The organism is Dyella flava (assembly GCF_016904955.1).
In the GTDB taxonomy this organism is placed as follows: Bacteria; Pseudomonadota; Gammaproteobacteria; order Xanthomonadales; family Rhodanobacteraceae; genus Dyella_B; species Dyella_B flava.
On the sequence record NZ_JADIKE010000032.1, the window covers coordinates 1 to 57671 of the forward strand.

The 57671-nt window shown below is 61.7% G+C and carries 48 protein-coding genes, 1 other RNA gene and 3 riboswitches (1 of these 52 running past the window's edge); of the genes, 35 read left to right on the plus strand and 14 right to left on the minus strand.

What is annotated here, in order from left to right; translation table 11 throughout:
• Positions 1-195: 195 nt before the first annotated feature.
• Positions 196-1212, minus strand: a complete 1017-nt coding sequence (locus tag ISP19_RS07425) for a cysteine synthase A (protein WP_204680735.1) — start codon at positions 1210-1212, stop codon at positions 196-198.
• A 201-nt stretch (positions 1213-1413) separates the two neighbouring features.
• A riboswitch (SAM riboswitch) is annotated at positions 1414-1531 on the plus strand.
• Positions 1532-1615: 84 nt separating this feature from the next.
• On the opposite strand from ISP19_RS07425, the gene metX reads away from it, so the two are divergent.
• From metX to ISP19_RS07440, 3 genes are read left to right on the plus strand one after another with little or no spacing between them, the layout of a single operon-like run.
• Positions 1616-2653: a homoserine O-succinyltransferase MetX gene (gene metX / locus ISP19_RS07430; protein WP_204680736.1), complete on the plus strand. Its 1038-nt coding sequence runs from the start codon at positions 1616-1618 to the stop codon at positions 2651-2653.
• Positions 2654-2656: 3 nt separating this feature from the next.
• On the plus strand, positions 2657-3865 hold the full coding sequence (gene metB, locus ISP19_RS07435) for a cystathionine gamma-synthase (protein WP_204680737.1): 1209 nt from the start codon (positions 2657-2659) through the stop codon (positions 3863-3865).
• The gene (locus ISP19_RS07440; protein ID WP_204680738.1) at positions 3862-4947 is read left to right on the plus strand and encodes a homoserine dehydrogenase family protein; all 1086 of its coding nucleotides are present in this window, start codon (positions 3862-3864) and stop codon (positions 4945-4947) included. Before metB ends, ISP19_RS07440 begins: the two co-directional genes overlap by 4 nt.
• Positions 4948-4963: 16 nt before the next feature.
• Here the strand turns inward: ISP19_RS07440 and ISP19_RS07445 are convergent, their stop codons facing one another.
• Complete coding sequence (locus tag ISP19_RS07445; RefSeq protein WP_204680739.1) at positions 4964-6628, minus strand: APC family permease; 1665 nt, start codon at positions 6626-6628, stop codon at positions 4964-4966.
• Positions 6629-6847: 219 nt separating this feature from the next.
• Between ISP19_RS07445 and metF the strand changes: the two genes are divergently transcribed.
• The 3 genes from metF to ISP19_RS07460 all read left to right on the plus strand — a co-directional run bounded on the left by metF (position 6848) and on the right by ISP19_RS07460 (position 9367).
• Complete coding sequence (metF, locus tag ISP19_RS07450; protein WP_204680740.1) at positions 6848-7672, plus strand: methylenetetrahydrofolate reductase [NAD(P)H]; 825 nt, start codon at positions 6848-6850, stop codon at positions 7670-7672.
• 31 nt (positions 7673-7703) lie between these two features.
• Positions 7704-8279 (plus strand): DUF4124 domain-containing protein, encoded by a 576-nt coding sequence (locus ISP19_RS07455; protein WP_204680741.1) that lies wholly within the window; start codon positions 7704-7706, stop codon positions 8277-8279.
• Positions 8280-8449: 170 nt separating this feature from the next.
• Positions 8450-9367 carry a branched-chain amino acid transaminase gene (locus tag ISP19_RS07460; protein ID WP_204680742.1) on the plus strand — a complete coding sequence of 306 codons (918 nt, stop codon included), beginning with the start codon at positions 8450-8452 and terminating at the stop codon, positions 9365-9367.
• 154 nt (positions 9368-9521) lie between these two features.
• On the opposite strand, the gene ahcY is transcribed toward ISP19_RS07460, so the two are convergent.
• Positions 9522-10955: an adenosylhomocysteinase gene (gene ahcY / locus ISP19_RS07465; RefSeq protein ID WP_204680743.1), complete on the minus strand. Its 1434-nt coding sequence runs from the start codon at positions 10953-10955 to the stop codon at positions 9522-9524.
• Positions 10956-11020: 65 nt separating this feature from the next.
• Positions 11021-11100, minus strand: a riboswitch (S-adenosyl-L-homocysteine riboswitch).
• Between the two features lie 98 nt (positions 11101-11198).
• Here ahcY and ppc point away from each other — a divergent pair.
• From ppc to ISP19_RS07510, 10 genes are all read left to right on the plus strand, one after another.
• Positions 11199-13919, plus strand: a complete 2721-nt coding sequence (gene ppc / locus ISP19_RS07470; protein WP_204680744.1) for a phosphoenolpyruvate carboxylase — start codon at positions 11199-11201, stop codon at positions 13917-13919.
• 75 nt (positions 13920-13994) lie between these two features.
• Entirely contained in the window at positions 13995-14618 is a 624-nt protein-coding gene (locus ISP19_RS07475; RefSeq protein WP_204680745.1) for a TIGR00645 family protein, read from the plus strand.
• Between the two features lie 420 nt (positions 14619-15038).
• The gene (locus ISP19_RS07480; protein WP_204680746.1) at positions 15039-17516 is read left to right on the plus strand and encodes a type VI secretion system Vgr family protein; all 2478 of its coding nucleotides are present in this window, start codon (positions 15039-15041) and stop codon (positions 17514-17516) included.
• A 1-nt stretch (position 17517) separates the two neighbouring features.
• On the plus strand, positions 17518-19539 hold the full coding sequence (locus ISP19_RS07485) for a T6SS effector phospholipase Tle3 domain-containing protein (protein WP_204680747.1): 2022 nt from the start codon (positions 17518-17520) through the stop codon (positions 19537-19539).
• The gene (locus ISP19_RS07490) at positions 19536-20246 is read left to right on the plus strand and encodes a T6SS immunity protein Tli3 family protein (RefSeq protein WP_204680748.1); all 711 of its coding nucleotides are present in this window, start codon (positions 19536-19538) and stop codon (positions 20244-20246) included. The genes ISP19_RS07485 and ISP19_RS07490 overlap by 4 nt, the downstream gene beginning before the upstream one ends.
• Positions 20243-20680 (plus strand): T6SS immunity protein Tli3 family protein, encoded by a 438-nt coding sequence (locus tag ISP19_RS07495; RefSeq protein ID WP_204680749.1) that lies wholly within the window; start codon positions 20243-20245, stop codon positions 20678-20680. The genes ISP19_RS07490 and ISP19_RS07495 overlap by 4 nt, the downstream gene beginning before the upstream one ends.
• A complete protein-coding gene (locus ISP19_RS21625) occupies positions 20629-20967 on the plus strand; it encodes a T6SS immunity protein Tli3 family protein (protein ID WP_425489215.1) in 339 nt (112 codons plus the stop codon). Before ISP19_RS07495 ends, ISP19_RS21625 begins: the two co-directional genes overlap by 52 nt.
• Positions 20964-21221, plus strand: a complete 258-nt coding sequence (locus ISP19_RS07500) for a PAAR domain-containing protein (protein ID WP_204680750.1) — start codon at positions 20964-20966, stop codon at positions 21219-21221. Before ISP19_RS21625 ends, ISP19_RS07500 begins: the two co-directional genes overlap by 4 nt.
• A 14-nt stretch (positions 21222-21235) precedes the next feature.
• Positions 21236-22639 (plus strand): hypothetical protein, encoded by a 1404-nt coding sequence (locus ISP19_RS07505; RefSeq protein WP_204680751.1) that lies wholly within the window; start codon positions 21236-21238, stop codon positions 22637-22639.
• 104 nt (positions 22640-22743) lie between these two features.
• Positions 22744-23139, plus strand: a complete 396-nt coding sequence (locus tag ISP19_RS07510) for a hypothetical protein (RefSeq protein ID WP_204680752.1) — start codon at positions 22744-22746, stop codon at positions 23137-23139.
• A gap of 101 nt (positions 23140-23240) precedes the next feature.
• On the opposite strand, the gene ISP19_RS07515 is transcribed toward ISP19_RS07510, so the two are convergent.
• Positions 23241-25124, minus strand: coding sequence for an ATP-binding cassette domain-containing protein (locus ISP19_RS07515; protein ID WP_204680753.1), 1884 nt, complete (start codon positions 25122-25124; stop codon positions 23241-23243).
• A gap of 260 nt (positions 25125-25384) precedes the next feature.
• On the opposite strand from ISP19_RS07515, the gene ISP19_RS07520 reads away from it, so the two are divergent.
• Positions 25385-26527 (plus strand): D-alanyl-D-alanine carboxypeptidase family protein, encoded by a 1143-nt coding sequence (locus ISP19_RS07520; protein WP_284384898.1) that lies wholly within the window; start codon positions 25385-25387, stop codon positions 26525-26527.
• A gap of 123 nt (positions 26528-26650) precedes the next feature.
• Here the strand turns inward: ISP19_RS07520 and metK are convergent, their stop codons facing one another.
• From metK to ISP19_RS07550, 6 genes are all read right to left on the minus strand, one after another.
• Positions 26651-27847 carry a methionine adenosyltransferase gene (metK, locus tag ISP19_RS07525; RefSeq protein ID WP_204680754.1) on the minus strand — a complete coding sequence of 399 codons (1197 nt, stop codon included), beginning with the start codon at positions 27845-27847 and terminating at the stop codon, positions 26651-26653.
• Positions 27848-28057: 210 nt separating this feature from the next.
• The gene (metE, locus tag ISP19_RS07530) at positions 28058-30325 is read right to left on the minus strand and encodes a 5-methyltetrahydropteroyltriglutamate--homocysteine S-methyltransferase (protein WP_204680755.1); all 2268 of its coding nucleotides are present in this window, start codon (positions 30323-30325) and stop codon (positions 28058-28060) included.
• Between the two features lie 197 nt (positions 30326-30522).
• A riboswitch (cobalamin riboswitch) is annotated at positions 30523-30734 on the minus strand.
• A gap of 141 nt (positions 30735-30875) precedes the next feature.
• Entirely contained in the window at positions 30876-31706 is an 831-nt protein-coding gene (locus ISP19_RS07535; protein WP_204680756.1) for a class I SAM-dependent methyltransferase, read from the minus strand.
• A gap of 96 nt (positions 31707-31802) precedes the next feature.
• Complete coding sequence (locus ISP19_RS07540) at positions 31803-32717, minus strand: alpha/beta hydrolase (protein ID WP_204680757.1); 915 nt, start codon at positions 32715-32717, stop codon at positions 31803-31805.
• Positions 32718-32782: 65 nt separating this feature from the next.
• Positions 32783-33769 (minus strand): tRNA dihydrouridine synthase DusB, encoded by a 987-nt coding sequence (gene dusB / locus ISP19_RS07545; protein ID WP_204680758.1) that lies wholly within the window; start codon positions 33767-33769, stop codon positions 32783-32785.
• A 42-nt stretch (positions 33770-33811) separates the two neighbouring features.
• Complete coding sequence (locus ISP19_RS07550) at positions 33812-35071, minus strand: nucleoside permease (RefSeq protein WP_204680759.1); 1260 nt, start codon at positions 35069-35071, stop codon at positions 33812-33814.
• A 172-nt stretch (positions 35072-35243) separates the two neighbouring features.
• On the opposite strand from ISP19_RS07550, the gene rhtC reads away from it, so the two are divergent.
• Complete coding sequence (gene rhtC, locus ISP19_RS07555) at positions 35244-35873, plus strand: threonine export protein RhtC (protein ID WP_204680760.1); 630 nt, start codon at positions 35244-35246, stop codon at positions 35871-35873.
• A gap of 1 nt (position 35874) precedes the next feature.
• Here the strand turns inward: rhtC and ISP19_RS07560 are convergent, their stop codons facing one another.
• Genes ISP19_RS07560 through ISP19_RS07575 form a run of 4 tightly spaced genes read right to left on the minus strand, consistent with a single transcriptional unit; the run spans position 35875 to position 40077 of the window.
• A complete protein-coding gene (locus tag ISP19_RS07560; protein WP_204680761.1) occupies positions 35875-36471 on the minus strand; it encodes a uracil-DNA glycosylase family protein in 597 nt (198 codons plus the stop codon).
• On the minus strand, positions 36468-37838 hold the full coding sequence (locus tag ISP19_RS07565) for an FAD-binding oxidoreductase (protein WP_204680762.1): 1371 nt from the start codon (positions 37836-37838) through the stop codon (positions 36468-36470). Before ISP19_RS07565 ends, ISP19_RS07560 begins: the two co-directional genes overlap by 4 nt.
• 32 nt (positions 37839-37870) lie before the next feature.
• A complete protein-coding gene (locus tag ISP19_RS07570) occupies positions 37871-38227 on the minus strand; it encodes a YraN family protein (RefSeq protein WP_204680763.1) in 357 nt (118 codons plus the stop codon).
• Positions 38227-40077, minus strand: coding sequence for a penicillin-binding protein activator (locus tag ISP19_RS07575; RefSeq protein ID WP_204680764.1), 1851 nt, complete (start codon positions 40075-40077; stop codon positions 38227-38229). Before ISP19_RS07575 ends, ISP19_RS07570 begins: the two co-directional genes overlap by 1 nt.
• A 90-nt stretch (positions 40078-40167) precedes the next feature.
• Here ISP19_RS07575 and rsmI point away from each other — a divergent pair, with 90 nt between their 5' ends.
• The 17 genes from rsmI to lpxC form a co-directional block, all read left to right on the plus strand.
• Positions 40168-41007: a 16S rRNA (cytidine(1402)-2'-O)-methyltransferase gene (gene rsmI / locus ISP19_RS07580; RefSeq protein ID WP_204680765.1), complete on the plus strand. Its 840-nt coding sequence runs from the start codon at positions 40168-40170 to the stop codon at positions 41005-41007.
• Between the two features lie 87 nt (positions 41008-41094).
• Positions 41095-41457, plus strand: an RNA gene (gene rnpB, locus ISP19_RS07585) — RNase P RNA component class A.
• Positions 41458-41770: 313 nt separating this feature from the next.
• Positions 41771-42217, plus strand: a complete 447-nt coding sequence (mraZ, locus tag ISP19_RS07590; protein ID WP_204680766.1) for a division/cell wall cluster transcriptional repressor MraZ — start codon at positions 41771-41773, stop codon at positions 42215-42217.
• Positions 42218-42267: 50 nt separating this feature from the next.
• Complete coding sequence (rsmH, locus tag ISP19_RS07595; protein ID WP_204680767.1) at positions 42268-43209, plus strand: 16S rRNA (cytosine(1402)-N(4))-methyltransferase RsmH; 942 nt, start codon at positions 42268-42270, stop codon at positions 43207-43209.
• Positions 43206-43481 (plus strand): cell division protein FtsL, encoded by a 276-nt coding sequence (gene ftsL, locus ISP19_RS07600; protein ID WP_204680768.1) that lies wholly within the window; start codon positions 43206-43208, stop codon positions 43479-43481. The genes rsmH and ftsL overlap by 4 nt, the downstream gene beginning before the upstream one ends.
• Entirely contained in the window at positions 43478-45289 is a 1812-nt protein-coding gene (locus ISP19_RS07605) for a peptidoglycan D,D-transpeptidase FtsI family protein (RefSeq protein ID WP_204680769.1), read from the plus strand. Before ftsL ends, ISP19_RS07605 begins: the two co-directional genes overlap by 4 nt.
• Positions 45286-46764 (plus strand): UDP-N-acetylmuramoyl-L-alanyl-D-glutamate--2,6-diaminopimelate ligase, encoded by a 1479-nt coding sequence (locus ISP19_RS07610; RefSeq protein WP_204680770.1) that lies wholly within the window; start codon positions 45286-45288, stop codon positions 46762-46764. Before ISP19_RS07605 ends, ISP19_RS07610 begins: the two co-directional genes overlap by 4 nt.
• A complete protein-coding gene (locus ISP19_RS07615) occupies positions 46761-48128 on the plus strand; it encodes a UDP-N-acetylmuramoyl-tripeptide--D-alanyl-D-alanine ligase (protein ID WP_204680771.1) in 1368 nt (455 codons plus the stop codon). Before ISP19_RS07610 ends, ISP19_RS07615 begins: the two co-directional genes overlap by 4 nt.
• Positions 48118-49200, plus strand: a complete 1083-nt coding sequence (mraY, locus tag ISP19_RS07620) for a phospho-N-acetylmuramoyl-pentapeptide-transferase (RefSeq protein WP_204680772.1) — start codon at positions 48118-48120, stop codon at positions 49198-49200. The genes ISP19_RS07615 and mraY overlap by 11 nt, the downstream gene beginning before the upstream one ends.
• A 3-nt stretch (positions 49201-49203) precedes the next feature.
• Positions 49204-50442, plus strand: coding sequence for a putative lipid II flippase FtsW (ftsW, locus tag ISP19_RS07625; RefSeq protein WP_204680773.1), 1239 nt, complete (start codon positions 49204-49206; stop codon positions 50440-50442).
• A complete protein-coding gene (gene murG / locus ISP19_RS07630; protein ID WP_204680774.1) occupies positions 50439-51512 on the plus strand; it encodes an undecaprenyldiphospho-muramoylpentapeptide beta-N-acetylglucosaminyltransferase in 1074 nt (357 codons plus the stop codon). The genes ftsW and murG overlap by 4 nt, the downstream gene beginning before the upstream one ends.
• A complete protein-coding gene (murC, locus tag ISP19_RS07635) occupies positions 51509-52951 on the plus strand; it encodes a UDP-N-acetylmuramate--L-alanine ligase (RefSeq protein ID WP_204680775.1) in 1443 nt (480 codons plus the stop codon). The genes murG and murC overlap by 4 nt, the downstream gene beginning before the upstream one ends.
• Positions 52948-53886 carry a D-alanine--D-alanine ligase gene (locus ISP19_RS07640; RefSeq protein ID WP_204680776.1) on the plus strand — a complete coding sequence of 313 codons (939 nt, stop codon included), beginning with the start codon at positions 52948-52950 and terminating at the stop codon, positions 53884-53886. Before murC ends, ISP19_RS07640 begins: the two co-directional genes overlap by 4 nt.
• The gene (locus ISP19_RS07645; RefSeq protein WP_204680777.1) at positions 53883-54629 is read left to right on the plus strand and encodes a cell division protein FtsQ/DivIB; all 747 of its coding nucleotides are present in this window, start codon (positions 53883-53885) and stop codon (positions 54627-54629) included. Before ISP19_RS07640 ends, ISP19_RS07645 begins: the two co-directional genes overlap by 4 nt.
• Complete coding sequence (gene ftsA / locus ISP19_RS07650; protein WP_204680778.1) at positions 54626-55858, plus strand: cell division protein FtsA; 1233 nt, start codon at positions 54626-54628, stop codon at positions 55856-55858. The genes ISP19_RS07645 and ftsA overlap by 4 nt, the downstream gene beginning before the upstream one ends.
• A gap of 117 nt (positions 55859-55975) precedes the next feature.
• Positions 55976-57157 (plus strand): cell division protein FtsZ, encoded by a 1182-nt coding sequence (gene ftsZ / locus ISP19_RS07655; protein WP_204680779.1) that lies wholly within the window; start codon positions 55976-55978, stop codon positions 57155-57157.
• 475 nt (positions 57158-57632) lie between these two features.
• A protein-coding gene (lpxC, locus tag ISP19_RS07660) for a UDP-3-O-acyl-N-acetylglucosamine deacetylase (protein ID WP_204680780.1) crosses the window boundary here: on the plus strand, positions 57633-57671 show its start. 876 nt of this gene lie beyond the right edge of the window; the window shows 39 of its 915 coding nt (coding positions 1-39); its start codon is at positions 57633-57635; the stop codon falls past the right edge of the window.

Below are 57671 nucleotides of genomic sequence, written 5' to 3' on the forward strand. Positions count from 1 at the left end.
AGCTGCGCCGATGGTAGTGTGGACTTCCATGCAAGAGTAGGTCACCGCCAGGGGCTTTATCCTTAAAACGCCTTCCCTCACCGGAAGGCGTTTTGCTTTACCCCGACTCGCATCTCCTTCGGCGGCCTACGTGCGGCTGAAATTTGCAGCTGAAGCGATGTCACTTAAAGCACGGCATCGAAACCCGATCGAGCATCAATCCGGAAAGGCTTTGTCCAGCCACTCGGGGACAGGAATATTCTTCTCCCTGAGGAAGCGTGGATTGAATAGCTTTGCCTGATAGCGAGTTCCTGCGTCGCTGAGCACAGTGACAATCGTGTGCCCCGGTCCAAGCTCCCTGGCGAGTCGGATGGCGCCGGCAATATTCACGCCGCTTGATCCACCTACGCACCAGCCTTCCTCGCGGAGCAGCTCGTGCAACAGCGGAACGGACTCTTGATCCGGTATAGACCAGGCCAGATCGACGGGCGCATCCTGGAAATTCGCGGTGATGCGGCTGGAGCCGATCCCTTCGCTGATGGAGCTGCCTTCAGCCAGCAGCTCGCCATGATTGATGTAATTGGCTAGAGCTGAACCCGACGGATCAGAGAGGGCGATCTTTACGCCAGGCTTGCGCGCTTTCAGCGCCCGTCCAACCCCTGCAAGGGTTCCACCGGTGCCGGCGGAACAGACGAAGCCGTCCACTTGCCCACCGGTTTGTTCCCAGATTTCGATGGCAGTGGTTGCCTCGTGCCAATCGCGGTTGGCCGTATTGTCAAACTGGTTACCGAACCAGGCACTGCCGGGTTCGAGCTGGTTCAAGCTCTGGCCATAGGCTCGCGCGACGTGTACGTAATGCCTTGGGTCCTTGAACGGCACAGCTGGTACCAGGCGCACCTCTGCGCCAGCAATCCGTAACGCGTCGATCTTCTCCTGGCTCTGCGTCTCCGGCATGAAGATCACAGACCGGTAACCGCGACTCGCCCCGATCAGCGCGAGTCCTATGCCGGTATTCCCGGCGGTTCCTTCTACGATCGTACTGCCGGGGCGTAACAAACCCTTCTGCTCCGCGTCGCAGATGAGCCCCAGCGCCGTACGGTCCTTGATTGACCCTCCCGGATTGAGGAATTCGGCCTTACCCAATATCTGGCAGCCAGTCAGCGCGGAGGCGCGGCGCAGGCGCAGCAAGGGGGTATTTCCAACAGCGGCGGAAAGGTCGGATCTGATCGTCATGGGTGAAGTGTCATACGCCGGATTCAAACGTAGCGTGAGAGTAGCGTTGGCAGGGATGGCTTGCCAGTCGGGCTGTGCCTGGAGCCAAGTGATATGGTCATTTCACATATGCCAGAAAAACAGGCGTATTTTAAAGAATATCGACGTTTAGACGTCTATACGTCCATTGACGCTTAAAAAGACCGTGGGTATAGTCGTCCATACTCATCGAGACCGGCTGAGGGACAGGCCCTTTGAAGCCGGGGCAACCTGCAGGTTCAAACCTGCAACGGTGCCAACTCCTGCGGGGCGCCCCAAGGCGTCGACCGGAAGATGGGATGTCGTCAATCCATGCGTCAGCATGATTGATATGGCGGCAACTCCTCCATGGTTCTCCGCAGGGCGATGTATCCGGAGAACCAAGATGCCGCAGCTCGCCAATTCCTCTCTCGACGATTACCACACTGCCGTGGTCGTGCCTCTGCATTCGCGTTCTACGCTGGCCGAACAGCGCAGCAGCCGTCGGTTGAACCTGCAACCCAAATACGGCCTCGGCCTCAGCAAGGTCGACGTGCGCTATCAATGGACCGGCGCACCGGATGCTCCGACGGTGATCGTGCAGGGAGGGATTTCCGCAGATCGTCACGTTGCCGCTACAGACCAGGACAAGCCCGGTTGGTGGTCCGAATTGGTTGGCAATGGCCAAGCTATCGACCTGGCACATTGCCGTGTCCTGAGTATCGATTGGTTGATTCCCGCCGACTTTGAACAGAGCCCACGTGCGATTTCCAGCGAAGATCAGGCCGATGCGCTGGCTGCGCTGGTCGATGCGCTAGGCATTATGAGTGTGGCTGCGTTCGTGGGTTCCTCTTATGGCGCGATGGTTGCCCTCGCATTCGCTGCGCGCCATCCAAACAAGGTCGAAAAACTGGTCCTGTTGGCCGGAGCACATCGGGCGCACCCGATCTCAACCGCGCAGCGTGCCATCCAACGGCAAATCCTGCGCCTTGGACAGGCGACCGGTCAGATCGAGCAAGCGCTTTCGCTTGCACGTCAGCTTGCGATGACCACTTATCGCGGTAGTGAGGAATTTGCGCGCCGTTTTGTTGGCGCGCCGGACTATCGCGAAGGACGTTTTCACTTTCCGGTGGAGGATTATCTGGAACACGCCGGACAACGCTTTGTACAGCGCTTTGATCCGCAGCGTTTTCTCGCGCTGTCTGAATCCATTGATCTGCACGATGTGGCACCGGAAGAGATTCACGTGCCAGCCACACTGATCGGTTTTCCCTCCGATCGCCTTGTGCCGCTCGCTGACCTATGTGAATTGCAACGCCGACTGCGCGGTTCAACCACGTTGGAAGTGGTCGATTCGCCGTACGGACACGATGCATTTCTTAAAGAAGCCCAGCAATTGGCGCCGTTGTTGCGCCAAGCCATTTCCTGTCGTTGTGGAGCCTGAATCATGTGCGCTGATGTCGTAAACGGAACTGCTGCCAGCACTCGCGCCGTACGCGCGGGAATCGAATCGGATACGCAGCATGGCGCGGTCGTACCGCCACTGCATCTCTCCACCAACTATGCTTTTACCGGATTGGGTGGCAAGCGCGCGTACGACTATTCCCGTAGCGGCAATCCAACCCGCGACCTGCTCGGAAACGCGCTGGCTGAGCTGGAGCAGGGTGCCGGCGCCGTAGTAACGGCCAGTGGTATGGCCGCTGTCGCGCTGGCACTGGAATTGGTGCCGGCCGGCTCCACGGTTCTGGCCGCGCATGATTGCTATGGTGGCACCTGGCGCCTGCTCGATGCGTGGGCGAAGAAGGGGCGCTTCAAGGTCCGTTTCGTCGATCTAACCGACAACCATGTGTTGGCCGAAGGGCTGGCCAGCAAGCCCTCGTTGGTCTGGGTGGAAACGCCATCCAATCCCCTGCTGCGCATCACGGACATTCGTCATGTAGCGCACGCAGCTCATGCTGTCGGTGCGCTGGTGGTGGTCGACAATACGTTCCTTTCCCCAGCGTTGCAGCAACCGCTGGCATTGGGCGCGGATGTGGTGGTGCATTCGACCACCAAGTACATCAATGGCCACAGCGACGTGGTGGGAGGCGCAGTGGTGGCCCGTGATCCGGCCGTCGCCGAGCAGATCAAATGGTGGGGCAATTGCAATGGCCTTACCGGCGCACCGTTCGACAGTTTCCTGACCTTGCGCGGCCTTCGCACCTTGAACGTGCGTCTGCGCCAACATCAGGAAAATGCCGAGCGAATTGCCGCGTATCTCGATCGCCACACCGCCGTTCGCAAAATCTATTACCCCGGTCTCGATCATCACGCAGGGCATGCGCTCGCGGCGCGTCAGCAGCAGGGCTTTGGAGCGATGCTAAGCTTTGAGTTGCAAGGCGATGTTCCGCAAATAGAAGCCTTCGTCGACGGATTGCGTTACTTCTCATTGGCCGAATCGCTTGGTGGCGTGGAGAGCCTGATTGCTCACCCCGCCTCGATGACGCACGCGGCGATGGCTTCGGAAGCCCGGCGCGCTGCAGGCATCGCCGACACGCTGCTACGACTGTCGATCGGCATTGAGGACGGCGACGATCTGTTGAGGGACCTGGAGTCAGCCTTGCAGCGCGCGCAATCCGTTTCGGAAGCGGCGACGAAGCAACGGGTGACAGCATGAGTGCGGTATTGGCCGAGGAGCCTGTCAAAAAGGCCGCGCAGACGACAAAGGCTGAGATAGCCGTCGTGCTACTTGGCACAGGCGTGGTTGGCGGTGCTTTCCTCAAGTTGCTGTGCACGCCTGTAGCAAAGCGCCTGCATTTGGTGGGCGCGGCAAATTCGCGCAAGCAGCAGACTGATCCGGCACAGCTCGCTGCGCGCGACTTGCGTGAAAGGCTCAAACGCGAAGGCGGAGCTCGTGATGATGCTGCATTACTGTCAGCGCTGGATGTGCATCATGCCGGGTTGAAGGTCATTGTCGACGCGACCGCATCGAGCGAACTCGCGTCCCGCCACGCGGAGTGGCTTGCCCACGGCTACCACGTCGTGACGGCGAATAAATCGCTTGCCGGCGGCCAGCTTGCAGGTTGGCGTGCGTTGCAGGCCGCGCGTGCCGCGGGCGGGCGCTACGGTGATTCCGCGACGGTGGGCGCAGGTCTGCCGGTGCTCTCCACGCTGCGCCGTCTTAGCGATTGCGGTGACAGTTTGCTGACCCTGGAAGGCGTGTTTTCCGGCTCGCTGTCGTATCTGTTCAATCAGTACGATGGCAGTCGTCCATTCTCAGCGCTTTTGCGCGACGCCCGCGCACTGGGCTATACCGAGCCCGATCCACGCGCTGATCTATCCGGCGAGGATGTAGCGCGCAAACTGCTGATCCTCGCCCGTAATGCCGGCTTCGCCCTGGGTAGCGATGAGGTGGTGGTGGAAGGTCTTGTGCCAGAGCCGCTCCGTGACATTTCGTCCGAGGCGTTCTTGAATCGCCTGGAAGAACTCGACGAGCCTTTGGCAGCACTTCACGAGGCCGCTCGTGCGCGTGGTCAGGTGCTACGTTTTCTGGCCCGGCTCAATCAGCGCGGTCGGGCGCGTGTGGGTTTGACTGAAGTTCCGCTTACGCATCCGGCGGCACGTCTATATGGCACGGACAACCAATTTGCACTGACGACGACGCGCTATCACACGCAGCCGCTGGTTATCCAGGGTCCTGGAGCCGGACCGGAAGTAACCGCCCAGGCGCTGCTCGGCGATGTACTTGCACTCGGTTAGCGAACAGGACGCATCGTCAGCGGTGGCTGACGATGCGCTCGGCGGTTTCTTCATCCGGCGGCACGACCGGCTGATCCGGATGGAGATGGGCATTTTCACGTGCGGCTTCCACTGCCGGCGTGCGCCAGCCGGACTTTACGCCCCATAGATAGAACACCAGGCCAATCACGGCGACGACGACAAGGTCGATGCCGTAAGACAGGTAGCCTTGCCCGCCGAAGGTCGTGCTGCCTGCCCAGGACACGATGGCAATCGTCGGCAGATACACGATCAGCCACAGGGCACCGTTGAGCTGCCGCCGAAAGTCATGCCAGCCGGACTTCGCCTGGTAATAGAGATAGATCGGCAGGGCCACGACCATCAGCAAAATGATTTCGCCGGTGAGTGGCCACTTCGCCCAGTAGAGCAGCTCCGTTGCCATGACAAAGGCAACGCCGGCCAGCACGGGAAGACCTGCGACACGCAGCGGTCGGTACAGCTCCGTAGCAGTACGCCGCAGGGTCATCACGCTGACCGGGCCAGTCAGGTAGGAAATGATCGTTGCTACCGAGATCACCGCCGCCAGTGTGCCCCAGCCGCGGAAGAAGAACAGGAACAAGAAGGACACCGCGAGATTCAGCCACATCGCCGGGCGCGGCACGCCCCATTTGGGGTGGATCTGGCCGAGAAATTTCGGCAGCGTACCGTTGCGTTCCATGCCGTAGATCATCCGTGCCGTCGTGGCGGTATAGGTCATGCCGGTACCGCTCGGGCTGATGAACGCATCCACGTACAGCAGCATCGCCAGCCAGTGCAGGTTGACGATGATGGCCAGTTCGGCGAACGGCGAGCGGAAATCGATGCCGTGCCACCCCGCTTTCGCCAACATGTCCTGCGGCACCGCGCCGATATAGGCAACCTGCAAGATCACGTAGATCACCGTGGCAAGCAGGATCGAGCCGACCACCGCAAAAGGAATGCTCTTGCCCGGATTGCGAGCTTCGCCTGCAAGATTGACCGGACTCTGGAAGCCGTTGAAGCTGAACACAATGCCTGCCGTCGCGACCGCATTGAGCACGGCGGCAAAATCGATGGCGTGGCCGCCGCCGTGAATGCCGACGGAGAAATTTTCCGAATGAAAGCCACTGGCGACCAGGGCCAGGCCCGTTGCAGCCGGCACTACCAGTTTGAACACGGTGATAGTGGTATTGGAGCGCGCGAACAACTTCACGCTCCAAAAGTTGAGCAGGAAGTAGATGATTACCAGTACGGCGGCGATCATCAGGCCGGTATCGCTTAGCTCGCCCGGGCCGTTGGCGACGTGGTACAGGTCATGAGCCCATTGCCACGGCCAGGAGGCCATGTATTGCACCGATGCCTCGGCTTCTACGGGAATCACCGAAACGATGGCGATCCAGTTGGCCCAGGCGGCGATAAAGCCGACCAGTGAACCGTGCGAGTAATGACCGTAACGGACCATGCCCCCCGACTCGGGAAACATCGCGCCGAGCTCGGCATAGGTCAGCGCAATCGTCAGGATGATGGCTGCGCCCAGTACCCATGCCCAGATCGCCCCGGGACCGGCCAGGCCGGCCGCTTTCCATGCGCCGAACAGCCAGCCTGAGCCGATGATCGAGCCCAGCCCGGTGAGCATCAGGGCAAACGGCCCGACATCGCGGCGAATGGCGTTGGAAGAAGACATGCAGGCTCCTTGAAGGCGTACGGGCGGGCCAGCCATACCTCGATGGCATAAGCACACGATGATGACAGACCGGCGCGGCAGGTGTCAGCCGGCGAGTGCCGCTGATTTGCCTAGGCGGACGCCGCGTCTGCCGTGTGGGGTTTCGGAAGATGGTGATATATCGCTTTATCAAGAATAAGAGATATATACTGAGGCGATCCGCCGCCAAGGACCCGCACAATGCCGGCCATCAGCTTCGAATTCTTCCCGCCCAAGACCGACGAACAACGTGCCCAGCTTGATCGGGCAGCCAAGGAATTAAAGGCGCTCAAACCTGAATACGTCTCGGTGACCTTTGGCGCCGGCGGTTCCACCCTCAGCTACACCAGCGATGCGGTGGCGCACCTGCACCAGCAGCACGGGCTGGATGTGGCGCCGCATCTGTCTTGCATGGGCGGTACGCGCAAGGAAATTGCCGAATTGCTTGATGCCTATCGCGCAGCCGGTTACCGGCGCCTCGTGGCCTTGCGTGGCGACCTGCCATCGGGCATGGCCTCGCCGGGCGATTTCCGTTACGCCGCGGAACTGGTACGTTTCATTCGCGAGCACTGCGGCGACCATTTCCACATCGAAGTCGCGGCCTATCCGGAGATGCATCCGCAGGCCGAGGATGTCCAGGCCGATCTGCGGCACTTCAAAGCCAAGATCGAGGCGGGCGCGGATGGTGCCATCACTCAGTACTTCTTCAACCCGGATGCATATTTCCGCTTTGTTGATGACGTCCGTCGGTTGGGCGTGTCGGTGCCGGTGGTGCCGGGCGTCATGCCGATTTCCAATTACGCGCAGCTCAAACGCTTTTCCGACGCCTGCGGTGCAGAGATCCCTCGCTGGATTGCCAAGCGCATGCAGGCCTACTACGACGATGTCGATTCCATTCGTGCGATGGGCGCGGAAGTCGTCGCACAACTCTGCCGGCGCTTGCTGGAGGGGGGGGCGCCGGGACTGCATTTCTATACGCTGAACCGTGCGAAAGCGACCCGCGCCGTTATCGATCAGTTGAACTAAACACTTATCTGCATCGGGCTATGCTTGCCCGATGCGTTTGCGAGCACTGTCCCTTTTACTTCTACTGCCCATCACCGCGGCCGGGGCGCAGGGCGATATTCATCGCTGCGTGGGGGCAGATGGCCAGACGGTGTTTACCGATCGCATTTGTTCCGATGTGAACGCCCAGCCGGCGCTGCCGCCGGCCTCGGCGTCGACCGCTTCTGCGCCTGTCTTGGAAGGAACGGTCAAGTCGCCGCCAGCAGTGCTTTGCGCCGCGGATATGAAGCACCTCAAGCAAGCCGTGGTCGATGCCTTTGCCGCCCATAATCCCAACCGCCTGGCCGGATTGATGTTGTGGAACGGAGCAGGGCAACAGACCGTGGTGGCCAATATCCGTGCCTTTGCCCAGCTGATGGCCCGCCCGCTGGTCGATGTGGATACCGATGCCGATGCGTCAACTTATGACGATGAGGACGGTGACGCTTCCCACGCCGCGTCCAATGCGCCTGCGCATGGAGCGCTGGTGGTGCAAACCGAATCCGACGACGGTAGTGGCGAAAACGAGCAAGTCCGTTTCGACGTCATCCGGCACGCCGGTTGTCTTTGGCTGCGCCCGCAAGGTTAAGTGCCATTAGCGAGACGACGGCGTGGCCATAGGGCGAAGGTCATCGGCTCGCCTCGAATGCCCAAGATTTCCCTTGCGCCGTCCCGGCCGCTCGTCACGCTCCATCTGTGGCGTAACGGGCGCTCAAACCCCTCTGCGGTATCATAAGGAGTCCCCAACGGAGAATTCCCATGGCTCAGCAGTACCCCGAATGGATCTGGCAGAACGGCGAAATCAAGCCGTGGAAGGAAGCCACCGCACACGTAATGTCGCATGCGCTGCATTACGGCTCATCCGTTTTCGAGGGTATACGCAGCTATGTCACGCCTGAAGGCGCGGCGATTTTCCGCCTGACTGATCACCTCAAGCGGCTGTATCACTCGGCCAAGATCTACGACATGGTGTTGCCCTATTCGCAGGACGAACTGGCCACCGCATGTCGCGAAGTGATCCGCAAGAATGGTTTCAATGCTGCTTACCTGCGTCCGGTGGCTTATCGCGGCCTGGGCGGTTTCGGCCTTTCTGCGGAAACGCCGATCGACGTCGCCGTGGCGAGCTGGCCGATGGGGCCGTATCTTGGGCCGGAGGCTCTGGAAGTCGGCATCACGGCTTGCGTGTCGAGCTGGCAGCGCTTCGCGCCGAACACCATTCCGGCCGGCGCAAAGGCCGGTGGCAACTACCTCTCCGGTCAGTTGATTGCACGCGAAGCGCGCCGTCTTGGCTTTGGCGAAGGCATTGCTCTGGCGGCGAACGGTCTGCTTAGCGAAGGCGCCGGCGAAAACCTGTTCCTGGTGTTTGATGGTGTGTTGCACACCACGCCGGCCAGCGCATCGATTCTCAGTGGCATCACACGCGACACGCTGCGGGTGCTCGCACGCGAAGATGGCATCGAAGTCATTGAACGCGACATCCCGCGTGAATATCTCTATCTCGCCGATGAAATCCTGATGTGCGGCACGGCTGCCGAGATCACGCCGATCCGCGAAGTCGACGGCAAGCAGATCGGTAGCGGCAAGGCCGGACGTGTCACGCGTCGTCTGCAGGAGCTCTACTTCGGATTGTTCAACGGCAAGACCCAGGACAAGTGGGGCTGGCTGGAACCGGTGTGAAACAAACAGGAGTGAGTGGAGAGGAGTGAGGATTAAGAGAGGGTGTGTGCGAGCGGGTCGCTTTCTCTCTCTTCTTCGGTTCTCTTGCTCCTTGTATGCGAGGCAAGAAAAAAGGCGCGAATTTCGCGCCTTTTTTCGTTGCGTGCAACGCGGATCAGTAGCGATAGTGATCGGGCTTGTACGGACCTTCCACCGGTACGCCGATGTAAGCCGCCTGTTCCGGCGTCAGCTTGGTGAGTTTCACGCCGATCTGCTCAAGGTGCAGGCGTGCCACTTCCTCGTCCAGCTGCTTCGGCAGGCGATAGACCGTCTTCTCATACTTATCCTTGTTCGTCCACAGGTCGAGCTGGGCCAGGGTCTGGTTGGAGAAGCTGTTGGACATCACAAAGCTCGGATGGCCATGTGCGCAGCCCAGGTTCACCAGGCGGCCTTCCGCCAGCATGTAGATGCTGTGGCTGGTCTTGCTGAAGGTGTAACGATCCACCTGCGGCTTGATGTTCTCGCGCGTGACATCCTTGGCGGTGTTCAGGCGATCCATCTGGATCTCGTTGTCGAAGTGGCCGATGTTGCACACCAGCGCGTTGTTCTTCATCGCCGCCATGTGTTCCAGCGTGATGATGTCCTTGTTGCCGGTGGTGGTGACGTAGATGTCGCCAATGCCGAGCGTGTCTTCCACGGTGGTGACCTGGAAACCTTCCATCGCTGCCTGCAGGGCGTTGATCGGATCGATTTCGGTAACGATCACGCGCGCGCCGAAGCCCTTGAGCGAATGCGCGCAACCCTTGCCGACGTCACCGTAGCCGCACACCACGGCGACCTTGCCGGCCACCATCAGGTCGGTGGCGCGCTTGATGCCGTCGGCGAGCGATTCGCGGCAGCCATACAGGTTGTCGAACTTGCTCTTGGTCACCGAGTCGTTGACGTTGATCGCCGGCACCAGCAGCTTGCCCGCTTCCATCATCTGATAGAGGCGATGTACGCCGGTGGTGGTTTCTTCGGAAACGCCCTTCCAATCGGCGGCGACCTTCTTCCAGAAACCGGGACGCTCCTTCGCGGTGCGCTTGAGCAGATTCTTGATGACCTGCTCTTCATGGTTACTGCTGGGCGTGTTCACCCAGTTGTCGCCGTTTTCCATATCCACGCCCTTGTGGATCAGCAGGGTGGCATCGCCGCCGTCGTCGACGATCAGCTGCGGACCCAGCATGCCCGGGTGGGTGAGCATGTCCAGCGTGCAATCCCAATACTCTTCCAGCGTCTCGCCCTTCCATGCGAATACCGGAATGCCGGCGGCAGCGATGGCGGCGGCGCAGTCGTCCTGGGTGGAAAAAATGTTGCACGAAGCCCAACGCACCGAGGCGCCGAGTGCGCTGAGCGTTTCGATCAGCACCGCCGTTTCCTTGGTCATGTGCAGCGAGCCGGACAGGCGCACGCCCTTGAGCGGCTTGCTCGGCGCGTAGCGCGCGCGGATCTGCATCAGGCCAGGCATTTCCTCTTCGGCCATGCGGATACGGCGGCGGCCAAGCTCGGCCAGCGCAATATCACGGACCTTGTAATCGTGCGTGTTGGTGTCTTGAGTGACAGCGTTCATTCGGGATGTCTCCGAGTCTCATGGGGAAAATCCGGTCGTGATGACCAGATCGACGCGAGAACTTCGCGTCATGAGCGCCGTTGCAGTCGAAGCATCCACCGAGCCTGGCCGTGATCATGGCACGGTCGCAGCGCCCCTCGGCGAAGACGCCCATTCTAGCCTCAGAGCAGTGCTTATGACGACTTGGAAAGGGCGAAACCTTATAAATTGGTTAGTCTACGAAGCTCATCAAATGGAGGCCCCATGGAAGCCAGTCGCGACCCTGAATTCCTGCCCCACGACGGCCCGCTGCGCGAGGACGTACACCGCCTTGGCGCCATGGTGGGCCGCATGCTGGCCGAGCAGGGGGGCGATGGCTTCTATCAGCGCGTCGAGCAGGTGCGCACAGCCTCTATCCGCCGCCGCCGCGAGGGGCAGGCAGTAGATGATCTGGCCGATTCACTCGCTGGACTGGATGCCGAGGCGGCAGAAGCGCTGGCCCGCGCCTTCGCCACCTACTTCCAGGCGGTGAACACCGCCGAGCGCGTGCATCGCATCCGCCGCCGGCGCGATTACCAGCGCGAAGGCGACAAGCCGCAGCCGGAATCGCTGCTCGATGCGCTGCAGCGCCTGAAAGAGCAGGGTGTGAGCGCCGACGAACTGCTTCAGTGGCTGTACAAGCTCAAGGTGGAGCCGGTATTCACAGCCCATCCCACCGAAGCGATGCGCCGCTCCCTGCTCGAAAAGGAACAGGCCATCGTGCGCGCGCTGGTCGACAACTTTGATCCCACGCGCACACCACAGGAACGCAAGGAAGACGACGACCGCATCTTCATGGCCCTGTCCGCCGGTTGGCAGACGGCCGAAGCGTCGCCCATCCGTCCCAGTGTGCAGGACGAGCATCATCACGTCGGTTTCTATCTGGCCAATCCGATCTATCGCATCGTGCCGGCGCTTTATGAAGCGCTGGCCGATGCCCTGCAGGCCGTCTACGGCGTAGCGGTACCGCTACCACGCTTGCTCAGTTTCGCCACGTGGGTCGGTGGCGATATGGACGGCAATCCCAATGTAGGTGCCGAGACCATTGCCAGCAGCCTGGCGACGCAACGCGCGAATGTGCTTGAGCATTACATCGCCGATGTTGAAGGGCTCGCGCGCCTGTTGAGTCAGACCGACGATCGCATCGACTTCGACCCGGCCTTGTTGCAACGCCTTGAGCTGTACCGCGAACAATTTCCGCGTGCTGCCGCGACGATTCGCCCGCGTCACACCGATATGCCCTATCGCTGTCTGCTGGCCTTGATGAGCGCGCGCCTGGACGCCACGCTGGAAGAGGGGCATGCCGAAGGTTATGCATCCGCCGACGAATTGCTCGACGACTTGCTGTTGATCGTGCACGGCCTGATCGATCATCGGGGCCTTAATGCCGGTGCTTACGCCGTGCGTCGCCTGATTTGGCGTGTGCGTACCTTTGGTTTTCATCTGGCGCGACTGGATGTACGACAGGATTCGCGCGTGCATGACGACGCGTTGGGCGCTTTGCTCCACGACGAAACCTGGACACAACGCCAACCTGCCGAGCGCGTTGTCACACTGCGGCCTTATGCCAGTGGCGAGAAAACCCTGCAAAGGGTCGACGATGCGCAGGCAGAGTCCTTGCGCGCGGTATTTGCAACGCTGCAGGAATCCCATGCGCGCTATGGCAAGGACGCCATTGGCCTGTACATCATCAGCATGGCGCGTTCTGCTGCTGACGTATTGGCGGTGCTGGCGCTGGCCAGGCACGGCGGTTTTGTCGCTATGGATGGCAAGGGCGGCGGCTCTGTTCCACTGGATATCGCGCCGCTGTTCGAAACGGTCGATGATCTCAAGAATGCGCCCGACACGCTGCGCGCCTTGCTGGACGATCCGGTATATCGCGCTCATCTGCGTGCGCGCGATGATCGCCAGTGGGTCATGCTGGGCTATTCGGATAGCGGCAAGGATGGCGGCACGCTCGCCTCGCGCTGGGGTTTGCAGCGAGCACAGGTTGAATTGCTTGACGTGGCGCAGCAAGCCGGCATTCGTCTGGCCTTTTTCCATGGCCGTGGTGGGTCGGCCAGCCGTGGTGGCGCGCGCATTCTGCCGGCGTTGATGTCATCACCGCGCGGATCGGTCGCTGGTGTGCTGCGTGTAACCGAGCAGGGCGAAGTCATCCATCGCAAATACGGTATTCGTGCCTTGGCGCTGCGTAATCTCGAGCAGACGGTGAGCGCCGTGTTGCGCTCCAGTCTGCGCCCGCGTGAGGATGAGCCGCGCGAAGGGGATTGGCGTGAACATATGAACACGCTCGCCGCGGATAGCCGCCGCGCTTACCGCGAACTGGTCGATCGTGAGGGCTTCGTCGATTATTTTCGTACTGCCACACCCATCGATGTGATTGAGCAAATGGCGCTGGGCTCACGCCCGTCACGCCGGCGCAGCATGCGTGGCGTGGAAGATCTGCGTGCCATCCCGTGGGTATTTGCCTGGACCCAGTGCCGTTCCATCATTACGGGTTGGTACGGTTTGGGAACGGCACTCGAACACGCCGTCGCCAGACATGGCGAAGCGGTTCTGGTCGAGATGGCGCGCGATTGGTCGTTCTTCGCCAACCTGCTGGACGACGTGGAGATGGTGCTGGCCAAGTGCGATCTCGGCATCGCCGAGGCCTTTTCGAAATTGTCCGGCCCGCTGCACGGCACGTTTTTCCGCATGGTTAGCGAGGAATTCGAGCGCACCCGGCACTGGTTGCTGCGCTTGAAAGATAGCCAGGAACTGTTGCGTGACGATCCACGCTTGTCCCTGTCGATCCGGCTGCGCAATCCGTACGTGGATCCCATGAGCCTGCTGCAGGTGGACTTGTTGCGACGCTGGCGTGCGACTGATCGCAGCGACGATCAACTGCTACGCGCGCTGGTGGCGTGCGTCAACGGCGTGGCACAAGGTTTGCAGAATACAGGCTGAAATCCGGGGGCGGCGGCTTGCCTGGATTCTGGCGGAGCCGCTAGGCTGCGGGAAATAGCAAAGGAATCAGCGACCATGGACCAGCCCCAGCCACCCCGTCTCGGCCCGCTGCCGATCCTGATCTTCGGCTCGCGCTGGTTGCAATTGCCGCTATACGTCGGCTTGATCGTGGCGCAATGCGTTTACGTGTACCTGTTCGCCAAAGAGCTGTGGCATCTGATCCATGAAGCGCCGACGCTGGGCGAGCAGGAGATCATGCTGATCGTGCTTGGCCTGATCGATGTGGTGATGATCTCCAACTTGCTGATCATGGTGATCGTGGGTGGCTACGAAACCTTCGTATCGAGGCTCGGGCTGGAGAATCATCCGGATCAGCCGGAATGGCTGTCGCATGTGAATGCGTCAGTGTTGAAGGTGAAGCTGGCGATGGCGATCATCGGCATCTCTTCCATTCATCTGCTCAAGACATTTATCGCGGCCGGTGCATTGCAAGGCTTGCCGTTCTGTTCGCCGGATATGCTGGCGACCATAGCCCAGAATGATGGCAGCGGCGCCATGCTCAAATGCGCCACGCTGACGCCGACCGGCGTGATGTGGCAGACCATCATCCACGTGGTGTTTATTCTTTCGGCGATCGGCATCGCCTGGACGGATCGCCTGATGCATGCGCATGTCGAAAGTGCGGAGCGCGCGCATTGAATGTTCGCTGTTCGCGAACTGTCCTTTGATGGCGTTTCTTGTGCCGCCGCGTGCCAGGCGGCTGCGCGGCTTACCGAGCGCTCATGGAATTGCAACGCGATAGACGGATGCATTCAACGCGGGCGCATTCGTTCGCTTGGCCTCGGTAAGCAGATCGAGCGTTGTTAGCGCGAAAGTGCGCGCCACAGGCTGGGCGGTAGCAAAGGCTCTTCGGTTCGGCCACCGCCATGACGCTTTCCACTCGGCACCGTTGAGTAGGGCTCTTCGCTATTTTGTGTAGGCCTCTTCTGAAACGGCTCTTTTTGTGAGAGGGCCGATGAATATCGCGGCGTCATTGTGGATGAATTGGCGGCCAAGAATGGCCAGTATGCGGCGTTGACGCACCTCGGCCATCCGGCAACCACGAGGGAGAGCGTGAGCATGGCCGATAGCGCCGCCAGTACGACGTCAATTCCGGACCGGCTTGTCACCGGAAAGCAGTGTTACTTCGTCAAAGTCATGGGCAAGGCCAGGAACGACGCATCTTCCGTCGTGTCTTTCGAAGCGGTCGAGCGGATGGGCGAGCCCTATTGCATCACCGTTGAAGTCACCCATCCGGTCGAGCTGGAACGCGCCAACTATCTTGGCAAAGACGCTACCTTCAGCATGCAGCCACGCGATGGCGAGCCACGTGTGTTCAGCGGCTGCCTCACCCAGTTCAGCAACATCAAAAAAACCAAGGACGGGCACCACTACCGGTTTGTGATCGAGCCGCACGTCGCACGCCTGCGGCTTACCCGCAACAGCCGCGTGTTCCGGCAGAAAACCGCGCCGGAGATCATCGAGGCGATCCTGCGCCACCACGGTTTCAAGGCGTATCAGTTCGTCTTCAAGCTGCGCCGCGAGTATCCGCGGCATCGGTTTCGCCTGCAGTACCAGATCGACGACTGGTCGTATATCCGCGTGCTGATGGAGCAGGAAGGCCTTTACGGCTACACCGTGGCGGGCGAACACGGCGATGAGCTGGTTTTTGCCGATGACATCGATCACTACCTGGTCAAGCCCGGCATCATCGTGCCGTACCGCGAGAACTCGGGGCTGTCCACCGGCGACGTGGCCGTGCTGTCACTGCAAATGCATACGCGTACCGTGCCGCAATCCTTCCTGGTCGCCGACTACAATCCTGACACCGCACCGGTGCGTTCCAAGGCCGAGGCCAATGTCGCGCGCCAGGACACCACGACCTACGGCCAGTCCTACGTCTACGGCACCGGTCATGGGGATCAGGCGCAAGCCACCTGGGAAGCGCAGCTGCGGCATGAGGCGGCCATTGCCTGGCAAATCCAGTACGCCGGTGAAAGCACCGATCCGACCCTGCAGCCCGCGAGGGTGCTGCGCATGGATCTGGCGCTGCCGGATGCGCCGTACGGACAGCTGATGGTCGAAGTCGTGCACAGCGGTGCGCGCGATCGCGACTATCGCAACACCTACAAGGCCATTCCGTCCGACCGCCGTTTCCGCCTGCCGTTGCGTGAAGACCAGTGGCCCAAGATCGCCGGCAGCCTGACCGCCTGGGTCACCTCACCCGGCCAGTACAAATACGCCTACCTGACCAAGGAAGGCCATTACGTGGTGCGCTTGATGCTGGACTTCGCCGAATGGAACCCCGGCGGCGAATGCGTGCCGCTGCGACTGGCCAAGCCGTTTGCCGGCAAGTGGCAAACCGGCTTTCACATGCCCGCGCTGGACGGCGACGAGGCCATCATTGAATTTCATAACGGCAATCCAAACGCGCCCTACATCGCCGGATTCCATCACAACAGCCAGCACCCCGACCCGATCAACTCTCAGAACCGTTGGCTCTCGCGCAATGTCATCCGTACCCAAAGCAACAACAAGCTGCGCATGGAAGACTGGGAAGGGCAGGAGGGCGTCAAGCTTTCCACCGATCACTCGGGTAAAAGCCAGCTAAACCTCGGCTATCTGGTCGACAGCAAGCGCCAGCATCGCGGCAGCGGCCTGGAATTGCGTACCGACGCACAAGGCGCTGTGCGCGCGGGCGGTGGCGTGCTGGTATCGGCCGACAAGCAGGAGCGCGCCAGCGGCAAGCACACCGACATGACCGCCGCGCTCGACCAGATGGCGATGACGCTGGCGCTGGTCCAGAATCTGGCCGATGCCGCCCGGCTTGCCCACGCGGAAGTCGCCGACCTCAAAGCCGAAAACCAATGGCTGAAAGACAGTGTCGGGCATCTGAACCAGGCCGTCATCGCCCTGTCCGCACCCCACGGGATAGCCGCCGTCACACCTGATCGCGTGTCCGTGGCGGCCGGCAAGGACATGAACCTCTCCACGCGCGGCGGCTTCAACCTGAGTGCGATGAAAAGCATCGCGGTGGCCGCGGCCGATACGCTATCGCTGTTCGCGCACAAGCTGGGCATCAAGCTTCTTGCCGCACGCGGCAAGGTGCAGATACAGGCGCAGTCCGATGCGATGGAACTGATCGCCGACCAGAACATGCAGCTGACCAGCGCCAACGGCACGCTCACCGCCAACGCCGCCAACGGCGTGGTGATTCAGGGCGGCGGCAGTGCCTACATCAAGGTGCACGGCGACGACATCGAGCTGGGCGGCAACGGCAACCTCATCCTCAAGCTGGTCGAAGTGCAGAAATCCGGCCCCGCCGCGATGACCCTGCCGCAACCGAGATTCCCGCAGATCGATAGCCATCATGACGAAAAATTCATTCTCAGCGACCAGTTGACCGGCCACCCGCTCGCCCAGCGCCCTTATCGCATCCAGTTGCACAACGGGCAGATCGTGGAAGGGGAGACCAACGACAAGGGCGAAACCTCGCTGAGCAAGAGCGATGTGGCGCAGGGACTCACCCTGACGTTGCCCAAGCGCAAGGAGGCATGACATGAGCGACCACGGCGATACCAATGACACTCGCGGCACCGGCAACGCCGCCGATACCCCTGCCGACGATGCGGGTACCGTGCCGCCCCGCCACCGGCACGACGAACCCACGCGCGTGGTGCCGGCGCAAAGGGATGTGCACGGCAATCCCTATTGGACGTCTTACCAGACACCCAACAGCTACAAAGTGCGCGCCGAGGTGCAACTGCCACCGCATCTGCCGGGCATCATCATCTTTGTGCACGGGGTTAACTCGGAGGGGGAGTGGTATGACGATGCCGAGCAGGCGTTGTGTGATGGTTTGAATGATCGGTTGAATCGGACTGATCTAACGCCGAATGGGTATCTCACGAGTGATTCGAACGCAGAGCAAACCGTCGCCCGCCAGACAGACCCTAAAGTAGAAGGTCGATCGCCGGTCATCCGCTTTTATTGGGGTTACCGGGCGCCGGATGGCCAGGAAAAGAACTGGAGCATCCCGTTGCGCAACGAAGAAGGAGCCGACTGCTGGAACCCCCAGCGTGCAGAACACGCGGGTCCCTGGTATTGGGGCGGCGGTCCGTTCCAGAACGGCACCAACAACCTGTTGCAGTTGTGGAGCAAGGAGGGCATGAAGCAGCGCGTATTCGGTTTCTTCGACATCCAGTCGCTCAACGACCTATGGGATCGCGATCTTGAGAATGCACCGTCCCGGCAGTATTACGCGCACGCGGCGCATCGATTGGCGAAGCTGGTCGACCGGATTCGCGAGGAAAACCCGCGCGACACTGTGACCATCATGTCCCACAGCCAGGGCACCATGATTGCGATGGCGGCGACGCTCCTGTGTACCAGGCGTGCGCCGGATGCCGTGATCGTGATGAATTCGCCCTATGCCATGAAGGACCGGCTCATCGACAAGGTGACCTGCGGCGACCAGAGGCAGACCACGGCGGCCCGCGTGAACACGCTCAAGGCTGTCGCGGCGCGCCTCAAGCAAGACCAGAAAGTGTTCACCGAGAACGAACTCAAGCAGTTGCAATGCGGCGCAACGCAAGACAGGCATCTATGGCAGCCCAACACCATGTTGAAAAACGGGGTGCCGGAGCGCGACAACCATGGCCGGCTCTACGTCTACTTCAACCCGCATGACCGCGTCATGGGCACCAGCCCGCTGCAAAGCATCGGCTGGCAAGGCGTTGACGACAACGTGCTGGCGCAATTGGGCGATAACGTCAAGCAGCGCATGCTCGCGCGCGGCACCCCATGCGGTGACGAACCCGGGGTGCGGAAGTTCGGCACGCTGCCGCCGATCCCCGATCCCGCGCCTTCGGTTAAAGCCACGGATTTCTGGAACGGTAACGATGCCACGATGGGGAGTGATCTATGGACCGTGCCTAATGTCAACCAGATCGTGACCATCAACGCGGAAAAGGTGCCGGAGCCTATCACGGCACACTTTATGTCGCAGCCAGTGGAAATTCGCCAGTTTAGGCAAGCAGATGGCACCCCCAAGGATGTAGTGATGTATTTCGACCAATCGCGCAGCTCGCAATATTTATGGGGGGGCAGGGATAAGACGGGTAAGTATTACGAACCGAGCTTCCCCTATTTCGCGTCGGTCTATCAGCCGCGGTGGGTGTGGGATAACCGCATGTCTCCTTTTGCCGGGCGCACTACTCGCATGGAAACGGTAGACGAGTTGCACAAGCGACTCGAAAGCTACCAGCCGTGGCCCACCAACCACAGCACGCTCCCCAAGCATGCCAAGTTCATGCGTCAGGTGGTGGCCTACGATGTGCCGATCGGCTTTTGCGACAGCTACGAGTCGTTCGACTTTTGGCGGGAACTCATGGTATCCGCCGACTGGACCCAGCAAGGACGTGGCTTGAATACCTACTGTCAGGATACGTACTTTACCGCCTGCCAGCTCGATGTACCCGCCATTCCGCTAGAGATCGACCCCGAAACGGTTGAGGAAGCTGAGGAAAAGCAAGAGGCGGCAGAGCTGTCTCGACAGACATATGGCCGGGGTCTGCAATGACAGGTTATTCACTACGGATCATCCTGGGCGCATGGCTGCTTATGGCGATGATCGGCGGCTGCTCACCCGAGGAACCTAAATATTACGACAATAATACCTTGCGCGTTCCCGGTGTGCGCTGGGATGTGCCGCCGCAGGTGATCTATCGGATCGATGGTCATCGTTTTGTATCGCTGGAAGATTATCGAAAGTGTTACGGCGATGTCTTCTACAACGACACGCAGAAGCATCTTCACACCCATTTATTTGAGGATAGACCTACGAACTATCGTGGTCATCTGATCATCGATGATCCGAGCGGCATGAATATCGTCATTCCCACCGCAGATCCCGGGCCGTGCGACGACCACACGTGCGCGGTGCCCGCCATCTATTCCACCGACGGCGGCCAGACATTTACATGGATGTACTACATTGAAAGAAGTACCAACCCTCCAAGGGACTCGGAGGACTACACGATTGCCGTGACGAAAGATCGCTTCTACGTCAAGAAGCTGTGGGGTATACACGATCCGTCAGTAGGGGAATATCCGCTCTTGCCCGGGATTGATCTTACCAAGCCGTATCCGCCCGGTGTGCATGGCAGCGGTTTCGCGGAGTCAAAAAGACCGCATTTCCTGGATGGCCTGCGAACACCCTCGGGCCAGGATCGTTTCATCTGCGATGAATCGATTGAACCCTCCAATTGGCCGCAGAAAATGCCATGAAAAAGCCCGCCTGCTTAGGTGATTCCATCCTCATTCGGGTTGTGCCCATAGCAGGGCTATTCACCACCATGATCGGTGGCTGCACGCAAACATCGTCGTCATCCGCTGACGATGCAGTAGCGGCTCCCCGCCCGTACTGGAACGTACCTGCACAAGTGGTGTATCGGATCGATGATCGCCGCTTCCTCTCGCTGGAGAACTACGACCAGTGTTACGGCGATGTGTATTACAACGATACGCAAAAAAGCATCCATAACAAGCTGCTGCAAAGTGACCCTACCTATTTTCGCGGGCATATCATTAACGCCGATTCGTCCGGCGTGAATGTGGCCATTCCAACGGTCGAGCCTGGCCTTGTGGTGACCGGGGTTGCTCCGCGTCGATGGCCTACTCAACCGATAGCGGCCGGACCTTTCATTGGCTGGAATACATGACGCACAGCTTTGTCCCCACCAGGGACTCGGCGAGTTACACAATTGCCGTAACACAGGACAGCATCTATGTCGCTCATCAGTTCCAATATGACGCGTCAGTAGATAGATGTCCGCTTGTTGACGGCATCGATCTTTCGAAGCCTTACCCGCCAGGGTTGCACGATTCCGGCTTTTGGGCTTCGGAGAAGCCGGATTTTTTGGCGGGATTGAAAACCCCATCCGGTCAGGATCACTTCACCTGCGACGAGTCGATTCGGCCGTCCAATCTTCCTGGGAAAACACCATGAAAGTACCTGCTTGCCTAGGCGACCCCACCAGCCACGGTGGCAAGATCATCACGGCATCGTCGTCGTATGTGTTTCACAGCCGCAAGGCCGCGGTGCTGGACGATCTGGTGTCATGTCCGATCCACGGCGACAACCCCATCGTCGAGTCGGGCGATGGTTTCAGCGATGAGGGTCGCTCGCTGGTCGTCAGCGGTTGCCGCTCGCGTTGCGGCGCCGTCGTGTTGCCGGGCGATGCGGGGGTTACGATCCGATGAGGATGCAATGGGATATGCCGGAGCCGCCGGACAGGCCGGAATTTTTCGATGAGGATGATCTCGAAGGCCCGTCTGTGTGGTTCTTTGTGGTGCTGTATGTCCTGCTCGAACTCGCGGCTATCGGCTTGACCGTCTTCAACTGGCCTGCGGGACAATCAACGGTGACGGGCCGATTCTGGATCAGTGTGCTGCTATTGCCGTTTCTGATATGGGTGGCGCTTGGGGCTGGCTCCTTCACCCACTGCGAGGAGGCGACAAACAAATCCGGCTGGTGGAACGTGCTGCGCCAATGGCGCGCAGCACATTGGCGCCATTGGGCGCGATCGCATTTACTCTTGATGGATAGCGTCACCTTGACACCGGAGGATCCGCTCGCCGAGCGTATGCTGGGTCTGGAGGGTTCGCCGCCGACAAATCCCGACAAGACATTGTTATTGCAGCAGACGGAAGCTACGCGAGCCAGCTCTCGGCTGGACAGTCTTTTCGAACAGTTGCTCAAGCCGTTGGAAACGAGCATCCGAATCCTGGCGAGGCTGGAAAAGCCCCAGGTCGTTTTGCAGGTCGGCGACGATGACTGCTGCGCGGATTTACGAAATGCCTGGAAGCGCCTAGCGTTGCCGGATCAGCTCACGGTGACATGGCTGGCCCCTAATGCAGAGTCGCCGTTGGCCGAGCGCTGGTTTGCGGAGAAGATGCCCGGGTGCCGGCTGGTGATCGCCTGCCAACTGCAGGCGGACGAAAGCGAACGGCCTTGCTCCGAAGTGGCGGTGGCCTTGCTGCTGAGCAGCCCCAGCGCTGTGGCACACGCCCGGCTGACGCTGAAGCCGCAAGCCTGCGTCTTTCGCCCCATCGTGGCGGAATCGGATACGGTCAACGATGCGCTTGCCAAGTTACTGGGCTCGGAGCAGATCCCGCCTGGAAAAATTCGGCATGTCTGGTTTAGCCGGCTGGATCGGCGGGTGCGCAATGCCACGACGTTTGCAGTCAGGGAGGCGGCCTTGAATGTTGCCTCACAGGATGTGGATCGTGCATTAGGCCATCCCGGGCCGGCGAACGCATGGTTATTGCAAGCGATGGCCGGTCAGATGGTGCAACACGGACAGGGTGCCCAGCTTGTCGCTTCACCCTATCGGGCAGGTGTCGCGCTCAATCTGGTGGGGATATCGCCCGGCCCGATGGTTTGGCCGAAAGAGGTCCATGTTCCCATTTTTTCCTACTCGTTTTTTATAAGTGTGAGTGTGTTGCTTCTCGCCCTGATGGTTCTCGTCTACACGGGCATGGCACCGTGGGAAGACGGGGATACATTCTTAGTGGTTGCCATGATCGTCGCCGCGCTGCTGATTGTTTTGAATACGATCGGCTCTTGGTGCTCGCGGCGCCATATCACGCGCCAGTTCCACGCGCGGTTCTATGAATGACACGTTGATCGAAGCGAGCCGCGCATCCGCGTGGCTGGCATCCCTGTCGTGAGATTGGATGAAACCCGTTGATAAGGAGAGGATGTATGCAAGAGGCGACTAGCATGGCAAAGAATCATCGCCAGGGGCTTCTATTAGGCCGGGTCTGGGCTGGCGCCCCTGCGGCGGATTGGCTGATCATCGCGCTTGGGGTGTTGTTGAGTATCCCGCTGTATTGGCCGGATGGTCCCATGAGCGAGGTTCCTTACTTCATCTGGCCGTACAGGGCTTTTGTGGGCGTGGAGATGTGCTGGGCGGTGTATCGGGTGTGGCGGTGTCGTCGTGCGCGCGTGGTGCACCAGCTTTACCGCGAAGATATTTTCGACGGTGTTTGCCCGGATCGTGGTAGCGATATCAATAGCAAGAACGCATGGGCCTGGTATCGCCGGCAAGGCAGCCCCAAGACCATCACGAGGCAGCGGCCTTGTCGTTATACCCGTGACCCGGCGGTGTATGAGTAGCCGCCTTTGGGCCGCAACGGATGGATTGGTGTTTTGGTGATTCGCGACGCCGCGAATAGGTGAGCAAGGCGCCGTTCTGCGCAGAGCAGGCGGCGTCGCGCTTAGCCTTCCAGTTCGGCCCAGCGCGCATAGGCCGTGTCGAGGTCGGCCTGTACCTTGGCCAGGGCTTCATTCGCGCGCTGGATGGCCGCGTTGTCCTGCTGATAGAACGATGGATCGTTCATGGCATCGGCGCGTGCGGCGACATCAGCTTCCAGTTGTTCAATGCGTGCCGGCAGTTGCTCCAGCTCGCGTGCATCCTTGTAGCTGAGTTTGCGCTTTGGCTTGTCGCTGTCTGCGGCGGGAGCTGGTGCTTCGACCTTTTGGGCGGGCGCGGTTGCGGCGAGTGTGTTCTCGCCTGGACGGCGCCCGGCGGCCTTCTGTCGTAGCCAGTCGCTATAGCCGCCAACGTATTCGCCTACCGTGCCGTCACCTTCCAGTACCAGCGTACTTGACACTACGTTGTCGAGAAATTCGCGATCGTGCGATACCAGCAACAACGTGCCTTTGTATTCGGTCAACAGTTCTTCCAGCAGTTCAAGCGTCTCGACATCAAGGTCGTTGGTGGGTTCGTCCATCACCAGCAGATTGGACGGTTGCGCGAACAGCTTGGCCAGTAGCAGGCGGTTGCGCTCGCCACCGGACAGGCGCGTGATCGGTGCGCGTGCCCGTTCGGGCGAGAACAGGAAATCCTGCAGATAACCGATGATGTGCTTGCGCTGACCATTGAGCTCGATGTATTCGCGGCCTTCGGCAACGTTGTCCAGCGCGTTCAATGCATCGTTGAGCTGGGCGCGATGTTGATCGAAATAGGCAATCTGCAGGCCCGTGCCCAAGGTGACTTCACCACGCTGCGGCTTGAGGTCGCCGAGCAGGATCTTGAGCAGGGTGCTCTTGCCTGCACCGTTGGGGCCAATGATGCCGACACGATCGCCACGCATGATGGTGGTGTTCAGCGCATCCATGAGTACACGGCCATCGTAGGCCTGGTGCACCTGTTGCAGCTCGATCACCTTCTTGCCCGACGCTTGCGCATTCGCCAGTGACATCTTGGCCGAACCGCTCAACTCACGGCGTTCCGCGCGTTCGCGGCGCAGTGCCTTCAGCGCGCGGACGCGACCTTCATTGCGGGTACGGCGTGCCTTGATGCCTTGGCGTATCCATACTTCTTCCTGCGCCAGCTTCTTGTCGAACAAGGCATTGGCCTGTGCTTCGGCGTGCAGGCGCTCTTCGCGCCGGCGCAGGTAGTTGTCGTAATCGCCAGGCCAGCTGGTGAGCTGGCCGCGGTCGATCTCGACGATACGTGTCGCCAGTGCACGCAGAAAACTGCGGTCATGCGTGACGAAAACGATGCTGCCTTCGAACTGCTTCAGGAAACCTTCCAGCCAGCCAATCGCTTCGATATCCAGATGGTTGGTGGGCTCATCCAGCAACAGCACATCGGGTTTGCGTACGAGTGCCTGTGCGAGCAATACGCGGCGCTTCATGCCGCCGGACAATGCAGCGAAATCCGTATCCGCGGGAAGTTCCAGCTTGGTCAACACGTCGCTGACGCGCCGATCCAGATCCCAGCCATGTTGTGCCTCGATCTGGTCTTGCACATCGCCCAATGCCTCAAGATCACCTTCCGCGAGCAGATGGTGATAGCGCGCGAGCAGATGGCCGAGATCGCCGAGTCCGTCGGCGACCACATCGAAAACACTGCCCGAGGTGGCCTGCGGTACTTCCTGTGCCATGCGGGCGACGACCACGCCGCCTTGTACCCGTACTTCACCATCGTCGGCATGCAGTTCGCCGGCGATCAGTTTCATCAGGGTGGATTTGCCTTCGCCGTTGCGACCGACGATGCACACGCGCTCGTTCGCCTCGATCGAGAGGTCGACATGTTCGAGCAGGAGGGGGCCGCCGATGCTGAAGTCGACGCGCTGAAGTTGGATCAGGGACATCCCGTCATTCTAGCGGCTGGGGTGCCGAAAGCCGCGAATCGCGAACTGGTCTAAAGACGGGGACCGGATTGACGATAAACTGTTCAGATCGTCGTCACGGGGACGTAACAAGATCTTGCGCCCCATGAAGAAGTTAAAATTTACAAAAACATGCACTTAGCATGGCTGATTAAAGTATTTCCTCTGGAAATTGCGATGGCTATGCATTAAGGTTGCGCGACGCGGGGGTAGACCGCGGTTTGGGAAGTGAGGAGGCCGTGGTGAACATCGTCAAGCGCACGCAGCCACGGCCGTTGCTGGGCCGGTTATGGAGCCTGTTTGCGGCGGTGTTCGTGCTTGGCCTGGGCGGCTTTGTCGGTGTGGCCCATGCGGGCTATGCCGCTATCGTCATTGATCCGGCCACCGGTGAGGTGCTCAGCGCGGTCAACGCCGACGAGCAGAACTACCCGGCCTCGCTGGCCAAGATGATGACCCTGTACCTCACGTTCAAAGCCCTGCAAAGCGGCAAGCTGAAGATCGACCAGGAGCTGCCGGTGTCGACCTGGGCCGCCTCCCGCGCACCGACCAAGCTCGATCTGCGCGCCGGTCAGACCATCTCGGTCAACGATTGCATTCTCGGCATGGTGACCAAGTCGGCGAACGATGCCGCCACCGTGGTCGCCGAGAGTCTGGGCGGCACCGAGAAGCAATTCGCCGACATGATGAATGCCCAGGCCGCGCTGCTCGGCATGTCGTCCAGCCATTTCGATAACGCCAACGGCTTGCCGGACCCGCAGAACCTCACCACGGCGCGGGACATGGCCAAGCTGGCCATGGCGCTGTACCACGACTTCCCGCAGTACTCGCATTACTTCTCCACCAAGGAATTTGTATTCCGCGGTCGCCTGGTTCGTGGTCACAACAATCTGATGGACCGCTATCCGGGCATGGATGGCTTGAAGACCGGCTTTACGGATGCCTCCGGCTTCAACCTCGCTTCAACGGCTGTTCGCGACGGGCACCGTCTGTTTGCCGTGGTGATGGGCGGCCGTACGGCTGGCGCCCGCGACAACCTGATGGCGCGCCTGCTCGATGACGGCTTTGACCATCGCCCCACGCCCGAGGCGCTGGTCGCCCAGGCCGGCATGGGTGGATCGGCGCATCGAGTGCTGGCGGCGCTGTCGCCGATCGAGACGGCTGATGCCGAGGACGCTCCGGTCACGCATCGCCGCTGCAGCGGTAAAGCATGCACCGAGGCACATGCGCCGGTGTGCAAGCCCCGTCGCGGCAAGACCTGTCCTCCGCAAGTCGCCAAGTCGACCAAGGCCAAGCATGGCACCGGTACGACCCGTCTGGCCCATCGCAATCGCAAGACGACCAAGAAGCCGGTGATGCTGGCGGCCTCGAAGGACGACAAGGAATAACCCGATGTAGCGAGGCGTTCCGCCACGGACGCCTTGGACTTTAGTCAGTAAAGCGATCTTGGCAAACAAAAACCCCGCGGGTTCACCGCGGGGTTTTTGTTTGTGCCGGTAAGCGGTTGGCGCTTACAGCTTGGCGTCGGCGCGCAGCGCGTCGGCCTTGTCGGTTTTCTCCCAGGAGAACGCGGTGTAGGTCTTGCCGTCCGGACCCTTCACTTCGTACGGGGTGCGGCCAAAGTGACCATAGCTGGCGGTCTGCTGGTACATCGGATGGATCAGGTCCAGCATCTTGATGATGCCGTACGGGCGCAGGTCGAAGTGTTTGCGGATCAGCTTCTCGATCTTGTCGTCGCTGAGCTTGCCGGTGCCGAAGGTGGTCACCGAGATCGAGGTCGGCTCGGCCACGCCGATGGCGTAGCTCACCTGCACTTCGCAGCGGTCGGCAATGCCGGCGGCCACGATGTTTTTGGCGACATAGCGGGCGGCGTAGGCGGCCGAACGGTCCACCTTGGACGGATCCTTGCCCGAGAACGCGCCACCACCGTGACGGGCCCAGCCGCCGTAGGTGTCGACGATGATCTTGCGGCCGGTCAGGCCGCAGTCGCCCACCGGGCCGCCGATCACGAACTTGCCGGTCGGGTTGATGTGGAACTTGGTGTTCTTGTGCAGCAGCTTGGCCGGCAGCACGGGCTTGAGGATGTGCTCGCGCACGGCCTCGACCAGATCCTTCTGCTTCACATCCGGATCGTGCTGGGTGGACAGCACCACCGCGTCGATGGCGGTCGCGACGCCGTCTTCATAGCGCAGGGTGACCTGGCTCTTGGCGTCCGGACGCAGCCACGGCAGCGGGGAATTCTTCTTCTTGCGGACCTTGGCCTGCTGCTCCACCAGACGGTGCGAGTAGTAGATCGCCGCCGGCATGAAATCCTTGGTTTCGTTGGTGGCGTAGCCGAACATCAGGCCCTGGTCGCCAGCGCCCTGTTCTTCCGGCTTCTTGCGGTCCACGCCCTGGTTGATGTCCGGGGACTGCTTGCCGATCAGGTTCAGCACGCCGCAGGTCTCGCCGTCAAAGCCGACGTCCGACGAGTCGTAACCGATGTCCACGATGACCTTGCGGGTCAGCGCTTCCAGGTCGATCCAGGCACTGGTGGTGATTTCGCCGGCGACAATCGCCACGCCGGTCTTCACCATGGTTTCGCAAGCCACGCGCGCGCGCGGATCCTGCGCAATGATCGCGTCGAGGACGGCGTCGGAAATCTGGTCGGCGACCTTGTCCGGATGGCCTTCGGAGACCGATTCGGAGGTGAAGAGGTAGTTACTCATCGTGGCTTATATCCTTCTTTACGGATAAAGAGATAGAAGAGGGGGACTGCGCATCATACACGCAGCCGCCCCGTTTTTCATCGCCAAGTCTGGCAGATCCACATGACAGTGAGGCCGGATTCAGCCGGGGCAAGGGGGCGGCTGAAACCAGCGGTGGCCGGGCGTCCAGCAGCTGGCCTCGGTAGCCGTCATCGGCACCGATGCGGTCCGTTACGCGAGGGATTGGCGCAACTGCTTTGCGGCTTCCACCATGGCCAGCAGGGCGGGTTCGGTTTCCTTCCAGCCACGTGTCTTGAGTCCGCAATCGGGATTGACCCAGAGCTGGCCGGGCTCCAGCACGGTCAGCGCACGCTCGAGCAAATCAACCATCTCGGCTTGCGACGGCACGCGTGGCGAATGGATGTCGTACACGCCGGGCCCAATGCTGCCCGGATAGCGGAAATCCTCGAAGGCGTGCAGCAGCTCCATGCGTGAACGGCTGCTTTCAATCGAGATCACATCGGCATCGAGCGCGGCGACGGCTTCAATGATGTCGTTGAATTCGCTGTAGCACATATGCGTGTGGATCTGCGTGGCATCGCTGGTGCCGCCAGCGGCAATGCGGAAGCAGCGCACCGCCCAGTCGAGGTAGGCTGCGTGCTCGGCGTGGCGGATGGGCAGGCCCTCGCGCAATGCCGGTTCGTCGATCTGGATCACGCCGATACCCCCATTTTCGAGATCATGCACTTCGTCGCGCAACGCCAGCGCCAATTGCAGGCAGACCTGGTCGCGCGGGAGATCGTCGCGCACGAACGACCACTGCAGCACCGTCACGGGGCCGGTCAGCATGCCCTTGACCGGTTTGTCGGTCAGCGATTGTGCATAGCGCGACCAGCGCACCGTCATCGGCTGTGGCCGCGCTACGTCGCCCCAGATAATCGGTGGTTTTACGCAGCGCGAACCGTAGCTTTGCACCCAGCCGTGGCGGGTAAAGGCGAAGCCATCCAGTTGCTCACCGAAATATTCCACCATGTCATTGCGCTCGGGCTCGCCATGCACCAGTACGTCGAGTCCGATGCTTTCCTGGAAGCGGATCACGCGTTCTATTTCCTCACGTAAAACGCCTTCATAGGCTCCGTCATCGACGCGTCCGGCACGATGTTCCGCACGCGCGTGGCGAAGCGTTTCGGTCTGCGGGAAGGATCCAATCGTGGTGGTCGGCAGGGGCGGTAGCGACAGCGCATCGGTTTGCACGCGGCGGCGGTGCGCGAGGCTGGAACGGCGCTGCGTGGCTTGGGGGCTCAAGGCATTTACACGGGCGCGGACATCGGATTTATGGACGCCAGGCGTCTGTTTGCGCGCGGCCAGCAACGCGGCTTGTTCGCTCAGCGCGTGCTTGGCCTGAGCATTGCCATCCAGCGTGTGGGCATACAGGCTCAGCTCTTCCAGCTTCTGCTGGGCGAAGGCCAGCCAGCTGCGCAGATGAGCCGGTAATGAAGTTTCTTGCGAGGCGTCGATGGGGGCGTGCAGTAGCGAGCAGGATGGAGCGAGCCACAAATGATCCGTACTGCGCGACGCAGTGATCTTGTCCAGCAACGGCAGCACCTGCTCGGGATGACTGCGCCAGATATTGCGCCCGTCGATGACGCCCGCGCTGAGCACACGATGTGGCGGCAGCGTGGACAACACCGTGTCGAGTTGTTCCGGTGCGCGCACCAGATCCACGTGCAGGCCATCTACCGGCAGGCTCGCGGCGAGTGCAAGGTTTTCGCCAAGGCCACCGAAGTAAGTGGCCAGCAGCCGCTTGGGTGATATGTCGTTGGCCAGCGCGCCGTAGGCGGCAACATAAGCCTGCTGGGTGGCGGCGTCCAGGTCCTGAACCAGGCAGGGCTCGTCCAGTTGGATCCAGGTGACGCCGGCCTGGGCCAATTGCTCCAGTAGTTCGGCGTACGCGGGAATCAATGCGTCGAGCAGATGCAAGGCATCGCTGCCATCGATCGTTTTTGACAGCAGCAGGAAGGAAACGGGGCCCAGTACCACCGGCCGGGCGTGCAATCCCAACGCATGCGCTTCAAGCCATTCCGCCAGCGGTTTGTTGGCGTTGAGCTGGAAGCGTTGGCCGGCGTGCAGCTCGGGCACGATGTAGTGGTAGTTGGTATCGAACCACTTGGTCATCTCCAGCGCGTGCAGTTCGCGATTGCCGCGCGCCATCGCAAAGTACCCGGCAAGCGGATCGCTATGCAGCAACGCGCGATACCGATCGGGCACGGCATCGAACAGAACCGCCGTATCGAGTACATGGTCGTACAGGGAAAAGTCGTTGACGGCGACGATCTGGATACCCGCTGCATGAGCGAGTTGCCAATGGCGTTGCCGTAGTTCCTTTGCTGTATCGAGCAGCGGCGCGGCGTCGCCATCACGCCAGTAATTTTCCAGCGCACGTTTCAGCTCGCGGCGGCGGCCGATACGTGGAAAGCCCAGATAAGTTGTGTGTGTCATGTGTATTCCTCATTGCGATAGCAGGCAAAGAGGAACGAAGGCAGGCGTGCCCTTGGGATCAGGTCCGTTGTGCGCACCGTCGACCTTCGCCCCCGCGGGCGAGCTGGATGAACCGCGGGCAGGCTGACGCCGCGTCGGTGGACGCGGCGCCGGTCTCCCCGCGGAGATCCAGGTCGTACAAAGTGCGCCGCTGCGAACGGAACACTCCGGCCAGGGCAGGTCTTCGGGCTCGTGGACCTGGCAGTACGCCACCTACTGTTCGCCGCTTCCCGGATTCGCACCCAGTGCCTATGGCGAAGGTCGTTTCCACACACCGCTGCGGGGCAGCGCCGGATTCCAACCGGCTTCCCTTTTAATTTCATCTCTCTATTCGAATAAAGAGATGAAAACCTCGGCGGACGAACGATAGCCGCACGGACAGCCGGGGTCAATCCGGCGATCGCGCATTCCCCGTCGCCCCGGCGAAGGCCGGGGCCTGGTGTCTTTTGAGCTGCTGGGTCCCGGCTTTCGCCGGAACGACGGAGTGGGGTTGAGAGTGGGGTGGCGCGATTCAGTAAACCGTCGCCCGCGCCTGCACGAAGGCAAAAAAGAACACCGCGTTGGGATCGTTGCGCACCGCCTGCAGCTCGCCGCGCATGCCTTCAACCGTGGGCACATCCGTCTTGCCGGTCGCGATCAGCTGTTCGGCGGCGGAGAGCAGCACCTCCTCCCAGAACTCGATCATCTGCTTGCGGCGGCCTGGTTGGCGGTTGTCCAGGTGCACGTTTTTTACTTCCGTCTGCACATCGCGATAACCGCCGGCCAACAGCAGGTTGCCGAGCTTGGCGCCGATGAAAGGATCGCCGCCGTTGTCATATTGGTGATCGTTGAACGCCATCCAATAGCGCAGCAGATTGGGCGCGTAGGGGTCGAGGAAGAACGAGGAGTTCAGCACTTCGGTGACGTACACCGTCGCGCCGGGGCTGAGCACCCGGCGCACTTCGCTCAGCACGCGCGCAGGGCTTGGCATGTGTTCCAGCACCCAGCACAGATAGGCGGCGTCGAAGCTGCGTTCGGGAAATGGCAGGTCCGCCGCATCGGCCTGACGCAGGGCGTAGCGTGAGTCACACCAGGCAGTCGCGCTCAGATTGCGCTCGGCAGCGGCCAGTTGCGCGGGTGAACGATCGACGCCGGTGACATGCAATTCCGGAAAACGGCGCAGCAGGATTTCAGTCTGCGCACCCACGCCACAGCCCACCTCCAGCAAACGGGTGGCACCGCCGTAATCGATATGACTGAACAGAGTGGATTCGAACATGCGCGCCTGACGGATCAGTCGCGATTGCTCGTCCGCGGAAAATCCGTGGATATACGGAAAATCGCCGGTCGCGATGCTGTTCATACCGGGTCCGCCGGGCTGGGGATAGGGCCTTGGAATGGAGCGTTTTTCGTTCCCCACCTTACTCCTCCCTGCGAATGGAGGGGAGTGCGTGGCGCCTTATTGCGTGATGTCACCGCCCTTGGCATGCGCGCTGATGAAGCGCAACACGTCACCCAGCGTCGGCGCATCGTCATGGAACGGCCGGGACAGCGCAAAGACCAGCGCGTTATGGCTCACACCCGGATACAGGTGCAGCATGACATCGTCGTGTTTTGCCTGCAGGGCATGCGCGAACGAGATGGCGTTGGAAGGATCCACTTCATGATCGGCTTCGCCCTGCAACAACAGCATCGGCGGTTCGTGGCTGCTGACGAAGCGCACGGGTTGGGCGCGCGCCTGGGAAGCGGGGTCGTGTCCGAACATGCCCAGCATGTCTTTTTCGCTCGCCGGAATCGGCATGAAGTCATAGCAGCCGGCCAGTCCGATAAAACCTGCCATGTCGGCAGGTTGCAAGCGGTAGGGGGCGAGCCAGGATGGATCGGTCACCAGCAGGGCGCCGATCTGGCCGCCGGCCGAATGCCCCATCACAAACAGGTCGTTGTTTGCGCCGCCGAATTCGGCGGCATGCTGATAGGTCCACGCCACGGCCTTGGCGGCATCCTGCATGAAGCCGTCCATTTTCACGTGAGGATATTTGCGGTAATCCGGAATCACCGTCACGATGCCGTGTGCAGCGAGCGTCATGCCGACAAAGCGGTACCAGTCGCGCTCACCGTGCGTCCAGCTGCCACCGTAGAAAAACACCACGACCGGTGCATGTTCAGCCATCTCCGGTGCATAGACATCCAGCTTGAGCTGATGCTGTGGATCGAACACAAGGCCGCGTCGCAGCTCGATGCCGTCGTGGTGATTGGTCGCGTTCAGCCCGGCAAACAGCGTGGTCCGGCAGCCGCCAAGCAACACAACGATCGCCAGCAAGGCGATACGAATGAAAAGTGGGGACGGAAGAGAGAGGCGGGACCGGATATTCATCGTTGCCTGAAACCATCACAACGCCGCGATGATGCCTGCATTCGCGCCGCAAGGGTTTGCGATGTTTATGCAGCGAGCGACCACTCTTGCTGCAAGGCTTCGAAATAGCTGTGGGTTAGTCGCAGTTGGTCGTGCGCATTCTCGGCGCGATTGACGACATCGCGAAAGGCTGCGTTTTCCGGCCGATCCTTGGCATACCAGCCAAGATGTTTGCGGGCGATGCGTACGCCTGCTTGCTCACCATAAAACGCATACAAGTGCTCGAGATGGCCGAGCAGAATGCTTGCGACCTCGGTCGGTGAGGGCGCAGGAAGCAATTTGCCGGTTGCGAGGTAGTGCGATATCTCGCGGAAGATCCAGGGGCGTCCTTGTGCGCCACGCCCGATCATGACCGCATCCGCGCCCGTGACATCGAGCACATGCCTGGCTTGTTGCGGCGTCACGATATCGCCGTTGGCCAGTACCGGAATGCGCACGGCCGATTTCACCGCCGCAATGGTGTCGTATTCGGCTTCGCCCTCGTACTTGTCGGCGCGGGTGCGGCCATGCACGGCGAGTGCGGCAATGCCATTGTCTTCGGCAATGTGCGCAATGGTGAGCGCGTTCTTGTGCTGGCGATCCCAGCCCGTGCGGATTTTCAGGGTGACCGGCACCTCGACCGCATCGACCACCGCCTTGACGATGCGCGTCACCAGTGGCTCGTCCTGCAACAATGCCGAGCCCGACCAGACATTGCACACCTTCTTGGCCGGACAGCCCATGTTGATGTCGATCATCTGCGCGCCGTTGGCCACATTGAAGCGGGCTGCCTCGGCCAGCATGGCCGGGTCGTAGCCGGCGATCTGCACGCTGACCGGCTCCGGCTCGCCTTCGTGGTCCATGCGCTTGATGGACTTGCGCGTCTGCCACAGGCGCGGATCGGAAGCGGTCATTTCAGACACGGCAAGGCCCGCGCCGAGCCGCTTGCACAGCAGGCGGAACGGCTTGTCAGTGACACCGGCCATGGGGGCCAGCACCACCGGTGGGTCAATAAGGTAGGGTCCGATCTGCATCCCGCTATTGTAGCCGGGGGCGTGGACCCTCGCTGGCGGCGTTCAATGCACCGGATGAGCCTGACGCGCCTCAGGTTGGTGCTTGTGCCGGAACAACACCGCGAAGAGCACCGCGACCGCCAGCGCATACATGGCAAAGGTCATCCAGATGCCGTGCCATTCCAGCGTATGGTCGGCGCGGGTGAAATAGGTATCGATGATCACGCCGCTGAGGGAACTGCCCAGCACGGCACCGACGCCGTTGGTCATCAGCATGAACAAGCCTTGCGCACTGGCGCGGATCGCCGGGTCGCTCTGGCCTTCCACGAACAGCGAACCGGAAATGTTGAAGAAGTCGAAGGCCATGCCGTAGACAATGCATGACAGCACGATCATCCACAGGCCGGGGCCCGGATTGCCGAACGCGAACAAACCGAAGCGCAAGGTCCAGGCGATCATGCTGATCAGCATCACCATCTTGATGCCGAAGCGCTTGAGAAAGAACGGAATGGCCAGGATGAACAGCGTTTCGGACACCTGCGAAATCGACATGATGATCGCGGGATAGCGCACGGCGACCAGATCTTTGAAGGCGTCGACATGCGAGAAATCGTGCAGGAAGGTGTCGCCGTAGGCGTTGGTCAGCTGAAGCGCCGCGCCGAGCAACATCGCGAAGATGAAGAAGATCGCCATCTTCCCGTTCTTGAACAGCGCGAAGGAAGTAAGGCCGAGCGCATCCACCCACGAACGATGATCCTTGCCGCGCAATCGCGGCGGGCAGGGCGGCAGCGTAAAGGCGTAGACGCCGAGTATCAGCGCGGCGGCTGCTGCCACGTAGAACTGGCCGCTGGTGGTTTCCAGATGCAGCAGGCTTACCATCCACATCGCCACGATAAAGCCCACCGTGCCCCACACGCGGATGGGCGGATATACGCGCACCACATCCACGCCATCCCGCTTCAGGGCGTTGTAGGCCACGGTAATGGACAGCGAGATCGTCGGCATGTAGCACATCATGTTGATCAACATGATCCAGAACAGCGTGCCCGGATCGTTGATCATCGGCACGACGCACAGCACGCCGGCGCCGAGGATGTGCAGGGTGCCGTACAGGCGCTCGGCACGAATCCACTTGTCGGCAATCACGCCGGTGATGGAGGGCATGAACAGCGAGGCCAGCCCCATGGTCGAGAAGATCGCGCCGAACTGCTCACCCGACCAATGACGGTTCTGGAACCAGTAGGCGCCGATGGTGATCAACCAGGCGCCCCAGACAAAGTACTGCAGGAAGTTCATCGCGATGAGTCGCAACTTCAGGCTCATGGGCTGGTTTCCCGCATGGATTGTCCCCGTGTCTGGCCGGGGACGATCCCTAGGCCACAATCGCGATCAGCGTAGAGGAACCGGGCGCCGGCGGGCAAGGCGCGGTGCGGGGTGGCGCGTGCCCTGGGTGCAGGGCGCGGCTACACTTGCCCCAGTTTGCCCGGAGCCATCCATGAGTTTGTTCATCACCATTGCGATCGTCCAGATCATCGCCCTGATGACGCCAGGGCCGGATTTCTTTTTCGTCTCGCAAACTGCGGTAAGCCGCTCGCGTCACGAGGCGATGGCCGGGGTGGCCGGCATCACGCTGGGCGTGGCGATGTGGGCGGCGCTGGCGCTGCTTGGCCTGCAACTGTTGCTGCACAGGCTGATCTGGCTGGAGCATCTGATTGCGGTCGCCGGCGGTCTTTACTTGTGCTGGATGGGGCTGAAAATGCTGCGCAGTGCATTCGCCAAGCCCGCACCCACCGAGGCGGCGGAGCCGGTGCAGGTATTCGTCGGAGCATGGCGTTCCATGCGTAATGGCCTGCTCACCAATCTCTCCAACCCGAAAGTGGTGATCTACTTCGGCAGCATCTTTTCGGCCTTTGTCGGCACCGGCGTCAGTTCCGGTGCGCGCTGGGCATTGTGGGCGATGGTGGTGGCCGAGACCTTTCTGTGGTTCTCGTTCGTGGCGGGGTGTTTTGCCTTGCCGGTGATGCGCCGTGGTTATCTGCGCATCAGTCGCTGGATTGACGGTTGCGCGGGCGCCGTGTTCATGGCGTTCGGCTTGCACCTGATCTTCTCGCAGCGCAGTGTCTGATTCAGGCTCGCAGCAGCTGCGCTACCTGCTCGCGCAACACCGGTAGCAATTCCAGTTCAAACCACGGATTGCGCTTGAGCCACGCCTGGTTGCGCGGGCTTGGATGTGGCAGCGGCAGCACGCCTTGGGCAAGATGCGCGCGCCAGTCCTGCACGGTATCCGTCAAAGTTGGTCCGCAGCGCGTACCGAGGATGCCGGCTTGCGCGTATTGCCCGATCGCGAGCGTCAATTTCACGCGCGTCAGCAGCGGCAGCAGGCGTGGATGCCAGGTAGGTGCGCATTCGGGGCGCGGCGGCAGGTCTCCGTTACGGCTGCTACCTGGGAAACAAAAGCCCATGGGTACGAGAGCGATGCGTTGTGCATCGTAAAACGTGTCCCGGTCGATCGCCAGCCAGGTACGCAGGCGATTGCCGCTGACATCGTCAAAGGGGATTCCGCTCGCGTGGACCTTGCGTCCTGGCGCCTGGCCCACGATCAGCAAGCGCGACGATGCGCTGGCTTGCACGACCGGCCGTGGTCCTTCCGGCAAGTGCACGGCGCAGAGCCGGCAGGCGCGGATATCTGCCAGCAGTGGCGTGACGGCGTCATGACGACTCATGGCAGCAACTTGCCGGGATTCAGAATGCCATCCGGGTCAAAAGCCTGTTTGACATTGCGCATCAGTCCGAGCGTGCTCGGCGCCAAGGCCAGCGGCATGAATTCACGCTTGACCAGTCCGATGCCATGTTCACCCGACAGCGTGCCTTGCAAGGCGATGACCAGCGCGAACACTTCGGCGAGACAGGCGTGTGCGCGCTCGCGTTCGGCTTCATCGCGCGGCAGCAGATTGACGTGCAGATTGCCGTTGCCGGCGTGGCCGAAGGTGACGATCAATACATCGTGCTTGTGCGACAGCTGGCGGATGCCGTTCACCAATTCGGGCAAACGGCTGACCGGGACCACCACATCTTCATTGATCTTGTTCGGCGAGATCGTACGTTGTGCCGGCGAGAGCGCCTTGCGCGCCGACCATAGCGCCTGCGTTTCTTCCGCGGTCTGAGCAACGCGCAATTCTTCCAGTCCATCACCGCGCGCAGCACGCGAAACGGCATCGACCGCGGAAGGTAGTGTCTCCGGTTCGCCATCGACTTCGATCATCAGCATGGCGCCGGCCAGCGGCACGCTGTCGCCGCCATGGTCATGCGCCAGCTTCAAGGCCACATCGTCAATGAATTCGAGTGCGCAGGGCGTGACGGGTTGCGCCATGATGCGCGCCACCGCATGTGCTGCGCTGCTTACGTCACGATACATGGCGCGCAGCGTGCGCAGCCCGGATGGTTTCGGGGTCAGCTTCAAGGTGGCTTCGGTGATGAGCGCGAGCGTGCCTTCGGAGCCAATCAGCAAGCGGGTGAAGTCATAACCGGTGGCCCCCTTGCTGGTGTAGGTACCGCAGCGGAATCCTTCGCCCGTACCGGCCACCGCGCGCAAGCCCAGGGTGTTTTCGCGCGGGCTGCCGTATTTCACGGTGCGTGGTCCGGCCGAATTGCAGGCCAGGTTGCCGCCGATGCTGCACCAGGGTGAGGACGTTGGATCCGGCGGCCAGAAGAAACCATGCGGCGCCAGCGCGCGTTGCAAATCACCATTCAATACGCCTGGTTCGACGATGGCGAAGCGATTGTCAGGATCGATGCGCAGAATGCGATTCATGCGCTCGAAACTGACCACCACGCCACCCTCCACTGGAACAGTGGCGCCGGTGGTGTTGGTGCCACGGCCGCGCGCGATGACCGGTATCCGGTGTTCACGACAGGCTTGCACCAGTTTTTCGATCTGAGCGTGTTCCTGGGCGAAGACGACTGCATCCGGCAATGCGTGGCGGCGCGAGTTGTCGTAGGCGTAGGCAAGTCGTTCGGCTTCGTGGGTGGAGCACGCATCGGCGCCGAAGGTGGTGTGCAGCGTGTCGAGCAGGGCAGCGGGCAGTTTCATCCGCGCAGTATCCCACCACCAAGCGTGGCCCGTCAGTTGGCCTCGAAGGCGCCCTGCAGCCAGTTCATGCGTGCATGCTCGGCGGGTCCGTCATAACTGACGACGTCGAAACGGCAGCTGCGATGGGCATGCTGCGGATGTGCGGACAACCATAGCTGTGCGGTCTGGATCAGGCGGGTTTGCTTGGTCGCCGTGATCGATGCCAGCGCGTCGCCGTGGCTGGCGCTAACCCGGTGCCGCACTTCGACGAAAACCAGCGTGTCGCCATCACGCATCACCAGATCCAGCTCGCCATAGCGGGTGGTGTAGTTGCGGGCCAGCAGCTTGAGTCCGGCGCGTTCGAGTTCATGGCATGCACGTTGCTCGAACGCGGCTCCCGCCGCACGCATCAGCCGTTGACCGGTTCGGCTGCGGGCACAGGGGCGCTGCTGGCTGGTGCGGGAGCGCTGCCGGCCGGTGCGGGGCCGGCCGGGGCGTTATCCATTTGCAGGCTGCCGTTGATCGGACGGGCGACGCCGTCCTGGAACTTCAGCCAGCTCAGCACGCGATTGACATGTCCGAACGTGTCGGCGGTGAGCTGGCCGCTGGCGCCCGGCAAATAACTGCCCGGATGGCTGCGCAGCCAGTCGATGTACGGGACAAGATTCCAGGCATCCATGCCGAAGGCGAACAGCTGCGCCGTCGCGCCACGCGCAGCGGGCAATTGCAAGGCGACATCCTGATAGCTGGGAAGGCCGGTCTGCGCATCGAACAGCCATGGCGCATCGCAGAACTCGACACCTTCCAGGTCGCGATCGGCGGTGGGATTGTCGCTGCCGCCATAAATATGCGAGGTGGCGAATACCGGCAGGTTGATGCGTGCGACACGCAACTGCGGCAACAGCAAGCGGGCTTGTTCGGGCCGCATGCTGATAAAAATGCCTGCATCATTGCCGGCGCTGCCTGCATTCAACGCGTTGATGGCATCGCCGTAGTTCACGTTGCCGGCAGCGATTTGTGCCATGCCCGCAATTTGTCCACCCTTGGCGGCAAATTCCGCTTTGAACGCGGCGGCGGCACGCTTGGCAAAGTCATCGCCGGAGATCACTACATAGGCGTTATGCATGCCGTTGTCGATCATGTGATCGGCGGTTTGCGCGCCTTCGGCTTCAGGCATCAGGGCGAACTCGCTGGCGGTGCCGGCGGGCAGGCTCTTGTTGTCCGAATGATTGAGCGCAAGCACCGGGACCGGCAGCGACGATTGGCCTAGTACGCCCATGACTTCGGTGCGGGTCAGTGGCCCCACCACCAGTTGCGCGCCGTCGGCGACCGCCTGGTCATAGGCTTTGATCGCGCTGGCCGCATTGCCGCCGCTGTCGTAGACACGAATGGCGGCGCGCGGCGCATGCGTATCCGCAGCCTGGAAATAGGCGGTGAAAAAGCCTTCGCGGATCGCGGCGCCGGCAGCGGCGAGGCCGTCATTGTTCGGTAGTAGCAAGGCGATCTGCGCAGGCATCTTGTAGCCTTCACGCACGGTGGCGCCACTACCCGGAACCAGGGTGCCGACAGCTTGCGTGAGATTGGCCTGTGTCTGCGCCACAGTGACGCCGAGCCGGCCCAGCGCCTCATTGACCCAGGGCAACATCGGGTCGTTGGGTTGCATGGCTGCCGCACGCTGCTTGAGCGGATCGGCACCAAGACGTGCCAGCAGCGACACGGCTTGATCACGATTCTGCGAACGGTCGGCGCCCTGCAGCAGATTGTCCATGCTCACGCGGGTGTGTGCGGCGCCCCACAGATCACCGGTATCAGCCAAGGCATCCGCGCGCAGGGTCAGCATGCGCGGTTGCAGATAAGCAGGCACGTTGAGGTCGGGCTGCGTGGTCAGCTGCAATGCCATGGCGGGATCGCGTTGGCGTAGTGCGATCTCCGCACGCAACAGATCGAGGCGCACGGGTTCGTCATCGGCAAGTGATTTGCGGCGGATGCTGGCGACGATTGGCGCAGCCCGGTCCAGTGCGCCTTCCTGGCGATACGCTTCGGCGGCAAGCAGATTGTAATGATCGGCGCGGCTCGGCGATTGCGCGGCGAGCGTCAGATACGCTTGCGCAGCCCGGTCGAATTGTCCTTGTCTGGCCAGGTCGTCGGCATTCTGGGCTGCCGCGATCTCGGCCGGCGAGCGTGGCACCACCGACGGCGCGCAGGCGCTCAATGCCAATGAAAGCAGCAGTCCTGACAGGGCCAGACGACTTGAGCGCATGGGCTTCCTCGATTCTTTTCTTATCGGGCAGGGGCAATTGGGCGATCATAGCCGATCGCATCGTTGCGTCGTCGCGAAAGGTTTTCGTCCATGTCCTCTGATCAAACCGGCTGCCTGTGGGTAGTGGCAACACCCATCGGCCATCGCGACGATATCTCCGCGCGTGCCATTGAAACCTTGCGCAATGTCACTGTCATTGCTGCCGAGGACACGCGGCACAGCCGGCCGATGTTGCTTCAGCACAACATCGGCACGCCGTTGATCGCCTTGCATGAACACAATGAGCGAGAGGCGGTGGCTGCGGTCGTGCGCCGTCTGGAGCAGGGCGAATCGGTGGCACTTATTTCCGACGCGGGCACACCGTTGATCAGTGATCCGGGGTTTCGCCTCGTGCGCGCGGCACGCGAGGCCGGTATCCGTTGCATACCGGTGCCCGGTGCCTGCGCGGCGATCAGCGCGCTTTCGGTGGCGGGATTGCCCAGCGACCGTTTTGTGTTCGAAGGATTTCTACCGCCGAAATCCGCCGCGCGCCGCAGTCGGCTTGAAGCGCTTGCGGGCGATCCGCGCACCTTGATCTTTTACGAATCCTCGCATCGCGTGGCGGAAAGTCTTGCGGATATGCGGGATGTTTTCGGGATGGAGCGCGAAGCGGTGCTGGCGCGCGAACTCACCAAGGTCTTCGAGACGGTGATCGGCGAGCCGTTGGCGGAGCTGGCGGCTCGTGTTGCGGCGGACCCGAATCAGCAGCGCGGCGAATGCGTGATCCTGGTGGCAGGCCGTGGTGAGGAAGTCGACGCGAAACTGGCCGAGGGGCAGCGTGTCTTCGCGATTCTGCGCGAGGAGCTTGCGCCGGCGAAGGCAGCCAAGTTGGCCGCGGCCATTACGGGGGCGCCGAGGAAAATGCTTTATGGCGACAAGGGCGAGGGTTAGCAACGCCGACCTGCACTTGCGTGTCATTCGTGCCCACCCGCTGCATTTTTTCAGCTTGATCCTTGCGGGCCCGCTATAATTGCCCGCGGAGTCGGCCGGACAGTCGCGTCGCGCGCAAGCGCATCGAGGAAAGTCCGGGCTCCACAGGGCAGGGTGCCAGGTAACGCCTGGGCAGCGTGAGCTGACGGCCAGTGCAACAGAAAGCAAACCGCCGATGGCCCGCAAGGGCACAGGTAAGGGTGAAACGGTGCGGTAAGAGCGCACCGCGCGCGGGGACAACGTCGCGTGGCACGGTAAACCCCACCCGGAGCAAGACCGAATAGGGGAACGATAACGCGGCCCGCGTTGTTCCCGGGTAGGTTGCTGGAGCCAGGCGGTGACGCCTGGCCGAGAGGAATGACTGTCACGCCGCAAGGCGTACAGAACCCGGCTTACAGGCCGACTCCGCCTCCTTTTTGAGTAGGCATTACTGCCCGAGTGTGTCGGGTCAGTACTACATCACCAGCGTCTCGGCCCGCATGAACAATGGTTCATGCGGGCCGCTTCCGGAAGCTCTTGCGGAGCTGCTTGCGGAACGGTTTTGTAGGCAAAAAACCCACAGCGATCAAGCACCTTTGCGAGCTTCCTAGAAATCGCTGGAAATTTGGCCACACTGTTGCCTTTCTCCTTGATTCACAAGCAAAAAATCCTTGACAGTCTCAGGGGGCGAGACTATCGTGGGCCCCAGTGTGAAATCGTGGGATTTCGTGGAGTTCACTGGGTCGTGTTTCAGGGCGAAACCGCCATCACCGTCGATGACAAGGGCCGGCTGGCTATCCCGACTGCGTATCGGGAGCTGGTTGCCGACGCTTGCGCCAATCGGTTGGTGATTACGTACAACCCGTTCGAGTCGGGCTGCCTCTGGCTGTTCCCGTACGCCGAATGGGAGCGGGTGCGCGACCAGGTGAATGCGTTGCCGAATGTCAAGGCTGTACACCGTGCCCTGCAGATGAAGCTGGTCGGTGCGGCCGCGATGGTCGAGCCGGACAGTGCGGCGCGCATTCTGTTGCCGGCCAGCCAGCGCATGGCGGCCGGGATCGAGAAAAAGGCGGTTCTGTTGGGCATGGGCAACAAGTTCGAGCTGTGGAGCGAACAGGCCCACCTGGCCAAGATCCGCCAGACCATCGGCGAAGACGAGATCAGCGACGACATGACGGACCTGCGGCTCTGACCGGTAACGGTCAGGTGCGGGATGAATGCGAACAAGAGCGGGAGTGCGGCATGGCCGAGCAAGCATTGCGGCACATCCCGGTGATGCTGAATGAAGCGGTGGAGGGTCTCGCCGTGCGGGAAGGCGGGCGTTATCTCGATGGCACCTTCGGACGCGGCGGCCACGCTCGCGCCGTGCTGTCGCGCCTGGGCCCCCACGGTCGCCTGCTGCTGATGGATCGCGATCCGCAGGCGGTCGCCGCGGCGCAGAAGGCGTTTGCCGACGATCCGCGCGTGTCGATCCGTCACGCCAATTTCTCCACCCTGGCCGAATGGGACGAGACCGCCGAAGGTCTGGACGGCGTGTTGCTGGACCTGGGGGTTTCCTCCCCGCAGCTGGACGAGGCTGCCCGTGGCTTCAGCTTCATGGCTGATGCGCCGCTGGACATGCGCATGGACACCACCCAGGGCGAGAGTGCGGCGGATTTCCTCACGCATGCTGACGAGCGCGAGATTGCCGATGTGTTGTGGACCTTCGGCGAAGAGCGTTTCAGTCGCAAGATTGCCCGCGCCATCGTTGAGCGCCGCGGCGAGTCGCCGATCACCCGTACCGGCGAACTGGCGGCGTTGATCGAGCGCGTGGTGGGCCGCCGTGAACCCGGCAAGCATCCGGCGACGCGCAGCTTCCAGGCGCTGCGCATTCGCGTGAACGGCGAACTGGATGCGCTTCAGCGCGGTCTCGATGCGGCGCTGGAGCGGCTCAACGTCGGCGGCCGTCTCTCGGTGATCAGCTTCCATTCGCTGGAAGATCGCGCGGTGAAGCTGTTCATCCGCGATCACTCCGGCCGCGTGCAAGGCAGTCGCCGCGGGCCGCCGGTGGCTGCCGCACCGGCACTTCTGGCCGCAGTCGGCAAGGCACAGTTTCCTTCCGAGGCCGAGCAGGCCGCCAATCCGCGTGCGCGCTCAGCGGTGCTGCGTGTGGCGGAAAAGCTGCCACAGGGAGGCCACGCATGAGAGTGATAGGCCTCTTCTGCTTGATGGTCGTGCTGCTCGCCGTGATGGTGAGCTCGATTGCCGTGGTGTGGACCCGGCATCAGAGCCGCGTGCTGTTCATACAGCTGACCCAGCTGCAGGGGCAGCGCGACGCCTTGAATATCGAATATGGCCAGCTCGAACTGGAGCAGGCGACCTGGGCTGAGCCGCGCCGCATCGATGACGAGGCGCGCACCAAGCTGGGCATGTTCATGCCGCGTCCGCAGGACGTGCAATTGGTGCAGCAGCCATGAACCGGCTTGAGCGCCCCATCGCCAAATCTACCGCGCGCCGCCAAGGCGCAGGCCCCAGCGCGCGCCGTCGCATGCTGCTGGTCGTGGGCATTCTGGGGGCCGCATCGGTTGGCCTGGTCGCGCGGGCGTTCGACCTGCAAGTGGTGCGCAAACAGTTCTATCAGGATCAAGGTGACGCGCGCTTCCTGCGCGAAGTGCCGATTCCGGTGTCGCGCGGCACGATCTTCGATCGCAACGGCGAACCGTTGGCGGTATCCACGCCGATGGTGTCGATCACGGCGGTGCCGTCGCAAGTGCTGGAGAACGCCGACCGCATCCCCGCGCTGGCGCAGGCACTCGGTACCAATCCCGATGACCTGAAGAACTATCTCGAGCAGCGTTCCGATCGCGAATTCGCCTATCTGCGCCGGCAGATGAGTCCGGATGCAGCGCAGGCGGTGCTCGACCTGGGGGTGCCCGGCGTCAATGGTCAGCGCGAATACAAGCGCTATTACCCATCCGGTGAAGTGACCGCGCACGTGCTCGGTTTTACCAATATCGATGATCACGGGCAGGAAGGTCTGGAGCTCGCCTTCGATAGCTGGCTCTCCGGCAAGCCCGGCGCCAAGCGCGTGATCCGCGACCGCATGGGCCACATCGTGGAAGACGTGGAGCAGGTGCGTGCGCCGCAGCCGGGTCAGAACCTGACCCTCAGCATCGACCGCCGCATCCAGTTCCTCGCCTACAGCGAGTTGAAGAAACAGCTCGATGACGTCAACGCGGACTCGGGCGAGATGGTGGTGCTGGATGTGCACACCGGCGAAATCCTGGCCATGGTCAGCCTGCCGACTTACAACCCGAATGCGGTCACCGGCTCGAACGGGGCGCAGCGCCGCAATCGCGCGGTGACCGACGTGGTCGAGCCGGGTTCGACCATGAAGCCATTTACTCTCGCTGCGGGCCTGTCCAGCGGCAAGTACACGCCGACCTCGCCGATGGTCGACACCGGCAACGGCCACTGGATGTTCTACGGCCACGATATTCGCGACGACGACCCGAACGGATTGCTCACACCGACCGGCGTGTTGACCAAGTCCAGCAATATCGGCGCTGCCAAGATTTCGCTTTCGCTGGATACACAGTTCGTCTATGACGCGTACAAAGCCTTCGGCTTTGGCGAGAGTACTGATAGCGGTTTCCCGGGTGAATCCTCCGGTTACCTGAAAGTGGGCAAGTTCTGGCGTCCGCTGGAAAAAGCCACCATGGCGTTTGGCTACGGCATGAACGTCACACCGCTGCAGCTGGCCAACGCCTACGCCACGCTGGCCGACGACGGGGTGATGCACTCCCCCACCTTTATCAAGGGCGAGGACAACACGGGCAAGCAGATCGTGTCGCCGCAAATTGCGCGCGAACTGGTCGCCATGCTCGAAACCGTGACGGCACCGGGTGGTACCGCCACGCGCGCGCAGATCGCCAATTACAGCGTGGCTGGCAAGACCGGGACCGCGCACCTGGCGGCGGCTGGCGGCTATGCCAAGAACAACTACAACTCGTTGTTCGCGGGCATCGTGCCGGCCACGAATCCGCGCCTGGTGGCGGTTGTGGTGATCAACAATCCGAAGAATGGTTACTTCGGCGGCGCGGTGTCTGCGCCGGTATTCCAGCGTGTGATGGATGGCGCCCTGCGTCTGCTTGATGTGCCGCCGGACAACATCGGCCGCTGGTACGTCGGTGGTCCGCTGCAGGCGGGTGGCGGTCTGGCCGGCAATGCGCCGGTGCAGAGCGGCAATGACGACACTGCCTCCAAGGAGGTAGTCGATCCATGAGCGGCCAGCGCCTGGACCATCTGTTGCAAGGTATCGCAGAGACGACGGCCGCAGGGCCGATTGTTGTATCCGGGCTTGCGCTCGATTCGCGCGCGGTGCGCCGTGGCGATGCGTTCTTCGCGCTGCGTGGCACGCGCGGGCATGGGATTGAATTCGTACAAGGCGCCATCCAGCGCGGCGCCAGCGTGGTGCTGGCCGAGGCGCCGCCGTGTGGGCTGGAGCGTGATCCCGGCGTGCCGGTGCTGTGGATCGACGGCCTGCACACTTTTGTGGGCGAAATCGCTTCACGTTTCTTTGGCCGTCCGTCCGAGTCGATGCGCGTCATCGGTGTGACCGGCACGAACGGCAAAACATCGACCGTGCAGCTGCTGGCGCAGGCGCTGGAAAAGCTCGGTCACCGTACTGCCACCATCGGTACGCTCGGTGCCGGCTTGCACGGTCAGTTGCGCGAAGGTGAACGCACTACGCCGGACGCCATTGCGGTACAGCGTCTGATGGCGGAATTCCGCCGTGACGGCGCTACGCATGTTGCGATGGAAGTCTCTTCGCATGCGCTGGAACAAGGGCGCGTGGCGGCGATGGATTTCGACGTGGCAGCGTTCACCAATCTCACCCGCGACCACCTCGACTATCACGGCAGCATGCAAGCCTATGGCGCGGCCAAGGCCAAGCTGTTCGCGTGGCCGACGCTGCAAGCTGCGGTGATCAATACCGATGATGCGTTTGGCCATGAGCTTGTCGGCAAGCTTGCGCCGAGCGTGCGTGCGCTGACGCTCAGCAGTGCCGGCGATGCGCAGGCCAGCATCGCCGCTGGCGATATCGTCACCTCGGCTGAAGGCGTGGCGTTCCAGTTGCGCACACCATGGGGCGAGCACCGCGTACGCAGTCGTCTGCTGGGGCGTTTCAATGTCGCGAATCTGCTGACCCTGGTCGGTTGTCTTGGCGCCTTGGGTGAATCGTTCGAGCGCATCATCGACGCCGTTGAATCGCTCGAACCGGTCAACGGGCGCATGAATCGTATCGGTGGCGTGCAGGGCTTGCCGCTGGTGGTGGTCGATTACGCACACACGCCCGATGCGCTGGAGCAGGCGTTGACCGCGCTGCGTGCGCATTGCGAAGCGCGGCTGATCTGCGTGTTCGGCTGCGGTGGCGAGCGCGATCCGGGCAAGCGTCCACAAATGGGCGAGATTGCCGAGCGGCTGGCCGACATCGTCATCGTCACCGATGACAACCCGCGCGGCGAGGATGGCGATCTGATCGTGTCGCAGATCCTGGCCGGCATGCAGCAACCCCAGGCGGCGAGTGTACAGCGGGATCGTGAAGCCGCGATTCGTGCGGCCTTGCAGATGGCGCGCGGCGGCGACGTCGTGCTGATTGCAGGCAAGGGCCACGAGACCTATCAGGAGGGCGCGGGCGGTAAGCGTGCGTTTGACGATATGGCGGTAGCGCGAGCCATTTTGGAGGGACACGCATGATGCGCCTGAGCGCCATCGCCATGTGGACACACGGGCATTTGCTGGGTGACGACGCCAGCATCACGGGTGTTGAGATCGATTCGCGCAAGGTCAAGCCCGGCGACCTGTTCGTTGCGTTCAAGGGTGAGCGCGTGGATGGCCACGATTATCTTGCCGACGCGAAAGCGCATGGCGCGGCGGCTGCCCTGGTCGAGCGCCGGATCGATATCGATCTGCCGCAAGTACAAGTGGAGAACGCCGAACTGGCGCTGGGCGATCTTGCCAGCGCAGTGCGCGCTCAGCGCAATGCGCGGGTGATTGGCATTACCGGGTCCAACGGCAAGACCACCGTGAAAACGCTGACGGCGTCGATCCTGTCGCGCCATGGCCGTACCCATTTCAACACCGGCAGCTTCAATAACGAGATCGGCTTGCCACTGACCTTGCTGTGGATGCCGGAAGACACGGAATACGCCGTGCTAGAGATGGGCGCCGGCAAGCCGGGCGATATCGAATACCTTGCTGCCATCGCACGGCCCGATATCGGGCTCGTCAATCTCATAGCGCCCGCGCATCTTGAGCGGATGGGTACGATCGAGATGGTGGCGGAAACCAAGGGTGCGGTGTATCACGCCCTGCCGGCCGATGGCGTGGCGATCATCAACGCCGACGACGCCTTTGCCAGTTTTTTTGCGGGGCTGGCCGGTGCTCGCAAAGTGCTGCGCTTCGGCCTGGATCACAAGGCGGATATTGGCGCGGACATCCTCGATCAACGCGTCGATGGCTCGCACTTCGTCTTGAGCACGCCGCACGGCGATGCCGATGTGCAATTGCCGCTGCCTGGCCGTCACAACATCGCCAACGCCCTGGCTGCGAGCGCGATTGCGCTCGCGCTGGATGTGCCGCTGGACACGATCGTGGAGGGGCTGGAGCAGGCATCGGCGGTGGAAGGCCGTCTGAAGCGCATGACGATGCCGGCGGGTTGGACGCTGATCGACGACAGTTACAACGCCAACCCCAGTTCCATGCATGCGGCGATCGATACCCTTGCCCTGGCAGAAGGCGAGCGCTGGCTGGTGCTGGGCGACATGGCCGAGCTGGGAACGGATGCACGCGCCTTGCATGCCGGTGTCGGCCGCCACGCGCGCGAGCGCGGCATCCAGAAATTGTTCGCGGTGGGGCCGTTGAATGCCGCCGCCGTTGAGGCATTCGGCGCAGGTGGCGTCCATTACGAAGACAAGACGGCGTTGATCGACGCCTTGCGGGTTCAATTGCATGCGGGTGTTACCTGTCTGGTGAAGGGCTCGCACTCGGCGGGTATGGAACACGTTGTGGCTGCGCTGAAAAACGGCCAGCCGAAGGAGGGTGCGCCCAATGCTGCTTGAATTGGCGGATTGGATGGCACGGCATTTCACCGCCATGCATCTTTTTCAGTACATCACTTTCCGCACGATCATGGCGGCGTTGACCTCCATGGCGATGTCGTTGCTGTTCGGTCCTGCGCTGATCCGCAAGCTTGCCGCGCTCAAGGCTGGCCAGGTGGTACGCAAGGATGGCCCGCAGTCGCATCTTTCCAAGGCCGGTACGCCGACGATGGGCGGCGTGATGATTCTGCTGTCCGTTGTCGTCGCGACCTTGGTATGGGCGGATTTGAACAATCGCTACGTGTGGCTGGTGCTGGCGGTACTGGTGTGTTTTGGCGCGATCGGCTTCTACGACGACTACCGCAAGCTGGTGCTGAAGGATAGCCGCGGACTGGCGTCGCGCTGGAAATATTTCTGGCAGTCGGTGTTTGGTCTGGTGGCGGCGTGGTTCCTTTTTCACACCGCCGTCAATCCGGCAGAAACGTCGTTGTTCGTGCCCCTGTTCAAGCACGTGGAGATTCCGCTGGGCGTGTTCTTCCTCGTGGTCACCTATTTCATGATCGTTGGTTTCTCCAACGCGGTGAATCTCACCGACGGCCTGGATGGCCTGGCGATCATGCCGACCGTGCTGGTGTCGGGCGCATTGGGCGTGTTCGCGTACCTTGCGGGCAACAAGGTGTTCTCCGAATACCTGGGCATCCCGGCGATTCCGGGTGCGGGCGAACTGGCGGTGTTCTGTGGCGCGATGTCCGGCGCCGGTTTGGGTTTCCTGTGGTTCAACACCTATCCCGCGCAGGTCTTCATGGGTGATGTCGGCGCGCTGGCCATCGGGGCCGCGCTGGCTGCCATCGCGGTGATCGTGCGGCAGGAAATCGTGCTGCTGATCATGGGCGGCGTATTCGTGATGGAAACCGCTTCAGTGATGTTGCAGGTCGCCAGCTTCAAGATGACCGGCAAGCGCATCTTCCGCATGGCGCCGATCCATCACCACTTTGAATTGAAAGGCTGGCCCGAACCTCGGGTCATCGTGCGGTTCTGGATCATCAGCGTGGTGCTGGTGCTCATTGGCTTGGCTACGTTGAAGGTGCGTTGAGCGATGTTTGGCTTTGACTCCACACAAGCAAAGCGCCGGCAGGGCCCGCGCGGCAAGTTCGACTTGCCGCTGCTGGTGGCCTTGGTCGGTCTTGCGTGCGTGGGTGTCGTGATGGTGGCATCGAGCTCGATTTCGGTGGCCGACAGTTCGCACCTGGGGCAGTTCTATTACCTCAAGCGTCACCTGCTCTATCTCTCGATCGGTCTGGTGGCGGCCGGTGTCGCCATGCGCACCGAGCTGAAGGTGATAGAGAAACACGCCTTCTTCCTGATGCTGGTGGCGTTCATCATGCTGCTTGCAGTCTTTGTGCCGCACTTCGGCATGAAGCTCAACGGCGCCAGACGCTGGCTCAACCTGATCGTGACTTCGTTCCAGCCGGTTGAAGCGGTCAAGCTGATACTTGTGGTGTATCTGGCCAGCTATCTGGTTCGTCATCGCGAAAGCATCGAGACGCGCTTCCTCGGATTGATCAAGCCGCTTGCGATAGCGGGCGTGATGGTGCTGCTGTTGCTGGCGCAGCCAGACTTCGGTTCGGCCACGCTGATCATCGCAGTAACGATCGCCATGGTCTGGCTGGGCGGGGCGCGGCCGATCTTTCTGTTCATCATGGGCTTGCCGCTGATGCCGCTGTTGGCGATCGCGGCGACCAGCGAAAGCTACCGCATGAAGCGCCTGACCTCGTTCATGAATCCGTGGGCGCATCCGTTCGACGACGGCTTCCAGCTCACCCAATCGCTGATGGCGATCGGCCGTGGTGAGTGGATGGGCGTGGGCCTGGGCTCGAGCGTATTGAAGTTGTCGTATCTGCCCGAGGCACATACCGACTTCATCTTCGCGGTGATCGGCGAGGAGCTGGGCCTGTTCGGCGTCATTGCCGTGATGAGCCTGTTTGCCCTCACCGTTTGGCGTGGTCTGCACGTGGGGCTGAAGGGCGTGGAAATCGGCCAGCGCTTTGCCGGCTATATCGCGTTCGGCATCGCGTTGATGCTCGGTCTGCAGACCATGGTGTCGATCGGCGTGAACCTTGGTGCATTGCCGACCAAGGGCCTCACGCTTCCGTTGATCAGCTATGGTGGTTCGTCGATCGTGCTGACCTGCGCGATGGCAGGCGTCATGCTGCGCGCCACCTTCGAGATTTATCGCGCGCTCGATGCACGCCATATGGCGACCCGCGTCCCGGCGGCCAGTGCATCCGATGCGAACCCGGCAAACGCGCGCGAGCGCGAGGCGGTGGCGGCATGAACGCGCAGTCACCCGTACTGATCATGGCCGGTGGTACCGGCGGCCACATTTTCCCCGGGCTGGCCGTGGCGGAAACGCTGCGCACGCAAGGCGTGCCGGTGGTATGGCTGGGCGCCGTCGGCGGCATGGAAACCAAGGTGGTGCCGGCGCACGGGATCGAATTGCATACGGTCGCTGTGGGTGGTCTGCGTGGCAAGGGTTTGAAAACGCGCTTGCTGGCGCCGTGGATGTTGTTGCGCGCCTTGCTTTCCTCGCTGGCAGTGCTGCATCGCTTGAAACCGCGCAGTGTGCTGTCGATGGGAGGCTATGTAGCAGGGCCGGGTGGCATCGCTGCGCGCCTGTTGCGTCGTCCGCTACTGGTGCATGAACAGAATCGCGTGGCCGGCTTCACCAATCGCAAGCTGGCGGCACACGCCAGTCGCGTGATGGCCGGCTTCGCCGACAGTTTGCCGAATGCGCAGTGGGTGGGTAATCCGGTGCGCGGAGCTATCGCCTCGTTGCCGTCGCCTGCGCAGCGGATGGCCGGACGCAGCGGCAAGCCGCACTTGCTGGTGCTGGGTGGCAGCTTGGGTGCGCGTGCCTTGAATCTTTCCGTTCCGCAGGCACTGGCGAGCATGCCGATGGAGCAGCGGCCAGAAGTGCTGCATCAGTGCGGCAGCCGCGGCATCGACGAGGCGCGCAAGGCTTACGCGGACGCGGGTGTCGAGGCTCAGATTGTGCCGTTTATCGAGGATATGGCCGGCACGTATGCCTGGGCCGATCTGGCTGTGTGCCGTGCGGGCGCGCTGACGCTTGCTGAGCTCACCGCTAGTGGCCTGGGTGCAGTGCTCGTGCCGTTCCCGCATGCGGTGGACGACCACCAAACCCGCAACGCTGAGGCGCTGGTCGCGGCCGGTGCGGCTGAATTGATACAGGAGCGAGACCTGGATACGAAGGATTTGGCGCAGCGACTGAGTACCTTGCTGGGCAATCGCGCTGCGATGCTGGCGATGGCAGAAGCCGCGCGGACGCTGGCAAAGCCGGATGCCGCGGCAGACATCGCCCGCGCTTGCTTGGAGGTGGCCGCATGACGCCGCGTCGCCTGCTTGCACACGAAGATTTGATGAGCACCTTCCGCCGCGTGCATTTCATCGGCATCGGCGGCGTGGGTATGAGTGGTATTGCCGAAGTGCTGCATAACCTCGGTTATGCCGTGTCCGGCTCGGATCGCAGTGAGTCGCCGACAGCTCTGCGTCTGCGCGGATTGGGCATCGATGTGCACATTGGTCATGCCGCTGCGCATATCGGCGATGCCGATGTCGTGGTGACTTCCAGTGCAATCAAAAGCGACAACCCGGAACTGGTCGCCGCCCGCGAGGCGCGCATTCCGGTGATTCCGCGTGCCGAAATGCTGGGCGAACTGATGCGTTTTCGCCGTGGCGTCGCGATTGCCGGGACCCACGGCAAGACCACCACCACTAGCCTGGTTGCCAGCGTGCTGGCGGAAGCCAATTACGATCCGACGTTCGTGATCGGCGGACAGCTCAACGCTGCTGGCGCGAATGCGCGCCTGGGTACGGGGCAGTATCTGGTGGCCGAAGCGGATGAGTCGGACGGTTCATTCCTGCTGCTCTCGCCGGTCATCGCGGTAGTCACCAATATCGATGCGGATCACCTGGAAAACTATCAGGGTGATTTCGCGCTGGTACGCAAAGCCTTCAGCGACTTCCTGCACCGTTTGCCGTTCTACGGTCTGGCCGTGCTGTGCGTGGATGATCCGGAGGTGGCAGACCTAGCCGAGATCACCGCGCGTCGCGTGATGACCTATGGCATCGATGCCGAGCATGCGGATGTGCGCGCGATCAACGTCGAGCAGCGCGGCTTCGAAATGCATTTCGATTTGCTGCTGCCGGGCGTTGGTCATCCGATTCCGGTCAGGCTTAACCTGCCGGGCCGGCACAACGTGCTGAACGCCTTGGCCGCTGCGTCGGTGGGTTGGCAGCTTGGTGTCGAGGCCGATGCCATCGCTCATGCGCTGGCACACTTTCAGGGTGTGGGTCGCCGTTTCCATCGTCGCGGCGAGATCGCGCTGGATAAAGGTAAGGCGATGTTGGTCGATGACTACGGTCATCATCCACGCGAGCTTGCCGCAGTGTTCGCGGCAGCGCGTGGCGGTTGGCCGGATCGTCGCCTCGTGGTGGGCTTCCAGCCGCATCGTTATAGCCGTACGCGCGACCTGCTCGATGACTTCGCGAACGTACTGGCTGAGGCCGATGTGCTGGTGCTCACCGAGGTCTATCCGGCCGGCGAAGCGCCGATCGCCGGTGCCGATGGTCGTGCGCTTGCTCGTGCTGTTCGTGCACGCGGCAAGGTGGATCCGGTGCTGATCGGCCATCCGCGTGAGTTGAAAGACACCCTGCCGGCGCTGTTGCGCGACGGCGATTTGTTGCTGTTGCTTGGCGCCGGCGATATCGGTGCCGCGGCGGTGGAGTTGGCTCAGCTGGGCCATTTGAGGACGAGCGAAACATGAGCAAGATCCAGGACCCCGCCCAATTTGGTCGTGTTGCCGTCGTGATGGGCGGCAGCTCGGCCGAGCGTGAGGTGTCGCTCGACTCCGGTCGCAACGTACTCGCCGCGCTGAAGGCGCGTGGTGTCGATGCGCATGCGATCGATGGCATACCGGCGCTGCTCGATGCATTGCGCGCGGGCCACTTCGCGCGCGTCTTCAATATCCTGCATGGCCAGCACGGCGGCGGCGAGGATGGGGTGCTGCAGGGGGCGCTGGAGTCCTTGCATGTGCCGTACACCGGTTCAGGTGTACTGGGCTCCGCCTTGTCGATGGACAAGACGCGTTCCAAACGCGTATGGCAATCGCTGGGCTTGCCGACTCCGAAGTTCGTGGCGCTTCCGCGCGGCACGGATGTCCATGCTGCTGCGAAAGAAATTGGCTTCCCGCTGATCGTGAAGCCAGCCTGCGAAGGCTCCAGCGTCGGTGTCACGCGTGTCTTCGAGGAAAAGGATCTGGATGCCGCGGTGGCGTTGGCTGAGAAGTATCCGGGTGACTTGTTGATGGAAACCCTGATCGAGGGCGATGAACTCACCGTCGGCATTCTCGGCCGCCAGGTATTGCCGAGCATCCATATCGTGCCGAAGGGTGCGTTCTACGACTACAACGCCAAGTACATTGCCGAAGACACGCGCTACATCTGCCCGGGTCTGGAAGGCGATGCCGAGGCGGCGCTGCGCGCGCTGTCGCTGGAGGCTTTCGACGCGCTGGGTTGCTACGGCTGGGGGCGCGTTGACGTGATGCGTGACCGCCAGGGCCGCAACTGGCTGCTGGAAGTGAATACCGCGCCGGGCATGACGTCGCACTCGCTGGTACCGAAAGCGGCAGCCGTCGCCGGCATCGATTACCAGGAGCTTTGCTGGCGCGTGCTCGAAACCAGTTTCAGGGGGGATGCATGAGGGGGAGCATTCGCCTCGTCGCCTGGTGTCTGGCCATCGCCCTGGTGGTGATGCCGATTGTCGGCGTGTTGTGCGGCTGGTTTGCCGCCAACCGCTGGCCGGTGACCCAGTTGACGGTGCAGGCCGAGTTCAAGCACGTGAGTGCGGATCAGATCCGCGCCACCGTGCTGCCGCGTCTCGGTAAAGGCTTCTTCGCATTGAACCTCGATGCCGTACAAAAGGCGGTCGCCGCGCTGCCGTGGGTGGAGTCGGTGGAGGCAAGCAAGCGCTGGCCCGATACCTTGCTTCTGCGTGTTTACGAACGTCAGCCGTTTGCACGCTGGAATGGCGATCAGCTGATCAGCCAGGAAGGCAAGGTGTTTTCTGTGCCGGATGCGGCCGATTACGGTCAGCTGCCCGACCTGCATGGGCCGGATGATCATCTCGCTGAAGTCGTCAGCTTCTTTGCCGATGTGCAGAAAGCCTTTACCGGCACCCATCTGAAGATCACCGGCGTCACGTTGACCGAGCGCGGCAGCTGGAGCGTCGCGACGGATTCCGGCGCGCAGATCGTGATCGGTGACCGCAATCAGGCCGGCCGGCGCTTGCGCCGTTTCCTCGACGTGTATCCGCAAGTGATGACTGGCCACGACCAAGGTTTTGTGTACGCCGATCTTCGTTATACCAACGGCTTCGCCGTGAAATGGCCGCAAGCGCCGGCCGCCCCGACCGCTCCGACAGCCGGAGGCACGCCCCGCACATGAAAGGCAAAAACGAAAAGCAATTGGTAGTCGGCCTGGATATCGGCACCTCGAAAGTGGTGGCGATCGTAGGCGAGTACGAACCGGGTGAACCGATTGAAGTGATCGGCATCGGCTCGCATGTTTCGCGCGGCATGAAGCGCGGCTCGGTGGTGGATATCGAGTCCACCGTGCATTCGATTCAGCGTGCGGTGGAAGAAGCCGAGCTGATGGCCGGTTGTGACATCCGTTCGGTGTATGCCTCGATTTCCGGCAGCCATCTGGAAACGCGCAACTCGCACGGCACCGCGGCGATTCGCGATCGTGAAGTGGCGCCGGGTGATCTTGATCAGGTGCTGGAGGCGGCCAGTGCGGTCGCGATCCCGGCTGACCGCAAGGTTCTTTATAAAGAATCGCAGGAATACCGCATTGACGGCCAGGACGGTATCCGTTCGCCGGTCGGCATGAGCGGCGTGCGGCTGGAGGCCTCGGTGCATCTGGTCACCGGTGCGGCAGCGGCGGTGCAGAACATCAGCAAGTGCATTCAGCGCTGCGGCCTTTCGGTGGATGAGCTGGTACCGTCAGCCGTGGCCAGCGCCAAATCGGTATTGACCGATGACGAGCGCGAGCTGGGCGTGTGCCTGGTCGATATCGGCGCGGGTACCACCGATATAGCCATCTATACGCAGGGCGCGATCCGTTACACCAAGTCACTGCCGGTCGGCGGCGACCAGGTGACCAACGACATCGCCTACGGCGTGCATACGCCAACCGCGCATGCCGAGGAAATCAAGATCAAGTACGCCTGCGCGTTGGCGCAGCTGGCGCATGCAGAAGAAACCATCCAGGTGCCAAGCGTGGGCGATCGTCCGCCACGCCGCCTGGCCCGCCAGTCGCTCGCGCAGAGCGTGCAGGCGCGCTACGAGGAAATTTTCGAGATGGTGCAGGACGAACTGCGCCGCTCGGGTTACGACAGCCTCGTCGCTGCCGGGGTGGTGTTGACCGGCGGCGCTTCCCGCATGGAAGGCGCGCTGGAACTGGCTGAAGAGATCTTCCACAAGATGGTGCGTATCGGCGTACCGCAGCATGTGAATGGTTTTGGCGAAGTGATTGCCAACCCGCTGCATTCGACCGGCGTGGGCCTGCTGTTGCATGGCGCGCGGTCGGGCGGCATGCGGATCAGTGGTTCGACTGGAGGCAGTGTCGGCGGACTGGTCGACAAGTTGCGCAGCTGGATCACCAAGAATTTCTAAAAGTTTTGGTCGTGCAGGAGGCACGACATGGGCGAATGGAGGTTCGCTCACCACCACGGCATGACAGGAGTCGTATCGCGGTTACAACGACAACGAAAGCTCTACGGAGGACGGGAAATGTTTGAACTGGTCGAAAAACTCGCACCGAATGCGGTGATCAAGGTCATCGGCGTGGGCGGCGGCGGCGGCAACGCCGTGGCGCACATGCTCAATTCCAACATTGAAGGCGTCGATTTCGTCGTCGCCAACACTGACGCTCAGGCGATGAAGGGTTGTGGTGGCCGTATGCACCTGCAGCTCGGCGCCAATGTCACCAAGGGCCTGGGCGCGGGCGCCAATCCGGAAGTGGGCCGTCAGGCTGCACTGGAAGATCGCGAGCGCATCGAGGAAATGCTCGAAGGCGCGGACATGGTGTTCATCACCGCCGGCATGGGTGGTGGTACGGGTACGGGTGCGGCCCCGGTCGTCGCCCAGCTGGCCAAAGAGAAGGGGATCCTGACGGTGGCGGTAGTGACCAAGCCGTTCCCGTTCGAAGGACGCCGCCGCATGCAGGTCGCGCTGAAGGGTATTGAGGACCTGTCGCAGCACGTTGACTCGCTGATCACGGTGCCGAACGAAAAGCTGTTGTCGGTACTGGGCCGCGAAGTGACCCTGCTCAATGCCTTCAAGGCCGCCAACGACGTGCTGCAGGGCGCGGTGCAGGGTATCGCCGACCTGATCACCAGTCCGGGCCTGATCAACGTCGACTTTGCCGACGTGCGTACGGTGATGAGCGAGATGGGGCTGTCGATGATGGGTTCGGGCACGGCCCGTGGCGACGATCGCGCCCAGGCTGCCGCCGAGGCGGCGATCAACAACCCGCTGCTGGAAGACGTCAACCTCAACGGCGCTTGCGGCATCCTGGTCAACGTGACCGCCGGTCCGAACCTCACCATGCGCGAGTTCGACGAAATCGGCCGCATCATCCACGACTTCGCCAGCGAAGACGCCACGGTGGTGATCGGCACCTCGCTCGATCCGGAAATGCAGGATGACGTGCGCGTGACGGTGGTGGCCACCGGCCTGAACCGCGTCGCTGCCCGTCAGCCGATGCGCCCGGTTGCGACCCAGCAGGTGGAGATGCGTCAGCGTCCGCGTCCGATGGTGCTGCGTACCGGTACCGGCAACGAGGTGGTGGATTACGCTCAGCCGGAAGTGGTGGCCAGCAATCCCCGCGGCGGCGACAGCCAGGCCAAGAGTGCCGATCCGAGCTTCGACTACCTGGACATCCCCGCTTTCTTGCGCCGTCAGGCGGATTAATGCGTAAAGAAATGTGAATGCTATGAACTAACGACGTATTAACTTGTCATAGTTCCCCGTGCCGGACGAGGAGGGTATCCTCCTGTCCGCTGTCTCGCCGTCGCCGAAGCCGGGTACGGCAAAGATAGGGGACATCGCTATGTCGGCTGACGTCGTATTCGTGCGTTGAATGCGATAGACAGTGCGGCCTAAGGATGGCCCACGATTGGCCAGTGTGGCGCGGATGGTCGCCCTGCCAGTCTGAAATTCCGCTGCCGGATCTTCCCGTCTCCGGCAGTGGGTTTCGTGTCACATCGCAAGTACTTGATCTATCTGTAGTGCTTGCAGCGTCACAAAATGCGAATGAATCGCATTTGATGATGAAAGGAAAATGAAGGATTGACCGGACGGTTCGGTATGGTCTGTTTTTCTGCAGGTTAAGACTGTGTTAGCATCCTGGCTCGAATTGGCTGCTGCCCCTACAGGTACCCAATAAATGATCAAGCAGCGTACGCTTAAAAACATCATCCGTGCT

Coding starts and splice junctions, on each gene's coding strand:
- ISP19_RS07475 (WP_204680745.1), top strand. CDS start 13,995: ATGGACCAGCCCCAGCCACCCCGTCTCGGCCCGCTGCCGATCCTGATC.
- ISP19_RS07575 (WP_204680764.1), bottom strand. CDS start 40,077: ATGCGCTCAAGTCGTCTGGCCCTGTCAGGACTGCTGCTTTCATTGGCA.
- metB (WP_204680737.1), top strand. CDS start 2,657: ATGTGCGCTGATGTCGTAAACGGAACTGCTGCCAGCACTCGCGCCGTA.
- ISP19_RS07560 (WP_204680761.1), bottom strand. CDS start 36,471: ATGAGTCGTCATGACGCCGTCACGCCACTGCTGGCAGATATCCGCGCC.
- mraY (WP_204680772.1), top strand. CDS start 48,118: ATGCTGCTTGAATTGGCGGATTGGATGGCACGGCATTTCACCGCCATG.
- ISP19_RS07510 (WP_204680752.1), top strand. CDS start 22,744: ATGGCAAAGAATCATCGCCAGGGGCTTCTATTAGGCCGGGTCTGGGCT.
- rsmI (WP_204680765.1), top strand. CDS start 40,168: ATGTCCTCTGATCAAACCGGCTGCCTGTGGGTAGTGGCAACACCCATC.
- ISP19_RS07485 (WP_204680747.1), top strand. CDS start 17,518: ATGAGCGACCACGGCGATACCAATGACACTCGCGGCACCGGCAACGCC.
- ISP19_RS07645 (WP_204680777.1), top strand. CDS start 53,883: ATGAGGGGGAGCATTCGCCTCGTCGCCTGGTGTCTGGCCATCGCCCTG.
- ISP19_RS07615 (WP_204680771.1), top strand. CDS start 46,761: ATGATGCGCCTGAGCGCCATCGCCATGTGGACACACGGGCATTTGCTG.
- ISP19_RS07540 (WP_204680757.1), bottom strand. CDS start 32,717: ATGAATATCCGGTCCCGCCTCTCTCTTCCGTCCCCACTTTTCATTCGT.
- murC (WP_204680775.1), top strand. CDS start 51,509: ATGACGCCGCGTCGCCTGCTTGCACACGAAGATTTGATGAGCACCTTC.
- ISP19_RS07490 (WP_204680748.1), top strand. CDS start 19,536: ATGACAGGTTATTCACTACGGATCATCCTGGGCGCATGGCTGCTTATG.
- ISP19_RS07460 (WP_204680742.1), top strand. CDS start 8,450: ATGGCTCAGCAGTACCCCGAATGGATCTGGCAGAACGGCGAAATCAAG.
- ISP19_RS07480 (WP_204680746.1), top strand. CDS start 15,039: ATGGCCGATAGCGCCGCCAGTACGACGTCAATTCCGGACCGGCTTGTC.
- ISP19_RS07500 (WP_204680750.1), top strand. CDS start 20,964: ATGAAAGTACCTGCTTGCCTAGGCGACCCCACCAGCCACGGTGGCAAG.
- dusB (WP_204680758.1), bottom strand. CDS start 33,769: ATGCAGATCGGACCCTACCTTATTGACCCACCGGTGGTGCTGGCCCCC.
- rhtC (WP_204680760.1), top strand. CDS start 35,244: ATGAGTTTGTTCATCACCATTGCGATCGTCCAGATCATCGCCCTGATG.
- metF (WP_204680740.1), top strand. CDS start 6,848: ATGCCGGCCATCAGCTTCGAATTCTTCCCGCCCAAGACCGACGAACAA.
- ftsL (WP_204680768.1), top strand. CDS start 43,206: ATGAGAGTGATAGGCCTCTTCTGCTTGATGGTCGTGCTGCTCGCCGTG.
- ISP19_RS07570 (WP_204680763.1), bottom strand. CDS start 38,227: ATGCGTGCGGCGGGAGCCGCGTTCGAGCAACGTGCATGCCATGAACTC.
- ISP19_RS07505 (WP_204680751.1), top strand. CDS start 21,236: ATGCCGGAGCCGCCGGACAGGCCGGAATTTTTCGATGAGGATGATCTC.
- ISP19_RS07440 (WP_204680738.1), top strand. CDS start 3,862: ATGAGTGCGGTATTGGCCGAGGAGCCTGTCAAAAAGGCCGCGCAGACG.
- metE (WP_204680755.1), bottom strand. CDS start 30,325: ATGACACACACAACTTATCTGGGCTTTCCACGTATCGGCCGCCGCCGC.
- ISP19_RS07445 (WP_204680739.1), bottom strand. CDS start 6,628: ATGTCTTCTTCCAACGCCATTCGCCGCGATGTCGGGCCGTTTGCCCTG.
- ISP19_RS07565 (WP_204680762.1), bottom strand. CDS start 37,838: ATGAAACTGCCCGCTGCCCTGCTCGACACGCTGCACACCACCTTCGGC.
- ISP19_RS21625 (WP_425489215.1), top strand. CDS start 20,629: ATGGCCTACTCAACCGATAGCGGCCGGACCTTTCATTGGCTGGAATAC.
- ahcY (WP_204680743.1), bottom strand. CDS start 10,955: ATGAACGCTGTCACTCAAGACACCAACACGCACGATTACAAGGTCCGT.
- ISP19_RS07425 (WP_204680735.1), bottom strand. CDS start 1,212: ATGACGATCAGATCCGACCTTTCCGCCGCTGTTGGAAATACCCCCTTG.
- murG (WP_204680774.1), top strand. CDS start 50,439: ATGAACGCGCAGTCACCCGTACTGATCATGGCCGGTGGTACCGGCGGC.
- ftsA (WP_204680778.1), top strand. CDS start 54,626: ATGAAAGGCAAAAACGAAAAGCAATTGGTAGTCGGCCTGGATATCGGC.
- ftsZ (WP_204680779.1), top strand. CDS start 55,976: ATGTTTGAACTGGTCGAAAAACTCGCACCGAATGCGGTGATCAAGGTC.
- ISP19_RS07640 (WP_204680776.1), top strand. CDS start 52,948: ATGAGCAAGATCCAGGACCCCGCCCAATTTGGTCGTGTTGCCGTCGTG.
- ISP19_RS07605 (WP_204680769.1), top strand. CDS start 43,478: ATGAACCGGCTTGAGCGCCCCATCGCCAAATCTACCGCGCGCCGCCAA.
- ISP19_RS07535 (WP_204680756.1), bottom strand. CDS start 31,706: ATGAACAGCATCGCGACCGGCGATTTTCCGTATATCCACGGATTTTCC.
- ppc (WP_204680744.1), top strand. CDS start 11,199: ATGGAAGCCAGTCGCGACCCTGAATTCCTGCCCCACGACGGCCCGCTG.
- ISP19_RS07455 (WP_204680741.1), top strand. CDS start 7,704: ATGCGTTTGCGAGCACTGTCCCTTTTACTTCTACTGCCCATCACCGCG.
- ISP19_RS07495 (WP_204680749.1), top strand. CDS start 20,243: ATGAAAAAGCCCGCCTGCTTAGGTGATTCCATCCTCATTCGGGTTGTG.
- ISP19_RS07550 (WP_204680759.1), bottom strand. CDS start 35,071: ATGAGCCTGAAGTTGCGACTCATCGCGATGAACTTCCTGCAGTACTTT.
- ISP19_RS07610 (WP_204680770.1), top strand. CDS start 45,286: ATGAGCGGCCAGCGCCTGGACCATCTGTTGCAAGGTATCGCAGAGACG.
- ISP19_RS07515 (WP_204680753.1), bottom strand. CDS start 25,124: ATGTCCCTGATCCAACTTCAGCGCGTCGACTTCAGCATCGGCGGCCCC.
- metK (WP_204680754.1), bottom strand. CDS start 27,847: ATGAGTAACTACCTCTTCACCTCCGAATCGGTCTCCGAAGGCCATCCG.
- metX (WP_204680736.1), top strand. CDS start 1,616: ATGCCGCAGCTCGCCAATTCCTCTCTCGACGATTACCACACTGCCGTG.
- ftsW (WP_204680773.1), top strand. CDS start 49,204: ATGTTTGGCTTTGACTCCACACAAGCAAAGCGCCGGCAGGGCCCGCGC.
- rsmH (WP_204680767.1), top strand. CDS start 42,268: ATGGCCGAGCAAGCATTGCGGCACATCCCGGTGATGCTGAATGAAGCG.